This is a genomic window from Sphingobium bisphenolivorans, from assembly GCF_000412635.1.
GTDB classification, from domain to species: domain Bacteria; phylum Pseudomonadota; class Alphaproteobacteria; order Sphingomonadales; family Sphingomonadaceae; genus Sphingobium; species Sphingobium bisphenolivorans.
This window is the reverse complement of sequence record NZ_ASTG01000019.1, coordinates 56,123-113,793: the sequence shown is the minus strand read 5'-3', so window position 1 is coordinate 113,793 and position 57,671 is coordinate 56,123. Positions and strand designations below refer to the sequence as shown.

At 66.8% G+C, this 57,671-nt stretch carries 42 protein-coding genes and 1 riboswitch (2 of these 43 running past the window's edge); of the genes, 25 read left to right on the top strand and 17 right to left on the bottom strand.

The genetic code is table 11. The annotated features are described in order from the left end of the window. Together L858_RS0114660 and L858_RS0114655 are read right to left on the bottom strand one after the other, a co-directional pair. A protein-coding gene (locus L858_RS0114660) for a TonB-dependent receptor (protein ID WP_022683910.1) crosses the window boundary here: on the bottom strand, positions 1 to 1,806 show its 5' portion. Its footprint begins 216 nt before the window's first position; only the first 1,806 of its 2,022 coding nucleotides appear in the window; the start codon lies at positions 1,804 to 1,806; its stop codon lies beyond the left edge, outside the window. Between the two features lie 181 nt (positions 1,807 to 1,987). Continuing rightward, positions 1,988 to 2,229: riboswitch (cobalamin riboswitch) on the bottom strand. Between the two features lie 65 nt (positions 2,230 to 2,294). Next, positions 2,295 to 3,194: a TPR domain-containing protein gene (locus L858_RS0114655; RefSeq protein ID WP_028056165.1), complete on the bottom strand. Its 900-nt coding sequence runs from the start codon at positions 3,192 to 3,194 to the stop codon at positions 2,295 to 2,297. Positions 3,195 to 3,363: 169 nt separating this feature from the next. On the opposite strand from L858_RS0114655, the gene L858_RS0114650 reads away from it, so the two are divergent. From L858_RS0114650 to L858_RS0114630, 4 genes are all read left to right on the top strand, one after another. Then, on the top strand, positions 3,364 to 5,889 hold the full coding sequence (locus L858_RS0114650; RefSeq protein WP_022683908.1) for a cyclic nucleotide-binding domain-containing protein: 2,526 nt from the start codon (positions 3,364 to 3,366) through the stop codon (positions 5,887 to 5,889). Positions 5,890 to 6,032: 143 nt separating this feature from the next. Further along, on the top strand, positions 6,033 to 6,911 hold the full coding sequence (locus tag L858_RS0114640; protein ID WP_022683907.1) for a hypothetical protein: 879 nt from the start codon (positions 6,033 to 6,035) through the stop codon (positions 6,909 to 6,911). A 5-nt stretch (positions 6,912 to 6,916) separates the two neighbouring features. Then, entirely contained in the window at positions 6,917 to 8,728 is a 1,812-nt protein-coding gene (locus tag L858_RS0114635; RefSeq protein ID WP_022683906.1) for a cytochrome c3 family protein, read from the top strand. A 19-nt stretch (positions 8,729 to 8,747) separates the two neighbouring features. Beyond that, positions 8,748 to 9,596 carry a phosphodiesterase gene (locus L858_RS0114630; RefSeq protein ID WP_022683905.1) on the top strand — a complete coding sequence of 283 codons (849 nt, stop codon included), beginning with the start codon at positions 8,748 to 8,750 and terminating at the stop codon, positions 9,594 to 9,596. A gap of 5 nt (positions 9,597 to 9,601) precedes the next feature. On the opposite strand, the gene L858_RS0114625 is transcribed toward L858_RS0114630, so the two are convergent. Next, positions 9,602 to 10,387 (bottom strand): S8 family peptidase, encoded by a 786-nt coding sequence (locus L858_RS0114625; protein ID WP_022683904.1) that lies wholly within the window; start codon positions 10,385 to 10,387, stop codon positions 9,602 to 9,604. A 129-nt stretch (positions 10,388 to 10,516) separates the two neighbouring features. Here L858_RS0114625 and L858_RS20235 point away from each other — a divergent pair, with 129 nt between their 5' ends. After that, a complete protein-coding gene (locus tag L858_RS20235; protein WP_022683903.1) occupies positions 10,517 to 10,891 on the top strand; it encodes a hypothetical protein in 375 nt (124 codons plus the stop codon). 43 nt (positions 10,892 to 10,934) lie between these two features. Here the strand turns inward: L858_RS20235 and L858_RS0114615 are convergent, their stop codons facing one another. The 11 genes from L858_RS0114615 to L858_RS0114565 form a co-directional block, all read right to left on the bottom strand. Further along, positions 10,935 to 14,876, bottom strand: a complete 3,942-nt coding sequence (locus L858_RS0114615; protein ID WP_037504799.1) for an LVIVD repeat-containing protein — start codon at positions 14,874 to 14,876, stop codon at positions 10,935 to 10,937. A gap of 119 nt (positions 14,877 to 14,995) precedes the next feature. Next, positions 14,996 to 16,819 (bottom strand): hypothetical protein, encoded by a 1,824-nt coding sequence (locus L858_RS0114610; RefSeq protein ID WP_022683901.1) that lies wholly within the window; start codon positions 16,817 to 16,819, stop codon positions 14,996 to 14,998. Positions 16,820 to 16,821: 2 nt separating this feature from the next. Continuing rightward, positions 16,822 to 18,747, bottom strand: coding sequence for a heme-binding protein (locus L858_RS0114605; protein WP_022683900.1), 1,926 nt, complete (start codon positions 18,745 to 18,747; stop codon positions 16,822 to 16,824). Positions 18,748 to 18,794: 47 nt separating this feature from the next. Next, the gene (locus L858_RS0114600) at positions 18,795 to 20,162 is read right to left on the bottom strand and encodes a multiheme c-type cytochrome (RefSeq protein WP_022683899.1); all 1,368 of its coding nucleotides are present in this window, start codon (positions 20,160 to 20,162) and stop codon (positions 18,795 to 18,797) included. Positions 20,163 to 20,285: 123 nt separating this feature from the next. Continuing rightward, entirely contained in the window at positions 20,286 to 26,564 is a 6,279-nt protein-coding gene (locus tag L858_RS0114595; protein ID WP_028056160.1) for a beta strand repeat-containing protein, read from the bottom strand. Further along, a complete protein-coding gene (locus L858_RS0114590; RefSeq protein WP_022683897.1) occupies positions 26,564 to 28,375 on the bottom strand; it encodes a ShlB/FhaC/HecB family hemolysin secretion/activation protein in 1,812 nt (603 codons plus the stop codon). The genes L858_RS0114595 and L858_RS0114590 overlap by 1 nt, the downstream gene beginning before the upstream one ends. 93 nt (positions 28,376 to 28,468) lie before the next feature. Next, entirely contained in the window at positions 28,469 to 29,194 is a 726-nt protein-coding gene (locus L858_RS0114585; protein WP_022683896.1) for a hypothetical protein, read from the bottom strand. After that, the gene (locus L858_RS0114580) at positions 29,181 to 31,223 is read right to left on the bottom strand and encodes an adenylate/guanylate cyclase domain-containing protein (protein WP_022683895.1); all 2,043 of its coding nucleotides are present in this window, start codon (positions 31,221 to 31,223) and stop codon (positions 29,181 to 29,183) included. The genes L858_RS0114585 and L858_RS0114580 overlap by 14 nt, the downstream gene beginning before the upstream one ends. 2 nt (positions 31,224 to 31,225) lie before the next feature. After that, positions 31,226 to 34,156, bottom strand: coding sequence for a CHAT domain-containing protein (locus L858_RS0114575; protein WP_476661774.1), 2,931 nt, complete (start codon positions 34,154 to 34,156; stop codon positions 31,226 to 31,228). Between the two features lie 293 nt (positions 34,157 to 34,449). Then, positions 34,450 to 35,526, bottom strand: coding sequence for an NAD(P)/FAD-dependent oxidoreductase (locus L858_RS0114570; RefSeq protein WP_022683893.1), 1,077 nt, complete (start codon positions 35,524 to 35,526; stop codon positions 34,450 to 34,452). Beyond that, complete coding sequence (locus L858_RS0114565) at positions 35,516 to 36,598, bottom strand: type III polyketide synthase (protein ID WP_152639842.1); 1,083 nt, start codon at positions 36,596 to 36,598, stop codon at positions 35,516 to 35,518. Before L858_RS0114565 ends, L858_RS0114570 begins: the two co-directional genes overlap by 11 nt. 275 nt (positions 36,599 to 36,873) lie before the next feature. Between L858_RS0114565 and L858_RS0114560 the strand changes: the two genes are divergently transcribed. The 6 genes from L858_RS0114560 to L858_RS0114535 are packed head-to-tail and all read left to right on the top strand — an operon-like array spanning position 36,874 to position 40,798. Further along, positions 36,874 to 37,434, top strand: coding sequence for a hemerythrin domain-containing protein (locus tag L858_RS0114560; protein ID WP_022683891.1), 561 nt, complete (start codon positions 36,874 to 36,876; stop codon positions 37,432 to 37,434). Between the two features lie 31 nt (positions 37,435 to 37,465). Continuing rightward, positions 37,466 to 37,726 (top strand): hypothetical protein, encoded by a 261-nt coding sequence (locus L858_RS0114555; protein ID WP_022683890.1) that lies wholly within the window; start codon positions 37,466 to 37,468, stop codon positions 37,724 to 37,726. Next, positions 37,716 to 37,967, top strand: coding sequence for a hypothetical protein (locus tag L858_RS0114550; RefSeq protein WP_022683889.1), 252 nt, complete (start codon positions 37,716 to 37,718; stop codon positions 37,965 to 37,967). The genes L858_RS0114555 and L858_RS0114550 overlap by 11 nt, the downstream gene beginning before the upstream one ends. Then, the gene (locus L858_RS20230) at positions 37,964 to 38,200 is read left to right on the top strand and encodes a hypothetical protein (RefSeq protein WP_022683888.1); all 237 of its coding nucleotides are present in this window, start codon (positions 37,964 to 37,966) and stop codon (positions 38,198 to 38,200) included. The genes L858_RS0114550 and L858_RS20230 overlap by 4 nt, the downstream gene beginning before the upstream one ends. After that, positions 38,197 to 38,754, top strand: a complete 558-nt coding sequence (locus L858_RS0114540) for a CinA family protein (RefSeq protein ID WP_022683887.1) — start codon at positions 38,197 to 38,199, stop codon at positions 38,752 to 38,754. Before L858_RS20230 ends, L858_RS0114540 begins: the two co-directional genes overlap by 4 nt. Then, positions 38,735 to 40,798 (top strand): NAD(+) synthase, encoded by a 2,064-nt coding sequence (locus L858_RS0114535; RefSeq protein WP_022683886.1) that lies wholly within the window; start codon positions 38,735 to 38,737, stop codon positions 40,796 to 40,798. The genes L858_RS0114540 and L858_RS0114535 overlap by 20 nt, the downstream gene beginning before the upstream one ends. A 9-nt stretch (positions 40,799 to 40,807) precedes the next feature. Here L858_RS0114535 and L858_RS20225 read toward each other — a convergent pair whose 3' ends face one another. Then, a complete protein-coding gene (locus tag L858_RS20225) occupies positions 40,808 to 41,545 on the bottom strand; it encodes a Crp/Fnr family transcriptional regulator (RefSeq protein ID WP_022683885.1) in 738 nt (245 codons plus the stop codon). A gap of 183 nt (positions 41,546 to 41,728) precedes the next feature. Between L858_RS20225 and L858_RS0114525 the strand changes: the two genes are divergently transcribed. From L858_RS0114525 to L858_RS0114490, 8 genes are all read left to right on the top strand, one after another. Then, on the top strand, positions 41,729 to 42,139 hold the full coding sequence (locus L858_RS0114525; protein ID WP_022683884.1) for a BLUF domain-containing protein: 411 nt from the start codon (positions 41,729 to 41,731) through the stop codon (positions 42,137 to 42,139). A 425-nt stretch (positions 42,140 to 42,564) separates the two neighbouring features. After that, entirely contained in the window at positions 42,565 to 43,674 is a 1,110-nt protein-coding gene (locus L858_RS0114520) for a glycosyltransferase 61 family protein (RefSeq protein WP_022683883.1), read from the top strand. Then, entirely contained in the window at positions 43,619 to 44,224 is a 606-nt protein-coding gene (locus tag L858_RS0114515) for a serine O-acetyltransferase (RefSeq protein ID WP_022683882.1), read from the top strand. Before L858_RS0114520 ends, L858_RS0114515 begins: the two co-directional genes overlap by 56 nt. Next, positions 44,221 to 45,774 carry an AMP-binding protein gene (locus tag L858_RS0114510; protein WP_022683881.1) on the top strand — a complete coding sequence of 518 codons (1,554 nt, stop codon included), beginning with the start codon at positions 44,221 to 44,223 and terminating at the stop codon, positions 45,772 to 45,774. The genes L858_RS0114515 and L858_RS0114510 overlap by 4 nt, the downstream gene beginning before the upstream one ends. Next, complete coding sequence (locus L858_RS0114505) at positions 45,774 to 46,013, top strand: acyl carrier protein (protein WP_022683880.1); 240 nt, start codon at positions 45,774 to 45,776, stop codon at positions 46,011 to 46,013. Before L858_RS0114510 ends, L858_RS0114505 begins: the two co-directional genes overlap by 1 nt. Continuing rightward, positions 46,010 to 47,266: a type III PLP-dependent enzyme gene (locus L858_RS20220; protein ID WP_022683879.1), complete on the top strand. Its 1,257-nt coding sequence runs from the start codon at positions 46,010 to 46,012 to the stop codon at positions 47,264 to 47,266. The genes L858_RS0114505 and L858_RS20220 overlap by 4 nt, the downstream gene beginning before the upstream one ends. Before the next feature lie 113 nt (positions 47,267 to 47,379). After that, complete coding sequence (locus L858_RS0114495; RefSeq protein ID WP_152639840.1) at positions 47,380 to 47,586, top strand: hypothetical protein; 207 nt, start codon at positions 47,380 to 47,382, stop codon at positions 47,584 to 47,586. 76 nt (positions 47,587 to 47,662) lie between these two features. Continuing rightward, entirely contained in the window at positions 47,663 to 47,893 is a 231-nt protein-coding gene (locus tag L858_RS0114490) for a hypothetical protein (RefSeq protein WP_152639839.1), read from the top strand. A 6-nt stretch (positions 47,894 to 47,899) separates the two neighbouring features. Here L858_RS0114490 and L858_RS0114485 read toward each other — a convergent pair whose 3' ends face one another. Further along, positions 47,900 to 50,089 carry a sugar nucleotide-binding protein gene (locus L858_RS0114485; RefSeq protein ID WP_022683876.1) on the bottom strand — a complete coding sequence of 730 codons (2,190 nt, stop codon included), beginning with the start codon at positions 50,087 to 50,089 and terminating at the stop codon, positions 47,900 to 47,902. 300 nt (positions 50,090 to 50,389) lie between these two features. Here L858_RS0114485 and glf point away from each other — a divergent pair, with 300 nt between their 5' ends. Next, entirely contained in the window at positions 50,390 to 52,627 is a 2,238-nt protein-coding gene (glf, locus tag L858_RS20215; RefSeq protein ID WP_081643368.1) for a UDP-galactopyranose mutase, read from the top strand. Positions 52,628 to 52,631: 4 nt separating this feature from the next. Next, positions 52,632 to 53,198 carry a DNA-3-methyladenine glycosylase gene (locus L858_RS0114475; RefSeq protein ID WP_022683874.1) on the top strand — a complete coding sequence of 189 codons (567 nt, stop codon included), beginning with the start codon at positions 52,632 to 52,634 and terminating at the stop codon, positions 53,196 to 53,198. 36 nt (positions 53,199 to 53,234) lie between these two features. Here L858_RS0114475 and L858_RS0114470 read toward each other — a convergent pair whose 3' ends face one another. Continuing rightward, positions 53,235 to 54,302 (bottom strand): cellulase family glycosylhydrolase, encoded by a 1,068-nt coding sequence (locus L858_RS0114470; protein ID WP_022683873.1) that lies wholly within the window; start codon positions 54,300 to 54,302, stop codon positions 53,235 to 53,237. Between the two features lie 302 nt (positions 54,303 to 54,604). Between L858_RS0114470 and L858_RS0114465 the strand changes: the two genes are divergently transcribed. From L858_RS0114465 to L858_RS0114450, 4 genes are all read left to right on the top strand, one after another. Then, positions 54,605 to 54,925, top strand: coding sequence for a hypothetical protein (locus tag L858_RS0114465; protein ID WP_028056155.1), 321 nt, complete (start codon positions 54,605 to 54,607; stop codon positions 54,923 to 54,925). Between the two features lie 125 nt (positions 54,926 to 55,050). Continuing rightward, entirely contained in the window at positions 55,051 to 56,643 is a 1,593-nt protein-coding gene (locus L858_RS20210; protein ID WP_152639837.1) for a hypothetical protein, read from the top strand. Between the two features lie 34 nt (positions 56,644 to 56,677). After that, positions 56,678 to 57,481: an FkbM family methyltransferase gene (locus L858_RS0114455; protein WP_202951363.1), complete on the top strand. Its 804-nt coding sequence runs from the start codon at positions 56,678 to 56,680 to the stop codon at positions 57,479 to 57,481. A 44-nt stretch (positions 57,482 to 57,525) separates the two neighbouring features. Then, positions 57,526 to 57,671, top strand: partial view of a cupin domain-containing protein gene (locus tag L858_RS0114450; protein ID WP_022683869.1) — the 5' portion only. Its footprint extends 1,009 nt past the window's final position; the window shows 146 of its 1,155 coding nt (coding positions 1-146); the start codon lies at positions 57,526 to 57,528; the stop codon falls past the right edge of the window.

Genomic DNA, 57,671 nt, shown 5'->3' with positions numbered 1-57,671 from the left:
GTCGCGGACGCTGTTGTCCTCGATCAGCGGATAGGGGCCGAGATGGCGCAGGCGAATGCTCGCCTCCCACGGGTCGAGGATGATGGCCGCTCCGGCCGACGCGGCGTTCTCGAAGGCGTTGGGGATACGATCGCCATTGTCGTAGCGCGAATGGCTGGCGGTGTAGTTGCCGTCGAGCGCCAGCCAGGGCAGCGGCCGCCAGAAGGCGACCAGTTCATAGCCGCGCCGCTTGCTGGCGCCGGTCGGCTCCACCGCGTTGCTGTCCCCCACGAAGCGCAGTTCGCTGCCGACGTTCAGCCACCAATAGGTCGCGGTGAGCGAGAAGCTGCCGAACTGGACCCGGCCACCCAGTTCCTTGCCGGTGCCGCGTACCAGCACGGGGACGGGCGTGTCGACATTTACCGCACCGCGCACGTCGTTGCTGTGGAAGCCGCGGCCCCAATTGGCGTAAAGCTCCAGCCATGGTGCCGGCTGATAGGCCATCGACGCCTTGGGCGAGAGCATCGCGTCGTCGCCGCTGCCGGTACCCAGCGCTGCGCTGACCGCATCCTTCGCGCGGACGGCATAGTGATAAGTGTCGCCGCGCAGGCCGCCCGTCAGCCGCAGGCCGGCGAGCGGGCGCCACGTCGCCTCGCCATAGAGTGCCGCCGACGCCTCCTCCACATGATAGCGGCCGAGCGAGAAAAGGAACTGGCGGTTGGCCGTCCGCGACACGCCGACATCGCCGATATGGTCGTAGCGGTTCTCCGTGCCGATGGCCGCGGTGAGGGTCGGCGTGACGCTCCAGCGCTTTTCGGCCGTGACCCCGGCGATCCAGCGGCGGTCGAACTGGCGGATCTGCGCGCTGTTGCCGTCGGGGTCGGCATAGGTCGGGTTGGAATACATCGCCCAGTCGTAAAATTGCACATAGGCGTTGGCGCGCCATGTCGGCTGCGTCACCGCCAGATTGCCGACGATCCGCGTGGTCGCGCCGCGCGCCGTCGGATCGGGCGAGCAGAAGATGTCGGGACAGGCAGCGGAGCCGATCGCCCGCTCGGGGATCTGCTCGGTCGGGCGCCAGGTCGCGCGATAGGCGTGGAGCGTCGCCTCCAGCTTCCCCTCGCCGGCCGGCACCGCATATTTGGCAAAGCCGCTATAATGGCGTAGCCGCTCAGGCTGCTGCCAGGGTCCGTCATAGCCCTTGGCCTGCGCCACCAGCGTCAGGTCGCCTGCGCCAAGGCCGTGCAGCGTGCCGCCCGCCGCGACCCTGCGCCAGTCGTAGGAGCCGCCCTCCGCCGCAATCCAAGGGCGCGCGAAGCCGTCGATCGTCGTCATATAGGCTGCGCCCGCCAGCGCGAAGTCGCCGCCGTCGGCGCGATAGGGGCCTTTGCGGAAATCCTCCCGCCCGACGGTTTCGGGGATGAGGCCGTTGAGGTCGAGATAACCCTGCCCGTGGCCGTGGCTGCGCAGGTTCATCTGCACGCCGTCGATATAGGTGGTGAAGTCGGACCCATGGTCGAGGTTGAAGCCGCGCAGGAAATATTGATTGGCCTTGCCGCTGCCCGAATGCTGCGCCGCGATCATGCCCGGCACCGCCTCCAGCAGTTCGGCGACGCGCAGCAGCGGGCGGACGAGCAGATCGGCCCCGCCGACGCTCCCCTCGCTCGCGGCATGGGCGAGGCCGATCTTCGCTTCGCCCCGACCGAACACGATGATCGTGTTTGCGCTCGCCTCTGCCTCCTCGGCAGACGGCGCGGGCGCGTCCTGCGCGGCGGCCGTGCTCGTAATGCCCGAGGCAAGGCAGAGCGCTAAAAATGTGCGTATCATGTCTTTTCATTCCCCGGCGTCATGCGACTGCCGGTGGAGGCGCGCCGTCCAGAACGACAGCCGGCGCGCGCCGACGGCCGGACGCCATCAGCGGCCGCCCACGCGAACCGGAGCGGCCCCCACCGCTCGTTCGTCGCTCAGACGGAATTCACCGTGCCGCGGCCATCCCCTGGACCCAGGCATGAGCGACCAGACGCCGGCAGGTTTCCTGGCTTGCGGGTCATCGCTCGAGGCATGGCCTTCCCAGGCCTCGCAGGATTTAGCGTCCGGCCCAGTGACTGACCCTCTTCCTTGAAAGGATCGATATGCGTCTCGCTCACCGCTTACAGTTGCAGGGACAGCCGGGGATTTGGCGGCGCTCAGGCCCCCTCACCCCATTCCCTTTGAAGCCCCTTTCGGGGCACCGGCGCGATCTTGCGAAACGGCTGGTAAGCCGTTTCGCAGCCGTTCTTAGGCGGTGCGGCAGCGGATGGGAAGACCCAATCTGATCAGGCGCCGGGTACGCCCAGCAGCCGCGCCTCGTCCGCGATGCGCGCCGCCTGGGCAGGGTTTGCGGTGCGTGCGGCCTGATAAGCAGCGCTCGCCTTTGCCGTTTCGCCCAGCGTCATGCGGCTGCGCATCAGCATGATCCAGCCGTCGACATTGGCGGGATTGGCCTTGAGCTTGGCCTCCAGACCCGAAACCATCCCCTCTATCATCGCGTCCTGCTGGCCCTTGGGCAGTTGCGAGGCGGCCTGCATCTGCTCGCGCGAGGGTCCGGGGATCGCCGCCGTCGCGACCGATCCCATGGCGGGATGCGGCGCGGTGGGCTTCACGGCCGCCAGCCGCTGCTTGACTTCGATATCGTTGATCCTGCCCACCTGCTCGATCGTGCGGCGCAGGTCCGCTTCCCATGGAGCGCCGGGCGGCGTGTCGGCGAGCAGCGCAAGCCAGTCGCCGATCGCGCCTTCATGATCCTTCGCCAGATCCTTGCGGACAGCGAGGAAATAGCGGGCCCGCGGTTCCTTCGGGTCCAGCCGGATCGCGCGGTCGAAGGCGTCGGATGCTTCCTTCGGCATCGGGTCATGCTCGCTCGCCATCACGACCGCTTCGCCGAGCGATGACCAGAAGGTCGCGTTGCCCGGCACCAGCTTCGTCGCTCGGCGATAGGCGCGCACCGCGTCGGCGTGACGCCCGCTCTCGAAATAGGCCCAGCCGAGCGTCTGCCACCCTTCCGCATCATTGGGGTTGGCGCCCACTCGGTCCTGAAGCGCGCGAATGGCCGCTTCCGGGTCAGAGGCCTGCGCGAGCGGCGGCACGGGCGAGGCAGCGGCCGGATCGCCCGCCTCGGACGGCTTTTGCATGACATTATAGCCGATCGATACCGCCGCGATCCCGACAGCCCCCATCAGCAGGATGCGCCCCGTGCCCCAACTCACTTTCGATCGGCTCCCTTTAACCCAAGTGCCGTCTAGCGCAGCGCGACGGAAATGATAAGAGGGTCCGGGGCTTAGCCCCTCGGTACCCGTCGACAAGTGGAAAAGTCAGGGGCTGAGGGGCGTAAACAGGGGGGTTGAAGTGACTGAGCGCGTGCGTATCGCGATCGTCGGATCGGGGCCGGCGGGGCTGAGCGCGGCCGCGCGCGCGGCGCAGCTGGGCCTGTCGCATCTGCTGATCGAGAAGACGGATCACCTCTCCGACACAATCTTCAAATATCAGAAGGGCAAGCATGTGATGGCGACGCCCAGCCAGCTCGTGCTTCGCTCCGACTGCGATTTCGAAGCCGGCAAGCGCGAGGCGATCCTCGGCCGCTGGAACGAACAGGCCGCCGCGCAGGGCATCAACGTCGCCTTTCATGCCGAGGTCAAGGCGATCACCGGCACCGGCGATCCCATTCCCGGCTCCATCCAGAAGATCGTGGAGCGCAAGCGGGACGGCTCCACCGACATCAAGGAAATCCAGCGCCTCGCCCCGCCCTACCGCCTGACGCTGAGCGACGGGCGCGAAGTCATCGCCGACGCCGTCATCATGGCGATCGGCACGCAGGGCAACCCCAACCTGATGCGCGTGCCCGGCGCGGAGCTGCCCCATGTGCAATATCAGCTCGACGATCCGGCCGAATATAATGACGAGCACATCTTCATCGTCGGCACGGGCGACGCGGGCATCGAAAACGCCATGGGCCTCGCCGCCGACGAGGCGCAGGGCAATGTCGTCACCATCCTCAACCGGTCGACCGAGTTCGCCAGCGCCAAACCCGCCAACGTCAAGGGGCTGATGGCCGCCGCCGAGGCAGGGCGGCTCAGCATCATGACCGAATCCACCACCGCGAAGATCGAGCCGGGCTTCATCACCCTCGACAGCCGCGATGGCGAGGTGAAGCTGAAATGCGACCGCATCATCGCGCGCATGGGCTCGGCCCCGCCGCGCGGCTTTGTCGAAAGCTGCGGCATCGAGTTTACCAGCGGCGACCGGCTTGCCTTCCCCAAATTGTCCCCGGTGTTCGAAAGCACGGCGCCCGGCATCTTCGTCATCGGCGCGCTGGCGGGCTATCCGCTGATCAAGCACTGCATGAACCAGGGCTATGACGTCGTTGAATATATCAACGGCAATCGCGACCTGAAGCCCGCCGACGAACCGATCCTGGCCGCCAAGTTCGCGAGCTTGCCCGAGAAGAGGAGCGTTGCGGAATGGCTGGAGTATCTGCGCACCAACGTCTCCATCCTGGAGGGCCTCTCGCCCTTGCAGATGCGCGAGTTCATGCTCGACAGCGAGGTCCGCGCCTATCGCGCCGGTGAGACGATCTTCGAAAAGCATGACGCCGGCTCCTCGCTGTTCGGCATCGCCACGGGGCAGGCGCTGGTGGAGGTCGCGCCGAGGGCCAATGTCCCCATCGCTGCGGGGAGCATCTTCGGCGAAGTCGGGCTTATATCCGGCCGGCGCCGCGGCTCGACCGTGCGCGCGGGCACGGACTCGATCATGGTGGAGGTGTCGCGCAGCGCGGCGCTGAAGCTCATGTCCTCCAATCCGCCGGCCAAGCGCGCCATCACCCGCATCTCGACCGAGCGGCAACTGCTCCAGATGTTCGGCGCGGGCCTCACCCCGGCCGACCTTTCCGAAGTGCTCGACAGCGCCGAAATCCAGACGGTCAAGGCAGGCGAGGCGATCCTCACCGAAGGCGACCTTGGCACCGACATCTATGTCATCCGCGTGGGATCAATGATCGTGGAGAAGAAGATCGGCGGCAAAAACGTCTTTCTCTCCTACCTCCCCGCCGGTTCCTATGTCGGGGAAATGGCGTTGATCGCCGGCGGCCCGCGCACCGCGACGGTGAAGGCGACGGTCAAGTCCGAAGTCATCCGGCTGAACGGCGACGCCTTTGCCAGGCTGATGGCCGCCAAGCCCGCCCTGCTCGAACGCGCCCGCCGCGACATGGCGGCGCGGCAGGACGTCAACGCCTTCATCGAAAGCCGCAAGGACAGCTTCTCCACCGTCGTTGACATGTATTCGGAGACGGCCAAATTCCTGGTCGACAACGGCATCGGCGAAGCGACCGACGTGCTCCTGATCGACGAACATCTCTGCGTCGGCTGCGACAATTGCGAGAAAGCCTGCGCCGACAGTCATGAGGGCCTGTCCCGCCTCGACCGCGAGGCCGGGCGCACCTATGCGCACCTGCACGTCCCCACCAGCTGCCGCCATTGCGAGCATCCGCACTGCATGGCCGACTGCCCGCCCAACGCCATCCATCGGGGGTCCGACGGCGAAGTCTTCATCGACGAGACCTGCATCGGCTGCGGCAATTGTCAGCGCAACTGCCCCTATGGCGTGATTCGCATGGACAGCGTGCCGCCGAAAAAGCCAGGCCTGCTCAGCTGGATGTTCTTTGGGCAAGGCCCCGGCCCCGGCGAGCCGTCGAAGAAATGGCGCTATAAGAACGCCGAGCCGGGTGTCGAAAAGCCGAAGAAGGCGATCAAGTGCGACATGTGCTCGGGCATCGACGGCGGCCCCGCCTGCGTGCGCGCCTGTCCGACGGGGGCCGCGATCCGCGTCTCGCCGGAGGATTTCCTGACCGTGGCCCGGCTTGATGGGCAAGCGAATTAAATGCCTTACTTAGCGCAAAATAAATCTGTCATTCCCGCCGAAGCGGGAATCCATCTCCCGCAAGAAGCGCCAGGGGGAACGGTGGGGAGATGGATCCCCGCCTCCGCGGGGATGACGGTTGAGATGAAAGCGGCGCCCCTCTAATGGCGACCCGCGCTTCCTCTCCCACACGCCGCGCCAAGGGCGAAACCCTGCATGACGGCTTCCTGCGGCATGCCAACTTCCGCTGGCTGAAGATCGCGACCCTGCTCTGCTTTCTCGCCATCGCCAGCTATCTGATGGTCGACATAACGCCGCGCCATAATGGCGGCAGCTGGTACGGTTACACCATGGGGACGATCGGCGTGCTGCTGATCCTCTGGCTGACGCTGCTGGGCCTGCGCAAGCGCGCCATGACGCGCGGCCGATGGTCGTTGAAGGCCTGGACCTCCGCCCATGTCTATCTCGGCCTCAGCCTTATCGTCATCGGCACGCTGCACACCGGCTTCCAACTGGGGTGGAACGTCCACACCCTCGCCTATGCGCTGATGATGCTGGTGATCCTGTCGGGCCTGTTCGGCATCACGGTCTATGCGACATTGCCCACCGCGCTCAGCAACAACCGCGCCGAAATGACGCAGGTGCAGATGCTGGAGGCCGTCCGCGCCATCGACCGCCAGCTGCACGACGCCGCCCAGCCGCTGCCGCAGGGCCAAGCCGCGCTGGTGCGCCAGTCGCTGGGCGACGACCCCTTCGGCGGCGGCCTTATCGCGCGGCTGACCGGCCGCTATCCGCGCTGCGCCACCGCCGCCGCGCAGGCTGCGCTGCGCCACTGGACCGGCGACCATGCCGACACCGGGAAGGAGCCGCTGGAAAAGGTCGATGCCCTGCTCGAACGCAAGCAGGCGATGCTGGCGCGCCTGCGCCGCCACCTGAAGCTCAAGGCGCTGCTGGAAATCTGGCTGACAGTCCATGTGCCGGCGACCTTCGCCCTGCTTGCCGCGCTCACCGCGCATATCGTCAGCGTCTTCTTCTATTGGTGAGCGCCATGCCCTTCATCATCCGCCAGATCAGCCTGACCGCCGACGGCCGCGAGATCGTCCGCGCGGCAACGCTCGCCAAGTCGCAGCTATCGCTCGGCCGCGCATCCACCAGCGACATTCACCTGCCCGACCTGGCGCTGGAACCCGATCACGCGCGGATCGAGCAGATCGACGCGCGCACCATCCGCGTCCGCGCCACCGGCACCCTCGGCTTCGACGTCGATGGCCGCACCACCCGATCGGCCGAGATCGAGACGGTCAAGGGCGCGGAACTGCGCTTCGGGGGACATCGGGTCACCGTCTCGCGCGAGGATGACGCGACCATCCTCACCATCCGCCGGGTCGATGCCGTCTCCCAAGCGTCGGAGGAGAAGGAGGAGAGCGAGGTCTTCTCCCTGCGCGGTCTTGCCCCGCCCAAGCGCCTGACCGCCTGGGGCCTCGTCCTCGCCATCCTGATCGGTTTCCTCGCGGTGCCGATCTACAGCTATGCCAGCCGGCCGACCGACGACACGCGCAACATCTATAGCGTGAAAGGCGATGGGGCCTGGTCCTCCGGCCCGCTCAGCCAGGCGCACCACGCGCTGGAGGGCAAGTGCGAAACCTGCCATCAAAAGGCGTTCGTCTCCGTCCGCGATTCCGCCTGCCAGACCTGTCACAAGGATGTGCATGACCATGCCCCCGCCGCCCGCATCGCCATGGCTCGCGCCGAGCCGGGGATCGGCGGCAAGTTCCTGAACCTCGTCGCCTCCACCTTCGGCAAGCCGCCGCAGGGCGCCTGCGTCGACTGCCACCGCGAGCATGAGGGCGCAGGGCCGATGCAGCCCGCTCCGCAAGCCTTCTGCACCGACTGCCACGGCTCGCTGAAGGACCGGCTCAGGGACACGAAGCTCGTCAATGCGAGCGATTTCGGCAGGGATCACCCGCAATTCTCCGCGCTGGTGCAGCGCATGAACGGGATCCATCCCGATTTCTCGCGCGAGCCGATCGACGGCAGGCTGACCGACGACCGCAACCTCAAATTCCCGCACGACGTTCATCTGGCAAAGACCGGCGGCGTCGCCCGCATGGCGCGGACGCTGAAGGCCCAGGCCGGCTATGGCGACGCGCTGGCCTGCAAGGATTGCCATCGCCCCACAGCCGACGGGGTGCGCTTCCTACCGGTGGACATGGAGCGGGACTGCCAGTCCTGCCACAGCCTGGCGTTCGAGACGATCGGCGGCACCGTCCGCACCCTGCGCCACGGCCAGCCCGATCAGGTCATCGCGGACCTGCGCGCCTATTATCGCTCGACCGGCCCCGCGCGTCCCGTCGCGCTGGGCGGCATGGCGCGGCGACGGCCCGGCGACTATGCGCAGGGGCAGATCTACCACGCCTATTTCGGCGCGGTTGCCGCCCGGCCCTCCCGCGCCGACGACGCCATCCGCGCCGTCTTCTCGAAGGGCGGCGCCTGCTACGATTGCCATGTCGTGACGCCGCCGGGCGTCAACGGCGAAGCAAGCTGGGGCGTGCTGCCGGTCAACCAGCCCAACCGCTACATGACGAAGGGCTGGTTCGATCACCGGGCGCACAGCACGGAGACGTGCGAAAGCTGCCACGCCGCGCCCAAATCGCATGACGCGCGCCAGTTGCTGCTGCCCGGCATCGACAGTTGCCGCACCTGCCATGGCGGCGAGAAGTCGAGCGCCGACGTGCCGTCGGGCTGCGCCATGTGCCACAGCTATCATGCCGGCGACGGGGCGCCGTGGGCGCCTTCCACGCCCGGTGGGAAGAGGGATGAGGCGGACAGGCCGCGCCAGACGGGCCGCCGCCAACTATGAAGGGGGGGGACTTAGGGCCATGCTGATCGCGCAGGTCACGGATATCCATCTGGGCTTCGAGCCCGGCAATCCGGCCGAATTCAACCGCCAGCGGCTCGACCAGGTGCTGCAGGCGCTGATCGACGGGCCGAACCGGCCGGACCTGCTGCTGGCGACAGGCGACCTGACCGAAAATGGCGATGCCGACAGCTATGCGCGGCTGGCCGAAGCGTTCGACCGTTGCCCCTTCCCGGTGTGGCCCTGCATGGGCAATCATGACGACCGGGCGAATTTTTCGGCGCAGTTCCCGCAGGTACCGCAGCAGGACGGCTTCATCCATTATGTGATCCCGCTGCAAGGGCGGCGGATCATCATGCTCGACACGCTGGAGCCGGGTCGCCATGGCGGCGCCTTTTGCGAGGCCCGCGCGGCGTGGCTCAGAGCGCGGCTGGACGAGGATAGCGAAACGCCGACGCTGATCGTCATGCACCATCCACCGGTCGAGGTCGGCATCGAATGGATGAACACCGATCCGCGCGAGCCATGGGTCGAGCGTTTCGCCGCGACCATTGGCACGCGCGCTCAGGTCCAGGCAATCCTTTGCGGCCATATCCACCGCGCCATCGCCGCGCCCTGGAACGGCACGACCGTCGCGATCTGCTCATCGAGCGCGCCGCAACTGGGGCTCGACCTGCGATCGATCGACCCGGAGACACCCGACGGGCGGCCGATGATCATCGCCGACGCTCCCGCTTTCGCGCTGCATCGCTGGACGGAGCAGGGCATCGTCTCGCATTTCGAGACAGCGGGCGATCACACGACGCTCGCGCGGTTCGATGGGGGCATGCAACCCATCGTGAAGATGATCATGGGAGAGCGACCCGACTGACCGCGTCAGGACTGCCCGTTGGCATCGGCCAGCGGGACGGTGACGGCATCCCCCGGATGGTTGCCCTTTAGCGCCCGGATAAGCCGGGCTGTTTCGAGCGGCGCGGCGAAGGATGTCCCGGTTCCGCGCACCGCGCTGCCATCCGCAGCAGTCGTCGGCAACATGACGCCCGGCTGCCAGGCATAATTATAGTCGCGGGGTGCCGGGCCGGGCCGGTTGGTTCCGGCCCAAGCGTGCCCGGTGCCGTCCAGTGCGCCGACCAGCACCGCAGCGGGAAAGGCCTGCCGCGCGGGCGCGAGATTGCCGGGATGATCCAGCCCGTCATTGCCTGCTGCGAGGATGACCTTGATCCCCCGCCGCCCCGCTTCCCGGACGGCCGCGTTGATCCCGGCATCCTGTCCCAGCGCAAGCGAGATGTTGATCGCATCGACCCCTAGCGAGGTTGCCCGCCGGATCGCAGCCGCCACGGGCACGGGATCCGACTGGCAGGGCGGATTAGCGTCCGAAGGGCAGCCGGCGGGGTCATCGATCCGGATGGAGATGATCCGCACGTCGTTCTCGGCCGCGCGAGCGAGGATGGTGGCGACCATCGTGCCGTGATCGTAGCGCGGATGGAAGGCCGGCCGGGCGGGCTTCGCCGCCATGTCGAACTCGGCCACCAGCATCGGCGCGAGTTCAGCCGTTTGCGCGACACCGCTGTCGATGACCGCTACCGTCGGCCGATCGGAAGGAAGTGCCGCCGCAGAACCGCAAGCCATGGCCGCCGCTAGCAGCAGTATCCGGATTTTCAAGTAAGCCCCCGCTTAAATCGTCACCGTAACATATAGTGCGTAACTCAAGTTAGCTCTAATATTCATAGGCGGAACAGGGGTGAACACACCTCGTTTTCCGCGCATCCCCGAATAGAAGGAGCCTAAAATATGTTTGCAAGACTTGCAATAGTCGGCGCGCTGAGCGTCCTGACCGTGAGTGGTGTCGCCATGGCGCAGACCAGCGGAACCACGAGCAGCACGAGCCAGAGCGGAACCACCGGCAGCATGAGCGGCAGCGGTTCGATGGGGAGCGGAACCGGAACCGGCTCGACCGCGACCGGATCGGCCAGCGGTTCCGCGACCGGCTCCACCAGCGCCGATACCGGCACCAGCAGCGCCAGCGGAACCTATGGGTCGGGCCAGACCGACAGTGGCTCGGCTGCCGCCGGCGGCAGCGGATCGACATCGACCGAAACATATGGCGGCGGCACAACCGGAGGGTCGACCGGACCTGCCGTGACAAGGGCAGGCGAACGCGGCTGACGACAGAAAAGGAGGCTGGCTGCCGCTGCACTACGCCACTGGTTCAGCGCAGAAGCGGCGGCCGCCAGCCCTTCATGTCCACATCGTCGCTGACCTTGTAGGGAATGCCTCTCGACGTCAGGAACAGCCGCTCCATCTCGGGGCGGGTGAAGGGCCGAGAGCCCAGCCTGCCGAACACGGCGATCTGCCCCCCTGTCTCGTCCACCGCACGGTCGCGATCGAGGCCCTTGGAGAGCGCCAGCGCCGGCCAGGGCGTCCGTGCCCAGGCGATCAGTTCGGGCTTGGGCGCGGGGGAGAAGCCATAGAAATTGGGCTGGCTCGTCGGGCTGGTGAGTTGGATCACCTTCATCCCGTTCCGCCCGTCCGCGACATAGGCGAAGAGCGAGGCGTTGGTCGTGCCGACGATCACATCCTCCACATCGGTCATCTGACCGCCGAACGTCTCTTTGCTGTAGAGGCTCGGCCGCAGCGGATTGGTGATGTCCACGATCGCGAGGCCCTCCGCCTTGGCCGCGACATAGGCGTAAGTGCGCGCCAGATAGATGCGCCGCGCGTCGATGAGCGGCACGGTTGCGGACGGCACTGCCACCGGATCGGTCAGCTTCGTCACGTCGAACAGCTTCAGCCCTTCGGCATCCGTCACCCACAAATAGCGGAACTGGATCGCACTCGCCCGCGCGTCCTTCAGCGGGCGGACGGCGGCAAGGCGCGGATGCAGCGGGTCGGCAAGGTCCACGACCACCAGCCCGACGTCAGCGGTGATATAGGCGATCTGCCCGGCGAGCTGGATATGCCGCGCGCCGTTCAGCACCCCGTCCGGGTTCCAGGTGACGGCGCGCTTCAGGAAATTGTTGCGAAACTCGCCATCGGCCAGCGTCTCGACATTGACCATGATGAGGCCCTCGACGCTGTCCGTCACCGCCGCATAGCTGTAAATCGGCAGGAAGGGCTGCTCCTGGTTGATCTCCCGCAGTTCCTTCGTATTGCGCAGCGGATTGATTGGCTGGTTGGTCGGCAGCGCCATGCAGGTCGCGTTCTTCGTCGCGACGCCGCTATTCTGACCAAGCTTCGAAAATGGCCCGCTCAAGATCGGCTCGGAAAAGCCCTTGTTGGCGATCGAGGCCACGTCATAGACGCGGAAGCCCCCCTTGCCCTCCGCCACGAACATATATTCGCCGCGCAGTTGCAGGCAGCCGACGCGACCAGCCGTGCCCTTGACGACGTTGCGGAACTCCTCGACCGGCCGGGTTTCACCCGACGCCTTCTTGTCGAAGAAACGCCCGCGCACCCAATTCTTCAGCTCGCGGCCATTCTGCTCGACATGCAGCTTCCAATAGTCGGGATAGGCATATTTCTGGAGATAGCTGCCGATCACCGCCTGCGGCTCGTCCCATTCGGTGACGCGGATCGCCTCTAACCCGCCCTCCAGACCGGTCCAGGCGTTCAAGCCCACGAAGTTCACGAAATTCGTACCGAGCAACAACAGCTGCGACATGATCGCGTTATTATCGTCCTTCGCGGACAGGTGGCAGTCCGAACAGGTCTTCGTCTCCGTCCTGCGCACGGTGTGCGGGAAGTGCGGCGCGAAAGCTTGTGACGAGAAACCGATGCCGGAAATCGGCGGCTGCTGGATATAGATGCGTTCGCGATTGATATTGGTGGAAGACAGGACCAGCGCGGAGGTCGAGCGAACCGGGGCCGTCTCATTCCCCTTGGTCGTCATATGCTTGCCGAGCTGGAACATCTCGTCGCGGGCGACCTGCGGATTGTAGGTCGCGAAGTTGCGCGTCTCCTCCCCGTCATAATGGTGGAGCGAGGTTTTCCAGTTCGCCTCGATCGGCAGGTGGCACCCGCCGCAGCTGGTGGTCCAGCTGAGATGGCAGGTGAAGCATGCCATATTGTCATCGCCATGCGCCCGGTCCGACTTGGCGACGCCCGGGCCAAAGGCGAAGCTGCCGTCCTCGGCGCCCGACCGGCTCATCAGCTTCGCGCGGGCGGCCTTGGCGTTGAAGTGCGGATTGGTGGCATCCACTGAGTCCTTGACCAGGCTCACTTCCCACTCAAGGTTTGGATCGACGATCGACCTCTGGATCAGCCTGCGCCGGCCGCCTGCGTCATAAAACCATTCGAACCGCCGCTCGCCATCTGGATTGCGCAGCAGCGCCAAATTGGTGCCTTTGGGCGGCGCGGCGGGGCCGGACGTCAGCAGCGTAGGGTAAGCGTCGGCGGTGCCGTGGCAATCCTTGCACCCGATCTCGATCGCGTTCGCCACCTCGCCATAGATGAAGCCATTGCCGTGGCTGTCCTGCGCGAAATGGCAGTCGGCGCATTGCAGGCCCTTTTCGGCGTGGATGTCCATGAGGTGGACCGACTTGCCCGGATTGACGCCGGGCTGGACGAACTTGCCCTCGCCCTTCTTCCGCCATTTCTCCGGATCGTCGTTCGCGACGATCTTGCCGTCCGCGTCGAGCAGATTGCCCTCGCGGTCGCGCTTGAACACGCCGCGGAAGTTCCAGCCATGGCCGTGATAGTCGGCGAACTGCGTGTCCTTGGCCTTGTCGTTGAGGTCATAGACATTGCGCAGGAAGTCGAGGTCCGCCCATTTGCCGCGCGGCCCCGCCCCTTCCGGGTTGCGCTCCAGCGTCTGGTGCACCTGCGCCGCGGTGGGGTATTTCTGCTTCTCCGGCCACATGAGCGCCGCGTCGGACTCATAGTCCCACATGGTGTAGCCAAGATAGCTGTTCAGGAAGATATTGGGCTGGTGCATGTGGCAATTCATGCACTGCGCCGTCGGGATTGCGCGGGTGAAGGCGTGGCGGATCGGGTGGCCGCTTTCCTTGACCGCCGCGATCGGGTGATCGGGCGTCTCGTCATGGGCGCCCTTCAGCGCGCCATGCTCCATCTTCGCCGCGATCGTGGGATCGACCGTCGCGCTCTGACCGTCGCGGCCATAAGGAGCGTAGGTCAGGCTGTGGCGCGGCTCGCGGTCGTTGGCATAGACTACATGGCAGCCCGAACAGCCCGAATGGCGATAATCGCCCGGCTGGTCGTTGGTGCCCATGAACCACATATAAGGGTCGTTGAGGCGTGTCTTGTGCAGGTTCAGTACGGGGATCGCGACGCGCAGGCCGGTGCCGGGGCCGCGGCTCGACTGTTTGAGATCGGGCCGGCCCGGCTCCTCCAGCCGCTGGATCGATCCGGTGGGATTGGGCAGCCCGATCTCCGGGAACTGGGTTGCGATATTGCGGCCGCCGCGCTCGAACACGCGGAAAATGTCGCCCGGCGGCGTCACCTGCCAGTTGGGCAGCGGATAGAGTTCGGCGAGCGCGCCGCGCGCCTCCTGCTCCGCCGTCAAGGTACCCGGAGGCGATCCGGGTGAGACGATTTTCGCAGGCTTGCCATCCTTGGTATAAGCCTCGCCGAAAATGTAATTCTTGTACGGCACGATCCCGTTATTATAGGCCGCGCCGCCCCATAGCATCGCGCCCGACGCCATCAGCGACCGCTCGGCCGCCTCGATCGTCTGCATGTGACAGGAGCCGCAAGCCTCCCGCGCGACGCGATAGTCGCTGGGGTTGACGAAGCGCACGAACTCCGGCGCTTCGCGGTTGAGCAGCGTATAGGTGCGCTTCGGGTTGGCGGATGAGGGATAATGCCAGCTGCCCGGATAGCGCGGCAGCACATGCGCCTTGTCGCGCGCGGCGACATAGGCGGGGTCGTCGAAGCCGTGCGCCGGATCGCCGCGCACCGTTGCATCGCCGCCATGGCAATCGACGCAGCCCAGCATCACCGCCGGAGTGGCGTGCATCGACGGCTCGTCGGTCTTGGCGTGGCAGCTGAAACAACCCTCCGATTTCGCTGCGACCTGCTCGGCGGTCTGGCTCATCGGGGCGGGGGGCGTGACGGCATAGTGCCGCTCAACCGGCTTTTCGGCGTCGGAGGCGTGGAGGATGGCGACGGGGAGCAGCAAGATTGCCGTCAACATCAACACCGTCGTTCCCGCTAAGGCGGGGATCCATCCCCCACCCCATCCCCAGCCGCGAGGCCGAGAGATGGATTCCCGCTTCCGCAAGAATGACGATAAGAGGGAGCAAAGGCGGGACATCAATAGCTCAGGATCAGATTGCCGAGCACGGAATAATAATTCCGGTTGCGCTCGCTATTGGAGAAAAGGTCGCGGAAGCCGGAACCCGGCAGCAGGGTCGCGCCAGACAGGCGCAGCACGATATTCTGCGTCGCATGCGGCCGCCAGATTGCGGCGGTGGACAGGTCCCAGCCGATCGACTTCGGAATACTTCCCTCGTTCCGCAATGCCTGCAGGGTGGCGGTATTCTGGAACCAGAGATGGTTCGCGTTGGCCGACAACCGCAGTTCGGGCAGCAGATCGAAATCGGCGCCAGCCCCCAGCAGCATCGTGCCCGGATTGTTGAAGTTCGACTGGCCCTGCTCTTTCGAGGATCGCAGCGAGTTCAATATGCCGTTGCGGCCGTTGATGCCGATGACACGCCCGCCACCCGCGAAGGGGATGGTTTGCCTGATCCAGTAGCTGGTGTCGGCGCCCGCGAAGATGGGATTTTCGAAGATCGCGTCAAAGCCGTTCTCGCGATCGTCATAAGGATCGCCGTCGCCGCTGGCATAGAGGCCCGAGAGGCGGAAGCGCATCCAATCCTTGTCGATGCTCGCCTCCGCCGCCGCGAAGAAAGCGCGAATTTGCGCCGGCCGGGAGGTGAAGAAGCTGTTCCTGTCTTCACCGAGCGCGCCGTACGCCGACGCCGTCAGGTTGAGCCGCCCAATCCGCCCGTCGGCATTATAGCCGAGATAGACCACGTCATAATCGCGCCCGCGCAGGTCGCCGAGCAGCGCCGGGCGGACCGGGAAGCCGTTGTCATCGACCTCGATCCGGCCGGCTTCGCGATTCATGTTATAGACGGCGGTGATCTGGCTGGTGAGGCCGGGAATCAGGAAATCCTGCCGATAAAGGTTGGCAAGGAACACCCAGTCCCGACGCGGCGACTGGGCGATGCTGTTGAGGCCGCTGTTGGTATCCTTTTCCAACCGCCAGAACGCCGCGATATTGAACTGGAAGCGGTTATTGTCGCGATTGCCGAACAGGCGGATGCCGAGTTGCTGGTCGTTGAACAAGAAGCCGCGAAAGTCGGACTGAAAGGGCTGGATGCCGACACGGAGCGAGCGGAAATCGTAGCGGTCCGACGTGTTGGCGAGGTGGTAATCGACGAACAGCTCCTGCACGCCCAGGAAATGGTCGGTGCGGTGCGAGGGCTTCGACGGCTGAACGAACAGCACCCGCCGTTCGGGCACATTCACATGATTGACGTTGAGCGCCAGCGTCAGCCGATATTCGATCTCCGGCGGCTTGAACGCGGTCGACCCCTTGATCAGGGCGACTCCGCCGATGAAGGTCTGGCTCAGCACATAGCTCGCATCCTTGCCGAAGACGTCGATGCTGCCGGGCCGCTCGGTCGTCTGCACGCCGACCTGGATCGGAAAGGTGCGCGGCTCGATCACCGTGTCGCTCACCGCATTGGCGACGAAGAACCAGTCCTCACCCTTGATCGGCAGCCACTTCACCTTCTCGCGGTCGATCGGCCGGTCGCCCTTCAGCGTGTTCTGCCCGTAGGGATCGAACCAGCGTTCCTTCACCACGCCAAGGCTCTCGATCAGCCGCCAGCGGTCGGGAATCGGCACCTGATCGGTCGGGAAAGCCTCGGGCGGGGGTGCGCGCACCGCGCCCTTATTGTCTTGGCGGACCGCTTCGGGCAGCGGGGCTTCATAGCCGGGGCGTCGGCGTCCCTCGATTGACTGCTGATCCGCATCCAGCATCTCCTGCCAGTTTTCGGGCGGTGGGGGCGGCACAGGCTCGCCCGGCTGCGCCAGCGCGAACAGCGGCAGAAGAGTGGCCATCGCCATGGCTACAGGCCCTGACAGACATTTTGCGACGCGCTGTCGAGGAACGGCGCGAAGGGGCAGCTGACATAGCGCAGGCGCACCGATGCGTTGCCGAGGCCCACGACGATCTGGTCCGCCCGGATCGCCGCTGGGGCGTTACCGATGCCGCCGCCGCGCTGCCCGCCACGATGCGTGCCAAGGAAGCTGATCATGTCGTCCTGATCGATGCCGTCGCCCGACACACCGATCGCACCCACCAGGATATTGCCGCGATAGATGGGAACCGAGCCGGGGAAGATCTGGATGCCGTTCTGGATGCGGTTGCCTGCGCCTATACCAGCGATGGCCGAGCAACGCTGCGGCGTGTCGGTCGCGCTGGCGCCGGCCACGAAGCCGAGATGCCCGGCGAGGTCGCCCACCACCAGCGCCGACTGCAAGCCGGTGGAAAAGGCGTTGAACTGCGCGATCGGGCGGGAGAAGGGACCGTTGGGGCGCCCCACCTCGCCATCGGGAAAATAGGGGCGCGACAGATTGCCGTTCGCCCGGTCGGTGAAGGCGTGCGTCCCCGTCAGCGCAGAGGGGTCGTTGAGGAAGGTCCGCGCCCTGCCTACGAAGGCGGCGACGTCGGCGCTGCTGCTGCCGAGCAGGTCGCCCGCCGCATGGCTGCCGGAGAAGAAGGCAGCGGTGCGCGCCTTTTGCAGACTGACGTCCGTGCCGAAGATGGGCGCGTCGGGCGAACGGACGATGCCGAGCGGCGCGCCGCGCGTATCGACGACGCTGATCGTCACCTGCGCGCGGCTGTCGAGCGGCTGGCGGATCTGCGCGCGCGCCCGGCTCATGATGGAGAAGGCCTCCTCCAGCACGGCGGTCACTTCGGCGGCCGTCAGAGGCTGCACGACATCGCCGGCATCCGTCGCGGAGCGGATCGGGAAGCGGTTATTGCCCGCTCCATCGGACAGCACGAAGGCGTCGCGGTTGGAAAATTCCGCTGTTCGGGCCGGGCGCACGCCCGAAGCTTCGCTGCCATAGACCGCACCTGCCAGCACCGCCGGCGCGGGATCGCCATAATAGCCGCGCACCGCCACCAGCGCGCCTGCGCTGCCGTTGAGTGCGGCGAAGCTCGCCGTGCCGCTCGCCCGCAGGCGGGCATAGGCAGCATCCGAATAGCGCAGCGACGTGCCGTCAACGAAGATGCGGTTCGCGCGCACGCTGTCAGGCGCTTCGAAGCCGAGCGTGCCGGCGAGCGCGATATATTCCTCGGCATCATCGTCCGTATCGGTCACGTCGGGGTCGGAGCCATAGACGCCGTCCGCCATCACGCCGACGCCGCCCACGACCACGCCATTTTTGTAGAGCGGGAATCCGCCAGGATCGGCAGCCAGCCCCAAGGGCGAGCGCTTCGGCCCGATCATCGCCTGCGCGCCGGAAGAAACATAGCGGGCCGAGAGATCCGAACAGGGCAGCTGGCTGAACTGCACGCCGAACAGCGGGCCACTCTCCAGACCGACGCTATTGGGCGCGGGCGGGAAATGTTCCTGCACGATCATGCTCGCCGTGCGGGTGGAAAAGGCGTTGCCGCCGCTCGACAGATAGGCGCCGGTGATCGCCTTGGCGATGGCGCCCGCCTCGGCCGGGACGGTCAGATTCTGGGCGTCCATGTTGACGCCGTTGGGCGCGGCACTGGTGGTCGCGGTCGCTCGCGCGCCGTTCATGCGGAACACCGTTAGCACATTGCCAACGCGGTCGGTGACGGCGATCACGGCGGGCAGACTGCGCGCCTGCGCCTCCGCCGCCGCATGGGCGACGACCGTCTCGACATCGGCGATGCTGAGCGATTCCTGCGCCGGAACCGCATAGAGGCTGGTCGGCGTCGGGGTTGGCGTGGGCGCCGGGGAGCCGCTACTGCCACCGCCGCCGCTGCCGCCACCGCCGCCACAGGAGGCCAACATCAGCGCCGACGCCGCCGCTAGCGTGCTCAGCCTGTGCCGCAGGCCCCTCACCGCAAGGCTCCGATGCTGCGCGCCGCGCCGCCCAGGGCCGCACGGAAGGCGGCGGGTTGATAACCGTTTGGTTCTTTGACTGCCGCATAGGCGCGGTTCACATCGGCCCGGATGCCCGCCGCAGCACCCACGGTGACGCGGCCGGACTTCACCATGGCGTTCAGCAGCGTGTCGACCGCCATGACCGCCTGCACCGACCCCTCATAGTCCGTGAAGCGCGGCGCAATCGCACCGCCAGCAATCTCGCGCACAATGGCGAAGGCCATGTCGCCATCGGTCCGCGCGCCGGCAAAGGCGTTCGCCAGCGCGCCCGCGCTTTGCGCCAGCCTTCCCGATGCCGCGACTGCCGCCCGCCGGTCGGCTGCGATGGCCGCGTGAAAGGCCTTGCTGTCCGCGTCGAAGCGGCCCGCAGCTCCGGGCGCGATCACCCGCGCGGCTGCCGAGAGCATGATCATATTCTCATCGTTGAAGGGCGGCATGCCCGCCGGGATGGGCCGGCCCGGATTGGCCTCCCACGTCTTGCTCCGTTCCGCCTGGTCGTAGATGCGGCGGTGGCAGCTCTGGCAATCGAAGAAATAGAATTCGGGGAATGTGCCCTCGCTTCCCTTCGCGCCGGCATAGAGGGTCAGCGCCCGCTCCACCGCCATCGCCTGGCCCACGGCCCAGAATTTCAGGCTGTCGGTACGGCCCTTGCGCCGGGCATAGTCGGCATCCTCGTCATGATGCGCCTGCATGGACGAAAACAGGTCGAGTTCGAAGCTGATGCGGGGATGCCCCGCCGCCATGATGCGATGATCGACGAACTGGCCCGGCCGATCGCTGCCGAAATGGCAATCGAGACAGACGGAAGCCCGCACCTGCGGCCGGTCGAGCGGGATCATGCCCGCCGCGACATTGGCCGCATGGCTGGCGCCCACCGCATAATGGCTGGCGATCCAGCCGCTCGCCGGGCCGTGGCACGCCTCGCAGCCGACGCCGTCCTGGGCAAGGAAGCGTGCGCCCCGTTCCGCCGCCGGGGTCGAATGGCAGCCGAGGCAAGCAGGCGCGCTCGCCGGATCACCAAGGCCCAGCGTCGCCGCGATCTGGCGACCGCGCGTGCCGCTCAGCACGGCGAAGGCCCTGCTGTGTGCGCCGCCGGGGGTGGACGGCTCCTGCCAGCGCATCAGCTCATCCTGGCGGACGATCTTGCCGTCCCCTTCCATCCGGCCGTGGCAGGTGGATCCGGCGCAGGAGGCAACGCCGCTATAGGCGCGGCTTGCGGGCGCGGCATCGGCCGGGTTGCCGCCGCTGCCGGGCAGGCCGCACAGGAGCAGGATGAGCAGGACCATCGCGCCCAGCACAATGCCGGCCGCCGCCTTGCCCATCGGATGGAGGCTGAGCCCCCGCAATTTTCCAAGCCCCCGTGTCATTGCCCCCCGCGTGACCCGCGCTGCCTCTCTACGGCCTCGACCCGCCGTTGCAATCCCGTTTCGCCTTATTCCAGCGCATTATTGCGCGCTGCCGCATTCCGGTTCATCCGGCCCGCCGCAGCGCCGTTCCCACAAATCCTCATTGCCGGCGCCCGTCACCGGCTCATCGATCAGCGGCGGATAGCCCTGCGCCACGATGTCGCGCAGTTCGATCAGCGAGAGCGAGAAGATGCGGCTGACCGACACGGACGGGTCGAGCAGCCCTTCCCACGTGTCGCGGCTGTCGAACGAAACGGTCGAACAAAGGGCGGGACTGGCGATCAGGCAGCCGTTGATCTTCGATCCGACCGCATATCCGCTCACCTGTCCGCCGGGCACGCCGTTGATGGAAATGAGCGGGATCGCCGCCTTGCCAGTGACGAACGCGGCAGCCGCGCCCAGCAGCTGGCCGTTGATCGCGATCTGCGTCGCGGCGCCCTGCGTGGAGATCAGCACATTCCCGGCGGTGAAGCCGCGCCGGTCGGCCAGCGCGTCTGTCAGGCCGCTATTCTGGATGAACAGCCCCTCCGTCACGAATGCCTGGATGGTGCCCGCCCGCAACAGGCCGCCATCGCTGACGACGCCGTCATTCTGCGCGAGACGCAGGTCGCGTGCCACCAGGGAGGAGGTAGCGTTCACGTCGGCGATCGCATCCAAGGTCGCGGCGATCACCGTCGGGCTGTCCAACGTCAGGAGCCCCGCCAGCGCGCCATTGCCGTCGGTCAGCTCGACAAGGCCCGCACCTGAGATGACCTCTATGGCCTCGCCCGCCGAAAGCGTGGCGCCGCCCTGCCCTGTGCGGCCTGTGAGCCGGAGCGCACCTTCGACACGCAGCCGTCCGCTCGTCGAGAGCGACAGGGTGCCGCCGCCCGCCAGCGCCGTCCCGAGCGTCAGGTCGCGGACGATCAGGTCCGGCGTGCCGGCGATGCCCTGCCGGGGTGCCTGCAGGGCGATGTTGGCCGCCGCCACGCGGGCGATCTCCGCCGCTGACAGGCTATAGGCGCCAGCCACGTCGCCGCCGCCGAGATAGGCCGGCTGGCCGCTGTTGATGGATTGGAAGGCGATGCTGCTGGTCCCGGTCAAGGTGCCGATGGACGCGCTGTTCGCAATGGCGACGTCGCCGGAGCGAAGCGTAATCGCCCCTGCGCGGATCGCGCCCGACAGGCTGAGCAGCCCGCCCGCGCCCAGCACGATATCTCCGCTCCGCGACGTGACGGCTCCGAACCCCGCCGCGCCGGCTGCCGTTGCATTGAGTGCTCCCACGGCATCGAGGGCAGTAGCGTCGACGGTCGTTCCACCCAACGTCATCGCGCCGCCGGCCAACGCCGTGCCGACAGTCAGCGTGCCGGTTGCGGTCGCATTGAGGGCTCCGGCAACATTCAGAGCGGCAGCGTCGATCGTCGCTCCACCCAACGTCATGGAGCCGGCTGCCGAGGCTGCCACGACTCTCAGCGCGCCGGCAGCGTTCAGTTGCAACGGCCCTGCTGTCGCATCGGCCTGCGCGATGGTCATAGCGCCGCTCGATCCCAGCGCGATGCTGGCGCCAGAGGCGCGGATCGCACCGGCCGAGAGGATGTCGTTGCCCGTTAGGCTACCCGCGCCCGCAGCGAGCAGCGTCGTGCCGCCGGCAACCAGCCGTTGCAGAGCGATCCCCTGCCCGGCCAGCGCGACGTTACCGCCCGCCGTCGCATCGCCGATGCTCAGCGCGCCTGCGCCTGCATCGACGGCGAGGTCACCCGTCATCACCGCGTTGCCGATCGTGACGCCGTTCGCAGCCGTCAGTTGCTGCCTATCGGCAGTAAGCGTGCCAATCGCGATCGTGGCAGCGGATAGCGTACCGCTGCCCGCACCGATGCCAAGCGCGCCCGTGACGGTAAAATCGCCGCCTAGGGCGATTCCTCCTGCGCCCAGCGCATTGCCGCTCGCATCCGCCTGATCGAGCAGGCCGCCGGAGAGGAGAGTGGCCAGGAGGATATCCGCACCGGGATCGACGCCGATCGCCGCCGAATCCCCTGCCTGAACCGTCGCGCCCGCGCCCAGCAGGCTACCCCGCATGAACAGCCGCAGGTCGCCGCCCGCATCCAGCAGGGTGCCGCTGCCCAGGGTGAGATCGCCTCCGGGACTTAGCAGCGTCAGCCGGTCGGCAGCGCGCAGACCGCCGCCCAGGATGCTGATCCGTCCCGGCGTGCTGAGATGAATACTGTCACCGGACAGGCTGTAGCTGCCAGCAGGGCGCGCGCTGTGGCTGAGCGTGATGCCCGTCGCGGAATAGCCGCTGAGCGCGCCGCTCGCCGCCAGTCCGCCGCTGCCTCCAAAGCTGAAGGACAGCGGCCCGTCGCTGGTGAACATTGCGCTGCCGCCGATGCGGACCGGGTTTGTAGCGCTGACCGCGATGCCGGAGAAGCCCGGCACCGCGGCGCCCAGACTTTGCAGCGTCACCGCGCCCGTAACGTTCAGGCCGCCATTAAGCGCGCTGGACACGTCCGCGAAGGAAATCTGGCCGCCGGTCGCACCATTGGCGCTCATGAACAGGCTGGCGAGCTGACGCCGGGCGCCGGGCACCAGGGTGCCGCTGTCGCCATTGATGAAGCTCGCGGCGCCGCCGCTGCTTTGACCGGAGATGCCGCCCGGCGCACCGCCGAGACCAGCAATGCCATTCGCCAGAATTGCCAGGTCGCCCAGCGCATAGTCGCCGTTGGCCGCGTCGAACAAGGCCTGCCCGCCGCTGCCGTCACCGCCTGCGCCCGCCGCGCCGGCACCCGCGCCGTCCGCGCCCAGCCCGCCCCGACCATTGGCGCTGATCGTGTAGCCTGGCGGCTGGGTGAGGCTGCCGCCAAGCGTCAGCCGTCCATCGCTGATCCGCAACGTCGCCGATCCCGCGCTGCCGTCGCCACCTGCGCCGCCTGCTCCGCCGATGGAACCCGCCGTCCCGGCCGACCCCGCGCCGCCGGTCGCGTCGCCGCTGATCCGCAGCACATTGCCGGTCACCGCAGTTGCGCCCGAGCCGATGGCGAAGAGCGCCGCACCGCCCAGCGCATCGCCGCCATCCGCTCCCGCCAGATCAGTGCCGCCATTGAGGCCGCTGCCGCCGCCAGCGCCGCCCAGCGCCTCTGCGAAAACGGATAGATTGCCGGCCTCAAGCTGGGTGGAACTGCCCGCGAGTGCCAGCCTTGCCGATCCGCCATAGGCATCACCGCCGCGGCCGCCGCTGCCGCCATAGCCCGCGCCGCCTGCCCCACCGACGCCGGAAGCGGTCACCCGCAGGATGCCGCTGACGTCCGTGGTGCCGAAATCGATGTCGAGCGAAGCAACACCTCCCGTGCCCGCGCCGCCCGCTGCGCCGGTTGCGCCGCCGCCGCCTGCGCTGCCGATGCCGTCCGCGCTGACGATCAGGTCGGTGAAACTGGGATCGACGTCGATCCCCAACGCCGCCGTGCCGCCCAGGCCCGCTCCGCCAGCGCCTCCCGCGCCCGTTCCATAGATGAAGATCGGATTGCTGTTGCTGTCTTCAGAACCAAAGCCATTCCGCCCGGCTTGCCCGCCTTGGCCGGCAGCAGTGACCGTGACGGACCCGATCGCATGGCCTTCGCTCAAATAAGAGAAACGCGCCATCCCGCCGGTGCCGCTTCCTCCCACGCCAGCCGCGCCGTCGCTGCCATTATCTCCGCCAGCGCCGCCAGTCGCCTCCGCAGACAGGACAAGCGAAGGCGTCGTCAGTGAGCCGCCAGCCAGCGTCACGATCGCGGTGCCACCCGTTGCCCCACCGCCCGCGCCGGACGCGAAATTGCCCGAGATATCGATGGTGGACGTGGAACCGCCGTCTCCGCCTCGGCCGAACGCGCTGATTTCGACGCCCCCGCTGACCAGCAGAGCGCCCGTACTGCCCGCGCTCGTGATCAGTTGCGCCGTGCCGCCAAAGCCGCTGCCGCCGTCGACGGCCGAGGCATTATATGTGCTGCCGCCCAGACCGCCGCTGCCGCCGGCCTCGACCGCGAGCGTGGTGAGATTGAGTGTGCCACCGCGCGACTCCAATGTGGCCGAACCGCCGCGACCGACGCCTGCGATCGAGGATATCTGGCTGATGTCGTAGGCAGCCGCGGCCACCCCTCCGCTGCCATTGGCGATCAGGCTGAGGGCGCCGATGGTGGCGCTGCCGCCGGTGATCAGGAAGTTGCTGGTGCCGCCCTGGCCTGTTCCGGCTTGATAGGGAGCGAGGACAACCGAACATTCGACGCAGTTCGTATCGGATGAGCCGCCGATGCCGGCCGTGTCAGCATCGACCCGGCTCGCCGTGAAGCTGCCGCCGGCGACGGTGACGTTCACGATGCCGCCGGTGCCCGTGCCGCCATCGCCCGAGTTGAAATACGGTCCTTCGACCAAATCCATCCACCCGCCCGTAGCGGACGCGTGAAGATTGCCGAAGTTCATAACGGCGGAGCCCGCGCGGCTCTCGACCGTCACACTGCCGCCAGTCGCGTCTCCTTCCCGCGCGCCGTCGGAGCTTCCGCCGATGCCGCCTGCGAAAAGCTCGAACGCGCCGGGCAGCGTAAAATCGCCGTCGGTGGCGTAGAGCAACACCGATCCGCCTGTGCCGCTGGCGCCCTGCACGCCATAGCCGCCATGGCCTTCGGCGCGCACTTCACAACGCGCATTGGCGCATCCGGTCACGCTGAAGCTGCCGCGCGCGCCGCCTTCCGCGCGGGAATAGAGTGTGACGCCGCCGCCGGTTGCGCTGCCCGACAGGCTCGAGCCGGAGCCGCCCCTGGCTGTGACATCAGCGGACAGAGCGCCGAAATTCAGGGTGCCGCCCGCAGCGCCGATGGTGATGGAGCCGCCGGTAGCGCTGCCGCCCTGGTCGCTGCCAAACCCGCCATCAGCTCGCGCATCGGCGCTGAGGCTTGCCGCGCCAATGCGCCCGCCTGTGGCGACGACATTGATCGTGCCGCCTCTGGTATCCGCTCCGACCAATGGAGGCGTGGTCAGGCCGCTATATCCAAAGGCATCGGCGTCGAGCGACAGTGCGCCCGCGACGGTGATTTGCCCGTCTGTGGCCGGCGCGCCGCTGCCGCCGAAGGTCAGCAGATCGATCTGGCCGCCGACCGGGCTCGCGTCGGCAGTCAGGTCCATGGACCCGGCTGCGAGGATCGAAGCGGTCGCATCGGCGCGCAGCAGGATGCTGCGCCCGGCGGTCAGGTTGACGTCGCCGAGGAACGACGCCTGCGTGCCCGCTGCCGGGCGGACGACGATGTCGCCCGTCGCCGCGCCGGTCAGGGGATTGCGCCAGTTGCTGCCCTCGATGGTAAAGCCGCTGCTGCCGGTAGCAGTCGCGTTGGGCATGGTGCCGATTCCGCCGCCCGCCACATCATAGCCGGCCGAGAGCACCACCGTGCCCCCTTGCGCCGCTACGGCCGACGCCGGGGTATAGCCGATGTCGCCGGACAGCAGCATCGTGAGCGCGTTGTTCTTCGGAACGGCCACCATGTACACCCGCTGCGCATCGCTGGTGCCGGTGGGCGCTGTCGTCGTGCCGCTGTGCAGCACGCCGTTGGCGTCCGTCGTACCGGCGGTGATGGCGATGTCAAACAGGCCGCCATTGATCCGAATATCGGCGGCTTCTGCGCCGACATAGGCAGTGGACCCGTTGACGGTAACCGTGCCGCCCTGCACCACGCGCGGGGCGACCAGCGCGACATAGCTGCCTGTATTGAGCGCGTTGATCTGCGCGCCTGCACGCACTTCAACGGATGACGTGCTGCCCGCCGGACCGGCAAAACGGATCTGGTTGGGGTCGATACCGTTGCTGGTGTCGATCGCGTTGGTCGTGAGCAGCAGCGAGCCGACGTTGAAGACGCTGTTGGCCCCGGCGATGATTCCGCCGGGTGAGTAGAACCAGACTGACCCGCCGGTCGTGGGCGAACTGACGCCGATCTCGCTCTGCACCGTGCCGTTGAGGGCGATCGCGCGCGACACAGGCAAGCCGTTGCCGTCCAACGGGATGATGCGATTGAGGACGGTAAAATCGCCCAAGCTGTTGAACGTGGCGACATTGTTCCTGGGCAGGAAATCGATCGATCCGGCGCTGGCTGGACCCTGATCATCTGGTGTCCAGTCGATGACGGCGGATGAATCGACGAAGATCGACTCCGTTCCCGCCGTCGCCCCCGGCGATATCGACGCGTCGCCCGACACCACCGTTCCCGTGCCCTGAAACGCCTTGTTCACCTGCGCCACGCCCGCGCCGCAGCCGACGGCAAGCGCCACCGCGCTGGAACGGCTGAGCAGGGTCCAAAGCCACGGTGCCTTGTGCTTCATCGTCATCACCGCCTCCACGGCAGGATTTGGGTGGTGAGGGAAAAGAGCAGCCGGGTGTCGCCGCGCTCCGTCTGGAAACCGGCGCGGCGCAGCGGTGTCGCCAGCGTGACGTCCAGCCGCGCATGGTTGGACCAGGTGGCGCGCACGCCGCCGCCCGCCGAATAAAGCTTCATCGGATCGAGGCCGGCGAAGTTGGCGCTTTGATGCCACATCCATGCCGCGTCGAAGAAGGCGAAGGGCTGGAGCGCGATGGAGCCCGGCCCTTTCGGCGTGATCCGCCCATAGCGTATCTCCGCCGCGACCCCGACGCCGCTGTCGCCGGTCAGCACGCCAGGGTCATAGCCGCGCCCGACCGTGTAATTGCCTGCACTCATCTGCTCATAGGAGAGCAGCACGTCCGGGCTATATTGCGCGCGCGGCGCGAGGGCGAGGGTCAGCCTCGGCACCGGCCGAAATTCCGCCTGCACGCCCGCGCGCATGACGAAGGCTGACGGATCGCCGTCCAGCTGGCTGATCGGCGTGGCGGGGAACGCGCAGTTGACGAAGCCCGCCCCGCAGCTCTCGCTGGCGCCGAGGCCGTTCAGCCCTTGGCGCAGTTCGACAGAGCCGCCCAGCCGCCAGCGCGGCTCCATCCCGGAATAGCCGGTGGTGCTGATCAGACTGTCCGGATCGATCAGCTCACCCTCCAGCCGCAGGAACAGCACCCGCAGCCGGTCGCGCGAGAGCGGCGTCTTGCCCGCGCCCGTGCCGAAGTGCAGGTCCTGATTGACGACCTCCAGCCCGCCATTGGCGATCAGCGTATGCACCTGCCGCCGCGCGATCGGGAAGCTGAGCGCAGCGGTGGCGATTAGCGTTTCGGAAGAGAGCGGAATATTCGCGATGCCCGGCTTGCTCCAGGCATAGGTGAAGTCACCCGAGAGGCGCAGGCCATCGCTGCCGATCGCCATGCTATGGCCGGCCTGAAGCACCGTCTGCTCGCTGGGTTGCGCGGTGTTGAAGATGCTGAGCACGGTGCTGTCGCCCATGCCGGTGAGATCGTTGATCCGCACCCGCGCCAGCCCGCCGAAACGGCCGACCGCATTGCTGCCGAGATTCTGGACATTGACGTCCATCTCGACGCGCTGGCGGGTCACCTGCACTTCGCCGACCACTTCGCCCGGCGCCGTTCCAGCCGGGCGCAACGCCAGGCGGACATCATAACCGGGCAGGTCGCGGGCGAGCAGCAGATGGCGCTCCGCATCACGCACGTTGAAGAGCGGCTGGCCTTTCAGCGCCTCCATGTGGGCGGCAATCAGTTTCTCGCTGTTGCCGGCGTCGCCGCGCACTTCGATCGCCACCAGCTTCGCCAAGAAGATGTCGAAACGGACCGTGCCGCCTTTTTCGATACGCTGGGGCGGGACCTGCACGGCTGCGAGATAGCCCATCTGGCGCAGGGCGGTCGCGGCGCGATCACGCACTTCGCAGAGGCTGGCGATCGGGACGTCCCGCCCGGCGAAGTCGCTCCAGCTATCGCGCAGCGCGGCGGGATCGACGACGCGCAACCCTTCAAAGCGCACATCGGCGAAATTGACGGTGACGCTGGCATAGCGGGGATCGGCCAGCGGACAGGGGGCACGCTCGACATCGCCGACCACCGTCAGCCGGCTTGGCTGGGGAGCGGCATCCGACGGCAATTGCCCGCGCGACAGCTCCTCGCGCGTCGGCGCGCGCGGCGCGACCTGAGCGTCCGCCGCCACAGGCGCCAGCGCGCTCGCCGCCAGCGCGAACGCTCCGAGCGCGGCACGCCCTGCGCTGCTCGCTTGCCCCTTATACCCCATTTTGGTCCCCAAACCCTGTTCGGCCTGCCCCTCGGGCCGTGCCTTGAAGGCGTGCCGGCCTTTGACCGGTCTGCCCCTGTTCTTGCAACCCTATTAGTTCTGCGCGCCCGCCGTATCCACCAGCAGATCGAGCTGCGCGGTACATTTGTGCGCCAGCAGCCCAGCCGCCATGCCGTCCAGCCCGCTCGCGCTCTTGTCCAGCATGGCGAAGCGGATGTCGGTCGAGTGCGCGCCTTCGCTCAGGCGGTAGGCGGCACCTTCGCGCAGCGGCAGCGCGGCGGGCCAGAGCGCCATCGCCTCACCCGCCGGGAAAGCCGCCGTTGCCGACGTCCCCTCGCCCGCGATCCGGACGGAAACGGGCCTGCCCGCATCGGCGCGCCACAAGCGGACACTGGCCGGGTCAGCGACACAGACGAGGCCGGGCTGGGCGACATCCACCAGCCACAGGTTCGGGCGGCGCGGCGGCAGGGCGGCGCTGGCATTGCCGCGCACCGCCCCGGTCCGCACCCGCCGCACCCGCTTGGTATCGAGCACGGCGGACAGCGCCACGCCCGAGGCGGGGGCGGTCGTGGCGGCGGCCGTCACGCTGAAGCGGCCCGGCCCCCGCAGTGTGCGCGTGCCCCTGGCATCGAGCAGGGTGAGGACGTCGCCGGCCTTCAGCACCAACGCACCGCCATCGGCCAGCTTGCTGCCGGGCTGATAGCTCTTCGCGGAAGGGCCGCTCGCCCGCACCACCAGCGTGTCGGCCAAGGCCGGGACGGCAAGCCCCGCGCCCGCGCAAAGCATCCCCGCCAGCGCGACCATCCTACCCCAGACCATAGCTTCTTCCTTCCCCAATATTTTCATACCGATACAGCAAATTGGCGAGCGCCGCATCATCTGGATGACGGCCGCACATCTGTTTCAGCCGGGCCAGCGCGTCGGCCCGCACCGCAGCCTCATCAGCGTCGAACCCGGCAACGATGTCGCCCAGTTCCGCGCGTTCCTCGGCCGGAAAATGCGGCGCGGGCTCGTAGAGATCGACCGGCGTCGCCCGCCCGCGCAGACGCACCCGGCCCATGGCGCGCCACCAGTCGAGGCCGGAGAGCAGCATCGCCTCCCGGCTGACCAGCACATTGCTCTCCAGCGCCTTGTTCGCGGCCTCCAGCCGCGCCGCCGTGTTCATGCTGTCGCCCAGCGCGGTATATTGGATCCGGCCCTCACCCCCGAAATTGCCTACGATGGCATCGCCATGATGCAAGCCCACGCGCGTCCGCCCGATCGGCGGGACACCGGGCGGCAGGTCGCGGCGGAACGCCTCCCCCGCCTGCCACATGGCATAGGCCGCCAGCGCGGCGTTGCGCCCGTCGTCCGGCCGGGCGATGGGCGCGCCCCAGAATGCGACGACGGCATCACCGACGAACTTGTCGATCGTCCCACCATGCACCAGCACCACGTCGCTCAGCATATCGAGATAGCGGTTGAGCAATTGCGCGACCATTTCCGGCGCAATGGCGTGGCTGAGTTTCGTGAAGCCCTCCAGATCGGTGAAGAGGGTGAAGATCGGCCGCTTCTCGCCATGCAGGGCGAGCTTTTCCGGCTCGGCCAGGATCTGCGCGGCGATGTCACGGGGGAGATATTTGCCCAGCGCCGACTGCGCGAAGCGGCGCTGCTGCGATGTCACCGCCCGCGCCGCCACGCCCACCGCGGTGAAGGCCAGAATCCAGCCCAATATCCAGCCAACGGCAGGCAGCCCCTTCGTGTCCCACCCTCGCGCCTGCAGCCATAGCGGGAGCCCGATGATCGCGACCCCCTGCCCTGCCAGCGCCGGCAGCAGCCAGTACCAGCACAACTCGGCAAGGCTCGTCAAGGCGGCGGCAAGCACCAGCAGCAGCGCGCCCCCCCAAGCCCAGCCCGCCGGCACCGCCCGCAGCTTCGCCCCGTCGAGCAGTTGGGCGAGCATGGTCGCATGCACCTCCAACCCGATCATCGTGGAGCGCGCCTGCCGCCCCGACAGCGGCGTCGCGAACTGGTCGATGTCGACGATGTCGCCGCCGATCAGCACATGCCGCCCGCGCACCATCGGCGCCAGAACTTGCGCCATTTGCGGGTCGGCCAGCGTGTCGATCTGGAGCGAGGGGATGACCGGCTCCTCCGACCCGTCGGGCTGGATGAGCGGCAGGCGGAAGCGGATGGCGCCGCGATAGTCGTGGAAGGCGGACGTTGGCTTCATCGCCAGCGTGAGCAGCGGCGGCTGTCCCGGCGTCGGCATGGGCCAGCTGCGCGCCACATCGTCGGCGTCCGTCTCCAGCCGAATGCTGGCAGGCCGCACCCGATCCGTCCGCGCGTGCGCGATGAAGCGGTCCAGATATTGCTGCTGTTCGAAGATGATCTGCTCGCGATTGTCGCCGAGATTGGCATAGCCGAGCCATAACGGGGTCCGCATCGCATGGAGGACGCCAAGCAACTGCGCGTCCTCGTCCTGCGGCTGGTCGAACAAGATATCGATGCCGATCGACTTCGCACCCATCGCGTCGATGTTGCGCAGCGCCCGCGCCAGCAGCCCGCGATCCAGCGGCGAGCGTTTGCGCGTGGCGATCAGCGTCTGGTCGTCATAGACCACCATCAGGATGCGCGGGTCCTGCGCGACACGCGGCGCGAAGGTGGCGACGCGCCAGTCATAGAGGCCGCGCTCCGCATCGGCGGTCGGGATTTCCCGCTGCCCCCGTGCGCCGTCGAGCGGCCTGCTCCAGTCCCAGCCCGCCAGGAATAGCGCGAGCATCAGCGCAAGCGCGGTCGCTGCCAACCGGAACTGGCCGGCGTCGTGCACCAGCCGCGCGCCGCGGCTGAGCAGGCTGGGCTTCGCCATTTCTAGCGCCGGCTGATCAGCGGGCGGGCGCCGTCGCCGATGATCGCGAAGCCGGACCAGTAGAAAGGATGCGACGTCGCCGGATCGTCCATCAGCTTGATCTGCGCCGCCCGCAGCGCCTCTGCCATCGGCTGGTCAGGCGCCGCCGCGAAAAGGCCGCCGATCAGCCTTTCGGTCGCCTGAAATTCCTCCGGCGCGGGCCAGTGGCTGGCGATCACAGACCGGCTGCCCGCGCCGATGAAGGCCCGCACCAGACCGTCGAGCGCGCCGCCGCCGGCGGCCAGCCCCGCCGCGCGCGTCGTTTCCACTCCTGCCTCGCCCGCAGTGTCGCAGGCGGACAGCACGACCAGATCGGCGTTGAGGCGCATGTCGAAAATCTCGCCGAACTGGAGCAGCCCGTCGGACGCGCGATCGGGCGCGAAGCTGGTGAGCAGCGCCGGCCGCGCCGGGCACCCCGGATGCGGGGGCGTCACCAGTCCGTGCGTCGCGAAATGGAGGATGCGGAAATTGTCGAGGTCGCCGCGCCCCAGCACCGCCTCATCGGTGAAGGCAGCCCCCGTCACCAGCTGGTTCCCCTGCCCGCCGATCGCCTGCGCCGCCTGCCGCAACTCCGTCGCGGGGATCGGCCGGCTCCACTGGAGCGGCGACCAGTTGCAATCGGCCGTGCTGCCCGGAATGGCCGAGCGGGTGAGCGCCGGCAGTCGCTCTCCGATCAGCGGCGCATTGTCGCCGAAACCGATATAGCTTTGCGCCGCATTCGAGGGCGCCGCCAGCCGCGCATCGCGAAAGGCGCGCGCTGACAGCGCCGTGCTGACCGCATGTTCGCGGCCGAGCCAGCCGATGCCGCGAAAGTCGAACTCGTCGCCGCCCTTTTCCACCCGTGCTTCATAGGCGTCGACGCCCGGCTGGCTCGCAATCAGCAGATTGACCGGCAGTTGCAGCATCGCCGCGTCCGGTTCGACGATCAGGTGCCGCACGCCTGCCAGCCGCGCTTCCACCGGCGCGAACAGGTCGAGGTAGAGCGCGCGGGCAGTCGGCACGTCCAGCGCATAGGTGGTCTGCGCGCCGTTCACGTCGAGCGAGATGGTTTCGCGCAACGCCTTGACCTTGCGCGCCACTTCGGTCGCGCTGGCCGCCACACGATATCCAGTCGCGCCGGCCTGATCGACCCAGATGGCGAAGAAGGCGTCACCCAGCCGCGCCAGCTTGAAATAGGCTTCACCCGGCCGCAGCGCGCCCTGCATTTCCTTGAGCGTCAGTACCTGCGGGCTGACGGCGCGATATTGGGGATAGGCGCCGAGGGCGGCCAGCGTCGTTGCCTGCTCTGCCGCCAGACGGTCGATCTCCGCCTGCTGCGCCGCGATCTGCGGCTGGAGCGACGCATCCTTCTCCGCCCCTTCGCGCAGCTGCGCCTCGGCGATACGGCCCCGCTCGATATCGCGGGAGAGGGATAGCGACTGGCGGAACAGCCGCGCCGCGTCCCCGCCGCCTGCCGACAGTTCGCGCGTCAGCTGCTCCAGCGTCTCGGCAGCGCCGGGCCGCACCAGCAGTTGCGAGGCGAGGAACAGGTCGCCGGCGAGGTCCGGCCGCTCCGGAATCTCCGCTGCCAACAGCTCGAAATAGGGCAGAAGCTGGTTCTGCATGCCGGTCAGCACGGCATGATTGTCCATCGTCGACGCGATGATCGAGCGATAGAGGGTCAGCGCCTCTTCGGTACGACCGCGCCGCGCCAGAAACGCCGCCAGCCTTGCCCGCGCGCCGCGCACCGCCATGGTGTCGGGATATTGTGCGGCAATCAGCGCCAGCGACTGTTGCAGATTGCTCTCCGCCGCCCCGAAATTCCCCTCCGCCTCATAGGTGAGCGCGATTTCGCCGAGCAGTTGCGCTCGCAGCCGGGCGATCGACGTCACTCGCCCGCCCCTGATCGCGACGGCATCATCCAGCGCCCTCGCGAGCACCGCGCGCGAAGCTCCGGGCTGGCCCGACAGGCGCAGGATCGTGCCGCGCAACTGTCCCGCCTGGGCATCGAGGATGGCGGCGCGCTCCTGCGGGCTGAGCCGGCTATCCTGCCGCACGCCCATTGCCTGTGCGCCGGCCGCGCTGCTCATCTGCACCGCCACCTCCACCGGCAGGGCGACCGCTCCGCTATCGTCCGTGCTGGCGACGATGCTGCCTTGCAATGCGCGGTCCAGTATCTCCCGCGCGCCGGCCAGGTCCTGCTGGTTGATATGGTGCATCGCGTCGAAATTGCGGCGCAGGCGCAGCTGCACGGCGTCCGCGGTGTTCATCGCGCGCGCCTGTGAAAAGGCGGCGTCGGCCTGATCGAACAGGCCCTGATTGGACAGCTGGAGCGCGCGGTTGATCAGATATTCATGGGCGCGATTGGTCCGTTCGGCAGGCGTCAGCTTGCCCATGTCGGGATCGCGCGCCAGCCGCTCGGTCAGGCTGTCGAAAAACTCCGCCGCCTCGGCATAATTGCCCGACGCGTTGCGGCGATAGCCTTCCGCCAGCACGGTCTGCGGATCCAGGGTCGCCGCCTGCAATCGGGCGAAGCGCGGATCGGCGCCCCCCCCCGTGGTGACGATATCCACCTGCCCCGGCACAACGCGACCGCGCACGACGGTTCGCAGCGCAAGGTCGAGCGCGCTGCCATAGACGGCTAGCCCCTGCGCCGCATAAGTGGTGCCGCCCCGCTTCAGCGACAGGATGCGATAGGTTCCGGCGGGCGCGGTGCAGTTGCGCACGCTGACGGCGCCAAGGTTGGGCAGGCTCGTTCCGCCCGCCGCGCTGCATGTCACCAACGTCTTGCGCGAGATCGCCAGCCGCTCCAGCAGCGAAGCATCACTCTCGCCAGCGCCGGTCCGCCAGGAATAGACTTGCCCGACCGGGATCGCAGCGTCGCGGCAGACAACGGTCCAGGCGCGATCGAACATGGTGCGCGCCGCAGGGTCGGCGGTCGCGCTCTGCGCCTGGCACAGCGCTCCGCCACCGCTGCCGATGCGGAAGCTGTCCTGCAGCAGCGGCCGCTCCGCGCTCGCCTGCCCCTGCGATGCCGCAGGCAGGCTCAACGCCAGCGCCGCGATCGCGCGAATGTGCTTCCGCTTAAAGCTCAACAGCTTGTCCCCCCGACCTCCGCCAGATCTATCCGTGCGGAGTCCCCCCATGTCATACCCGGCGCTTCATAACGCCGCCCTGATAGCGCCCGCAAGCTGTAATGCCGCTCCGTTCAGCGCAGACGCGTCAGCCGAGCCGCGAGCGGCAGGACGCCCCTCGTTCCCGCGAGGGCGGCGAGCAATGTCGGCCGCCCGCCCAAAGCCTCGATCAGTCCCGACAGCCGCACCGGCCGCGCGACCCTGCGGGAAAAGCGTCGTTGGTACAGGGGCGCGCCCGCAGCGCCATGGTTCAGCCAGCAGGCGGCCGCCTCCACCCCGCTGGAGAGCGCGATGCCGATCCCTTCGCCTGCCAGCGAATGGATGACGGCCGCCTGGTCGCCCAGACGGTACAAGCCGGGCGGGGTCGAGCGGGCACGCCAGCCATAGGGCACGTTGCCAACGGCATCGATCGCAGCGCCATCCATCCCCGCCAGCCGATCGGCAAGCGCGGGCGATCCGTCCGCCAGTTCGCCGAACAGAGCGCGGGGCTGGCCACCGGCGGCGTTCAGCCTGCTTTTGCGGACGGCGAGGCAGGCGTTGGCCGACCCGTCCTCCTGCAAGATCAGTCCCAGATAGCCGCGCCTGAAGAGATGTAATTCGATCCTGCCATCGAGCAGGCGGGCGAGGGCCGAGCCGGCGGGCAAGCGCAGGCGAAGACCAAGATGGGGATCGGCCGCATCATGGGGCCGCAGCAGGCCGCGCAGGTCATGCTTGCCGGTGGCGTGGAACAGGCTCTCCCATGCCAGCTGCTCCCCGCTGGCCAGATGCACACGCCCCGCTTCGGCTTCCTGCACTGTAACGCCCAGGCGGATGTCGGCGCCCGCGGCGCCCGCCGCAAGCAACAGCAACGTATCCAGCCGCCGCCGAGACAGGCCCATTCCGGGCCGTGGCAGCGGCACGACGATCTCGCGGTCGCCCGCGAACAGCGCCAGCCGTTCGATGTCATGGCCGCCCAGCGCCTGCGCGTCGATCCCCAGCCGTTCGATCTTCGCCAGCGTTTCCCAGCTGAGGAAGCCGCCGCACAGCGCGTCGCCCGGCTCGGCGCGCCGCTCCAGCAGCGTTGCAGAAATTCCCGCCTGCGCCAGGGCGATGGCCGCAGCGGCACCCGCTGGTCCGCCGCCGACGATCAAGGGCGCGCGCTCACTGGCCATGCCCTGCCCGGTCGAAGAAGAAGCCCTCCGTCGCAAGGCCCGGTCCGAACGCAAGCGCAAGGCCGCGCCCCGATGCGTCCTGCGCCAGCATGCGGGCGAGCACGAAGAGCACCGTTCCCGACGACATATTGCCGTATTCGGCCAGCACCGCGCGACTGTCCGCCAGAGCCTCCGCCGAGAGGCTCAGCGCCTGTTCCACCGCGTCGAGGATCGACCGGCCGCCGGCATGGACTGCCCAGCGTTCGACACTGTCCGGGGCCGCAGGAAGAAAGCCGGGATCACGCAGCGCCTCCGCGATGCGGCCGGGCACCGCGCCCGAAAGGTGCATGGCAAAACCATGGTCGCCCAGATCCCAGCGGATCAGTTCCTCGCTGTCAGGCAGCGTCGCCGACAGCGGCTCGCCCATCGCGATCCCGCGCTGCTCTGCGGTCACCAGCGCCGCCGCCGCGCCGTCGCCGAATTGCAGCATGGCGAGCAGCGGCTCGAGCGAGGCGTGCCGCTGGAGATGGAGGGATGAGAGTTCGACGCAGATCACCAACACCCGCGCATCCGGTACTGACCGCACGATATGCCGGGCCGAACGGAGCGCCGTGATCCCCGCATAGCAGCCCATATAGCCGATCAGCAGCCGCTCGACCGATGGCGCCAGTCCCAGCCGCCGGGCGAGTATCTGGTCCACCCCCGGCGCGACGAAGCCCGTGCAACTGGCGAGGATCAGGTGCGTCACCGCGCCGATGTCGGCCTTGCGCGCCAGGTCCTCGACGGCGCTCTCCGCAAGGCGCGGCGCGGCGTCGCCGTACATCCGCATGCGCTCTGCGGTCGTCGGCCATGCGCCCGCGTAGAACCCGCCCGCATCGACCGGGGAGCGTCCGCCGGCCGGCACCGGCAGCACGGACCAGCGATGCCCGATACCGCTGCGCTGCGCCATTCGCGCGAACACGCTGCGCTCCCGCTCGTCCTCCAGCTGCGCCGCCGCCCATTCGACGAAAGCGTGATGCACGTCATTGTCGGGAACGGCGGTGCCGATAGCGTTGATGCAGGCAGCGGCGGGCAATGGGGAAGCGGATGTCATGGTCATCCTTCCCATGCCTCATGCGTCAACATTCCTGCCATGCTATCGGTTCCGGCGGCAGCGTCAATCGCCTGAAGTGCCATTTCAGTTCCTCGGCCCGCCCTGCCCTTCGTATCCAGAACGGCGCTGCCGGTTCAAACACGTCCGCTGCGTAAAGCAGCCGGCCCGGACCGCTTCGCTAACATAGGTGAGCCGCGGGTCTGTCTGGCCTGCCGGGGCGGAACGCAAAGCGCCGGCGCCTCGTTTTTTGGCTGAACGGGACATCGGAGGGACGGATGGCGACACACGCACATATTTCCCACTTCAAGGGCAGCAATGCGCTGGTCGGCGCGAGTATCGGCGCCAGCCTCGCGCTGCTAAGCATGGTCGGGCGCAAGCTCGCCGTACAGGCGCCCACCGCCCTTGCGGGCGATTGGGACAAGGCGCTGGCCGCCGAGCATCGGGCCACGCTGCTGCTGTTCGATAAGCTGCGCCAAAGCGAAGCCGGAGCCAAGCGCACCATGATGCTGACCCAGCTGAAACATGCGCTCGGCAAGCATGCGATGGAGGAAGAGAACGCCGTCTACCCGGCGATGCGCTCGGTCGGCATGACCAAGGAAGCGGACGCGCTGAATGGCGATCATGGCTATGTGAAGCAATATCTCTACGAACTTTCGGATCTGCTGAAGGACGATGTCGCGTTCAAGGGGAAGCTTGCCGCGTTCCGCAACGACATCGAAAAACATATGCGGCAGGAGGAGGATGAACTGTTCCCCCGGCTGAAGCACGCGCTGGACGGCCAGGCGACCAGCAAGCTCACCCGGCGGATGAACCAGGAAGGGTTGAAGCTGGCCTGACAAGGGCTGGCTCGGGCCAGGGAAGACCGACATGGAAGACAAGTTTCGCAGCGATCGGCCATTGCCGACCGAGCATACACGCGCGCCCAACATCTCGACGGAAAACCAGCCGGAGGGTTCGGCGCGGCGCCCCAGCGACACGCTGGACCGCGAACCGGAGCGCGACCCGCAAAGCGGCGGCGCCATCCCCTCCAACTATAATCCTGAAACCATGACACGGCGCGGAGAAGAGAAGGACACGCGTGCGGGTCAGGAGGGTGCGGGCGAGAAGGTCAAGCGCGATGGCCGATAAGCGCGACTACGGCACCGGCTCCCCGCCCATCTATCATGGCGATGAAGACGCCAATATCCGCGCTGCCAGGCCGACACCACTGACCCATGGCAAGGAAGCGAATAGAGGCCATCGCGCCCCGCGCGACGGTTCGGGCGAGGTGGAGGGCAGCGGCGCGGCAGCGGGCGGCGGCGGCAATCCCGAGGATTATGACAGCGATCCCGCTTCCGGCGGCACAGCCCAGCAAGGAGAGGATGGATGACCGACAAGACCAGCGGCGCGCGCGGACGCGCCGACAATGACCTGAACGACGAGCCTCCCGCGCCCAGCCATTCCGGTTCCGGCGGCGGCGGCACGGCGCGCGACGTCGGATCGCGCGATGAGGAAAAGACGGCCATGGGCGGCGACCCGGAACCGACCCGGGCGACCAAGCAGGACAAGGTCCAGCCCGACACCGCCACCCGCTCGGACAATAAGGGTGCGGGGACATCGTGACGACAGCCCCGGGGAAAGACGAGATCGGCGGGGATGGGCCGACCGAAACCCTGTCACCTGCCCTGCCCACCGCAGTGGAGGAGGCCGCCGAAGCGCTGCTCCATTCCTGTTGCGACGCGGACCTCAAGCTGAGCACGGCGGAGAGTTGTACCGGCGGATTGCTCGCCTCCCTCCTGACCGATGTGGAAGGGGCGAGCCACGCCTTCGAACGCGGCTTCGTCGTCTACAGCGAACAGGCGAAATGCGAGTTGCTCGGCGTGGCACGGGAACAGATAGACGCTTGCAGCGCCGTTAGCCGCGATGTCGCTATCGCCATGGCGCAGGGCGCGATCGCCCAGTCCCATGCCGACATCGCGCTCGCCGTCACCGGCTATGCGGGCAGCGCCCCGCCCGGGGAGGAGCCGGGCCTCGTCCACTTCGCCTGCGCGCGCAGGGACGGTCGTGCGACCGTGCATCGGGAGGAGCATTTCGGCGATGTGGGGCGGGGGCCGATCCGGATCGGCGCCATCCGCGTCGCGCTGGAGATGATGACGGATGCCGTCGGTGCGCACTGAAGATTTCGCCTCGCTCCATCGCCATGGACTGGTCCGGCTGGCCGCCGCCACGCCATCTGGCAGTGTGGCCGACGTCGCCGCCAACGCCGCCTCCATCCTTACCCTCGCGCGGGAAGCCGGCGCTGGCGGGGCCGACATCGTCCTTTTTCCCGAACTCTCTTTGTCTTCCTACGCGATCGATGACCTGCACCAGCAGGAGGCGCTGCTCGACAGGGTGGAGGCCGAGATCGGTGGGCTGATCGCCGCCAGCGCCGACTTGCCGGTCCTGCTGATCGGCGCGCCGGTCCGTCGGTCCGGGCGGCTTTACAATTGCGCGCTGGTGATCGCGAACGGAGCGCTGCTGGGCGTGGTGCCGAAAAGCTACCTGCCCAATTATCGCGAATATTATGAGAAAAGATGGTTCGCGTCCGGGTCAGGTCTGACCGGCCTTGACGTGTCGATCGCGGGCCACCGCGCGCCGTTCGGCACGGACCTTCTCTTCGCAGCGGACAATTGGGCCGACTTCACCTTCCATGTCGAGATCTGCGAGGATTATTGGGCGCCCTTGCCGCCTTCCACGCTCGGCGCCCTGGCCGGCGCGCTGATCCTGTGCAACCTGTCCGCCTCCAACATCACCATCGGCAAGGCGCGCGACCGCGACCTGCTGTCGGCGTCGCAGTCCGCGCGCTGCATCGGAGCCTATGCATATTCGGCGGCGGGCGCGGGGGAAAGCACCACCGACCTGGCCTGGGACGGGCAGGCGATGGTGCATGAACTGGGCACGATGCTGGCCCAATCCACCCGCTTTGGCGACGAGCCGGAGATCATCTACGCCGATATCGACGTGCAGCGGCTGCGGCTGGAGCGGATACGCAACGGCACCTTCAATGACTGCGCCGTGGCGGCCGGGCACCCCGAGCGCGCTTTCCGCCGGATCAGCTTTCCCTGCCCGGCCGACGCGCAGGGCGACCGGCTCCACCGCCCGGTCAGCCGCTTCCCCTTCGTCCCCGCCGATCCCTTGCGGCTCGACGCCGACTGCTACGAAGCCTTCAACATCCAGGTGGAGGGGCTGGCGACCCGCTTCCGCGCGACGTCGGGCAAGCATTTCGTCATCGGCGTGTCGGGCGGCCTCGATTCCACTCACGCGCTGATCGTCGCGGCGAAGGCCTGCGACCGGCTCGGCCTGCCGCGCTCGGCCATATTGGGCTATACCATGCCGGGTTTTGCGACTGGCGAACAGACGAAGAGCAACGCCTGGGCGCTGATGCGCGCGCTGGGCGTCACGGCCGAGGAGATCGACATCCGCCCCGCCGCCCGGCAGATGCTGGCCGACATGGATCATCCCTTCGCCAAGGGAGAGGCCGTTTACGACGTGGCCTTCGAAAATGTGCAGGCGGGCTTGCGCACCGACTATCTCTTCCGCCTCGCCAACCGCCATGGCGGCTTCGTGGTCGGCACCGGCGACCTGTCCGAACTCGCGCTCGGCTGGTGCACCTATGGCGTGGGCGACCAGATGAGCCATTATGCGGTCAACAGCGGCGTTCCCAAGACGCTGATCCAGTATCTGACGCGCTGGTGCATCGCGACGGGCCAGTTCGATGCCGACACGCAGGCGATTCTGACCGCCATACTCGACACCGAAATTTCGCCCGAACTGGTGCCCGCCGACGCCGCCGGCGCGCTTCAAAGCACGGAGAGCAAGGTCGGTCCCTATGCCCTCAACGACTTCTTCCTGCACCATATCGTGCGCGCAGGGCTTCCCCCGTCGAAGGTCGCTTTCCTGGCATGGCACGCATGGCGCGATCCCCAGGCAGGCGACTGGCCGCCCGGCTATCCGGACGCCGCGAAGATCGGCTATGAGCTGCTGGAAATCCGGCACTGGCTGGAAAATTTCCTGTATCGCTTCTTCGCGATCAGTCAGTTTAAGCGGTCGGCGCTGCCCAACGGCCCGAAAGTGTCCGCAGGCGGCGCGCTTTCGCCGCGGGGCGACTGGCGCGCGCCATCAGACAGCAGCCCATCGCTCTGGCTTGCGGAACTGGAGACTGCCCTGCCCAAGCAAGGATAGCGTCGCGCCTCAATCCGCCTGCGCCACATCCTCATCTCTGTCGCGACGGCCGGTCCAGGCGCTGGCGCGGAAATCGCCCAGTTCCTTCAGGCGGCGCCAATCCGGGATCATGATGCGGCGGCGCTGACGGCGGATGAACCCTTCCTGCTCCAATATCTTGAGCGTGCGATTGACATGCACGGTGGTCATGCCGGTCGCGTCGGCCAGTTCCGCCTGCGACAGCGGCAGCGTGACGGTGCAGCCGTCCGAGCCCCCGGCGGGATAGCTGCGCATCACCAGTTCACAGAACAGATGGGCGATGCGGCCGCGCGCGTCGCGCCGGCCCATATTGCTGATCCACGCACGGAAGACGGACACTTCGGCCGACATTTCCGTCCACAGCGCGTTGCCGATTGCCGGCCGGGCGCGGCTCAGCGCCAGCACATCCTCGATCGGCACGGCCGCGACCTGCACGACCGTCAGCGCCTGTACGAAATCCTCCGCTGGCAGCGGCGGCAGCGTCGGCAGGTTCAGCAGGTCGCCTTCGCCATGGATGCCCAATATATGGCGCGTCCCATAGGCGGACATGCGATGCCGGTGCGTAAAGCCCGACAGCAGCACATGGCAGCTATGGGCGATATCGCCTTCCCTGATGACATAATCGCCGGGCTGGACGGTCCTGACGCTGTGCGGCAGCGCCAGCAGCGCAGCCTTGTCCTCCTTGGAAAGGGCGATACGGCCGCCCAGCCGGGCGACAAGAGGCGACAATGAGTGACCGACGATCCTCATGGCAGACAGGGGGCGTTGATGTCGAAAACCGCCGCCTCTTCCGCTTGGGGAAAGAGGCCGCATGATGCCATCCAACACTCCGGCACGCCAAGGGTTCCTCCCTTACCGCAAGGGGACGCAGAAGGCGCAAGCCGCGCCGGGTCGCGCGTGGTATAAGGAGCCATGATCTACGCGCTCCTATATATCAGCGACAGCATGGTCGAAGGCGCGGAGAGCGCCGACGCCGTCCCCAGGATCGTGGAGGTGTCGCGTCCACGAAATGCCCGGGTCGGCGTGACCGGAGCGCTCATCTTTGCGGAGAGCCATTTCGCCCAGATACTGGAAGGTCCGCAGGCGGCGGTTGAGGAACTGATGGCGAGCATCAGGCGCGACCCGCGCCACCGCAATGTTCAGGTTTTGCGGGAAGGGGCCGTCCCCGAGAGGCGGTTCGCCCGCTGGTCGCTCGCCTATTATGGCCCCTCGACTCTCCTCGGTGACCTGTTCTCCGACAGCGGCGACAGCGAGGAAACCGCCGATCGCATTACAGCCGTGATGGCCCGCCTCGCCGCGTTCGGCGGCGGTAACGCCAACTGAAGAAGGCGCGCGGTATCCTTTCGTCCACTCTCCCTTGCTTGGGCGATCTGCCGCTCTGCTTCGCTTCTGCCCCATTATGATTGCTTGATCCCCGAAAGCTGATCTTATTTTTATGAACGCCGCACCAACCGCGGGGCGGGTGGACGGCGAAATATCACCTTGCGACAAATCGCCGCCAAGGCCGCTAACATAGGCTAATGATGAACCGAGTTTTTTCGGAGTTTTGCAGGGGTCTCAAAGCCTTCATCCTCCCGCGCTCTCACGCAGCTAATCAGGATCAAGGTTTGGCCTCCCCGGCCTTTTGCGCTGGGTAATTTTCGCCAGAGATTCCTGATGAGCCATTCTTGGCTCCCCCATCCTCGGGATACGATAGGGTATAGCGCTATGCGACTGTGCCAAAGCCCCATGTGGAGGGGGTTAGAGCCTTGTCCAACGCGTCCGAAAGCCGTCTGCCCCATGCCAGCGAAGGGGCGTCCGCGCCCGCTACGGTGCGTACCTGGCCGCGGCTTTCGATCCGGCCCGGCATCAACCGGCTGCACAGCCTCATCGGCAGACGGCAGCCCGACATAATCGCCGCCGCCGTCGATCGGTGGGAGATTGCGCCGGCCAGCGCGCTGGAGGTCCGCCCCGCCCGGATGCTGGATGGGCAGATCGACCGGATCAAGGCCGCCGAATTCGGCTCGATCGCAGAGGTGGTGAAGGATTTTCGCGGCGGTTCCGACGCGATGCAGGCGCCGACCATGGGCTATCGGATCAAGGATGCCTGGCTGATCGACGGCGTGCTCTATGCAGGCGGCGCCGTGCGGCATCTGCGTCCCCGTTCCACCCTGCGGCCCGCGGAGCTGGTGCCGGGCGAACCGTTGCGCGCGGCGCTTTACGAAAGCTGGCTTGGCAATCGCTGGTTCGGCAATTGGCTGTTCGACGATTGCCTGGCCTATATGTTGGCGCAGCAGGCGGGGCGCCCCTTCACCTCGCGTGTCTCCATCGGCCATATGCCCACCTATGAACGCGCGCTGGGCATGCGTCCCCTGCGCCGGACAGTGGCGCGGTTCGAGGAACTGCTGCTGTTCGACGATCACCCCAACAATGAGCATAAGCGCGCGCGGGCCGACCAGTTCCGGCTTCGGCTGACCGGCGAGCGCAAGGCGCGCCATCCCGGGGTCTTCCTGCTGCGCGGTCACAGCGGCGATCGGCGCCTGCTGGTTAACGAGCGGGCGATCGCCGAAAGGCTGGCGGCGAAGCGCGGCTTCACCATCCTCGACCCCTGCGCGGCCGGCCTGGACGAGATCATCGACATCTGCAGCGAGGCGATGGTCGTCGCTGGCGTGGAGGGCAGCCATCTGGTGCACGGGCTGATGCTGATGCCGCCGGAAGCGCGCGCCTTCGTCATCCAGCCGCCCGACCGCACCGTCTCCGCACTCAAGCGGCTGGCGGATCGGCAGGGCCAGGATTTTGCAACCTTGATCGGAGTGGGAACGCATGAAGCCTTCAGCGTCGACGGCGACGAGGTCGAGCGAACGCTCGATCTCCCCTGACGCCGGGATAGCCGAGCGGCCGGCGAAGGCGGGCGAGAGCCTGCGCGCGACCATCCGGGGCGATTACCGCCGCCACGGATCATCGGCGCTGAACGCCGCCTTCCTTTCGCTTTGCATCTACCGCTTCGGGCGCTGGGGCCTGCACCGCCGCACCGCGATCGGGCGCAAGCTGGCCTCGCGCGTCTATGGTTTCGGCAATCTGTTCGTCGCCAACATCACCAAGATCTGGATTCCGCCGCAGGTGACGATCGGGCGAGATTTCCACATCGTCCATCATGAAGGATCGTTGTCGATTCATCCCGACACGATCATCGGCGACCGGCTGGGCGTCATGCACAATGTCACCATCGGCACCAACATGGGAGACGGCGCTCCGGTGATCGGAGACGATGTCTTCATCGGCGTGAATTCCGTGGTGCTGGGCGCGATCACCGTGGGCGACCGCGTGCGTATCGGCGCGAACACGACGGTCACGATGAATGTACCGTCGGATTCCGTGGTGATCGGATCGCCGGGTCGCATCGTACCCCGGCTGGGCATGTTCAAATGAACCCGCTCGCCACCACCTTCAGCGAACTCTTCGCCGACAATCTGCCGGAGCGCGCGGACAAGATCTTCCTGATCGATCCCGACCGTTCCTACAGCTATGGCGAGGTCGCAGCAGAAGTAGACCGCGCCGCCGCCTGGTTGACGGCGCAGGGGGTGCAGCCGGGCGACCGCGTCATCATGCAGCTGCGCAAGGGCATGCGAGAGGTCGCTGCAATGCTGGCCGTGGCGAAAGCCGGCGCGGTGATAGTCAACGTCAACACCGCCTTCACCCGCGAACAGCTGATGTTCGTGGCGGAGGATTGCGCCGCCGCCGCGCTGATCGTCGAGCCGCGCATGGCCAGGGCGCTGGAGGATTTTGGCGGCCCGGTGCTGGCGTCGGGAGCCTCCGCGCCCTCCGATAGCTGGGACGATCTGCCCCATGTTCCCGCCCCCACGGTGCCAGGGCTAGACGAGGCGCTCGCGGCGATCATCTACACCTCCGGCTCCACCGGCAAGCCCAAGGGGGTGATGCTCTGCCACCGCAACATCCTGTCGGGCGCGCGATCGGTCGCGCGCTATCTCGGTCTGCGCGGCGAGGACCGGCTGCTGAGCGTCCTCCCCTATAGTTTCGACTATGGCCTCAATCAGCTGACGACGATGATGCTGCTCGGCGGCACGATCGTCCACCAACCGGTGCCGATGGCGACGGAAATCCTGCGCACGCTTGAGCGACACGCCGTCACCGGCATGGCGGCCGTCCCGCCGCTCTGGATACAGCTTGTCCGCCTGCTGGAAGCCGCCCCGGTCGCGCTGCCCGCGCTGCGGCTCATCACCAATTCGGGCGGCAAGATCCCGATGAGCATCCTTGAGAAGATGCCGCAGCTTCTGCCCGACACCCGTGTCTTCCTGATGTACGGCCTGACTGAAGCCTTCCGATCCACTTATCTCGACCCCGAGAAGTTCGTGGCGAAGATGGGCTCGATCGGCCGTGCGATCCCGGGCAACGAGGTCTATGTCATCCGCCCGGGCGAGGGCATCGCCGCCCATGACGAACCGGGCGAGTTGGTCCATCGCGGGCCGCTCGTCAGCATGGGCTATTGGAACCGCCCCGATGCGACGGCGGAGAAGATCAGGCCATGCCCCGAACTTGCCCATCTGATCGGGGACGAGCCCGTCGTCTATAGCGGCGACATGGTGAAGCGCGACGCGGAGGGCGACCTCTGGTTCATCGGCCGCAACGACGCGCTCATCAAGACTAGCGGCTTCCGCGTCAGCCCCGACGATGTGGAGGATCTGGTGCATCGCAGCGGCCTGGCAGCGGATGTCGTCGCATTCGGGGTGGAGGATGACCTGCTCGGCCAGTGCGTCCATGTCGCCGCCAGCCTGCTGCCCGGCGGCACGCGGGAGGCGCTGATGGCCCACTGCCGCAAAGTGATGCCCGCCTATATGGTGCCCCGCGCCATCCACATCTGGCCCGAAGCCATGCCCCGCACGGCGAGCGGTAAACTGGCCCGGCCCGACATCGTGCGTCGATCCGTCGACAATCCACCCATTGCGAAGGAAGCGAACTGATGGCTCTTACCGAAGCGCTGCTGATCCAGAATATCCGGGGTTTTTCCGACATCGGCGTCGAGGCGCATGGGGAAACGCCGCTTTTCTCCTCCGGCGCCCTGGATTCGGTCGCGATGCTGAACCTGCTCGCCTTTGTCGAGGAGCAGGCAGGGATCGAAATCCGCGCCGATGAGGTGACGCTGGAGAATTTTGACACGCCTGCGCGGATCATCCGCTTCGCCCAGGAACGCGCCGGGTGACGGCGCTTTCCGACAGCGTGCTGGCGGAGGCGGCCGACGGGTTCGGCACGCCCTGCTTCATCTACGCGACGTCTGCGATTGAGGAGCGCATCGGGCAGTTGCGCGCCGCCTTCGGCTCCCGCTTCGCGCTGAGCTTCGCGGTCAAGAGCAACCCCAATCCCGCGCTGCTTGGCTGGCTCAACCGCCGCATCGACAGCCTCGACATCTCCTCGATCGGGGAGATGCGGCTGGCGCTCGCCGCAGGGTGGGATGCCGCGAGGATCAGCTTCACCGGCCCCGCAAAGCGCGCCGACGAATTGCGCGAAGCGATCGCGGCCGGCATTGGCCTGCTGATCGTCGAATCCGTGCGGGAAGCGCGCGCCGCAGACACGATCGCGCGCGCCATGAAGCGGGTCCAGCCCATCCTCATCCGCATCGCGCCCGACAGCGTGCCGAGAGGCTTTGGCGATCATATGGCGGGCCGCCCGAGCGCTTTCGGCATCGACCTGGAGGATGCGGAGGAGGCGCTCGACGGGATCTGCGGCCTGCCCGGACTATCGGTTCAGGGGCTGCACATCTATTCAGGCACCCAATGCCTGAAGGCGGAAGCCATTGTCGAGAATTATCGCGGTTTCCTCGCGATCTTCGAAAGCCTCTGCGCCCGTCATGCCATTGACCCTCGCACGCTGGTGTTCGGGTCGGGCCTCGGCGTTCCCTATCATGATGGCGACACGCCGTTTGACCTTGCTGCCGTGGCGGAGGCGATCGGCCCTGATCTCGACCGCTTCACCACAGCGGCTCCGTTCCGCCACAGCAGCCTCGTCCTCGAACTTGGCCGCTATCTCGTCGCAGAGGCCGGCTATTTCCTGACGCGCGTGGTGTCGGTCAAGCAGTCGCGCGGCACCCGCATCGCCATTTGCGACGGCGGCATGAACAACCATCTGCCCGCTTCGGGGCATTTCGGCATGGTGATCCGGCGCAATTATCGCATGCACAAGGTCGGCGGCGAAGGCGCGCCTGAAAAGATCGACATTGTCGGCCCGCTCTGCACCTCGATCGATCGGCTGGCCAGCGGGGTCGAACTGCCGCGGGTCGAGGAGGGCGACATCATCGCCGTGCATCAGAGCGGCGCCTATGGCCTGACCGCCAGCCCCATCCACTTCATCAGCCACGCGCCACCCGCCGAACTGATGGTGGTCGACGGCGAGCTTCGCGACGTGTCCCGCTTCTTCGATGAGGGCGCAGACACCGGCTCCCTTCGCCTGCGCGCCTGATATCCAGCTTTCAGATAACGTAGGTTTCTGAGGATGCTCTTCCCTTGATGCCGGAAGGCACAATCCGCGCCGCTCGCCGTTCAGGTGATTTCCATCAGATGCAGGAGAGCGGAATGATCGAGGACGAAGCCCTGACCGATGGCGATATCGCATCCGCGGGCGTGCAATGGGTGGCCGCGCTGGTCGCCCGGCTGGTGGAGAAGGACATTCTCTCGCGCGAGGAAGCCGACAGCATCGCTCATGAGGCGCAGGAACAGTGCCGGGCGGAAGGCGTGACCAAGGCGGCGCGGGTGATCGGCGCACTCGCCGACCTGGAATGAAGCCCCATGCCTATCAGCGTCGGGGCGCGTGAGACAGGATATGGACCAAGGTTCCTACTCCGACAAAGGCGCGCAGGTGCCACATGAATGGCTTGGCTCGCGCGTCAGGATCATCCTGGAGGATATCAGCGACATTGTCGGCCACCGGGTAATGCGCGGCGATGCCAGCGTGACCCACCGCATTGAATTTCAGGGCGGCGGCCACGCACTGATCCTGTTTTCCTCCGACGGGTGCATCCTTCGGTTCGAAGGGCGGAAGATCAGCGCGAGCTTTGTCGAGCATTCGATCCTGCTCGGACGCGCTTGAGGAGGATCAGGCGGCCGCCTGAACCGCCTGCGCGCCATGATGTTCGGCAAAGAGCGTCAAGGCGCGGGACAGCGGCAGCAGCTTCGATCCGCGCTGGCTGGTGAGCGCCGCATTGCTAGGGCGCGGCGCCGGCCAGCCGAAGCTGCGGTGCGGGGCGGATTGCACCAGCGCCGGATCGAAGCCGCAGCTTTGCGCCACCCGGCGAGCGAAGTCCGCCCAGGACAGCGCTTCGTCATTGCTGAGATGCCAGATGCCGGTTTCCCCGTCGATCAGCAGGTCGAGCGAGGTCATGGTGAGATCGGGCACATAGGTTGGCGTGACGATCAGGTCATCGGCAGCGGCGAAGCTCTCCCTGCGGGCAAGGGTGCGCGCCGCCGCGACGGCGAAATTATACTCATCATAGGGGGAGAAGAAGGCCGCCGTGCGCACCACCAGATTGCTCCCCGGCAGCCGCGCGATGCCTTCCTCCATATCCGCCTTGCTGCGGCCATAGACGTTGAGGGGTCGAACGGGATCGCTTTCCACATAGGGTGCGTCCTTCCGGCCATCAAACACGAGGTCGCTTGAAAAGGAGAGCGTGGACAGGTCGCGGTCGCCGCACGCTTCCGCCAGCGCGACGGCCCCACGGGCGTTGGCTGCCAGGCATTCGGCCTGTGCCGCTTCGGCATCATCCACCCTCACCCATCCGGCGGCGTTGACCACCGCCCAGGGTTCAACCCGGTCGAGCGCCGCATCGATGCTGCGGCGGTCGTTCAGGTCCAGCTCGTCTCGGCTGGTGAGGACGAAGGGAATGTTGCGGATGGCGCATGCGCCCGCCAGCGCCTTGCCCAGAGTGCCGGTGGCGCCGCAGATCAGCAGCGGGCGGGCGCCGGAAGGACGGTCCTCGCCCACCAGATGCTCGCGCACGGGCGCGGGACGGGCGACCGCCGGGTGAGCGATGCGAGTCGGGCGCTGCCACCAGCCCGCGCCCTTCGCCATCGCCGGCCGCTCGCTCCCGTTTGCAAGGCTTCGCGCCAGCGGGACCATCGCCGTCGGCCTGGGCTCGGCACCGCTCACATCCCACGCGCCCGGTTCATAAATCCCCTCGCTCGTCAGCAGCGTATTCCATCCCCGGCTGCCGAGCAGCGACCAGAGAGTGACCGCTTCCACGGGCACGCCCTCGGACCTCAGCTGTACCGCCACGTCCCACGCCTGCGCCGTCCAGCGCAGCTGCTCCTCGCGGGTGCAGCCATTATGCACCTCCGTGACGGCGAGCGGCAGGCCGTAGCGCTCCCATGCCTCCCGCAGCGCGCCGGCGAGCCCCTGAGATGGCGGGTTCAGCACGCGGACCGCCTCGACATCGGCATAGGGCTGCCGTTCGTTGCCGCCATGGGTGTGCCGGGGGTAGCGGTGCAGGCGGTGGTCGAGGAAGCGGTCGCTCGTCAGATAATGGTTGATGCCGATGATCGATGGCGGACAGGGATCATCCAGGATCGCCGCCAACCGATGTTCCAGCCCCATCGCCGCGACACGCGGCCAGAAGGGGTGATCGGGCGTAATCCGGCCGCACAGCAGGTCCCACCCCAGCCAGCGCCGTTGGTTGTCGAACCAGGCCTGATCGCGCAGGCTGGCCGTCGCATAGGTGCGGCCAAGATCGTCCGTCTGGATCAGCCGCGCCGCCGGGTTGACGCGCCTGACCGCGCGCATCGCGAGCCGGGTCGCATCGACCTGGTTGAAGAGCGCGAGCCAGAAGTCGCGCTCCGACCGGAGATGCGGATACCAGAGGCCATAAAGGGTGGAAAAGCGGGCGGTCGTGAGCGGCTCGTTGACCGGGGTCCAGTTGGTTATCCAGGGGTAGCGCTCCGCCACCCGCTCAGCATGACAGGCCAGTCCCTCCGCGAAGCCCGCGTCGATCAGGCTGGTATAGCGCGGCCCGCTGCCATGATGGACCAGCCCTGCTATGACGTCGATGCCAAGCTCGCGCAGCCGCGCCAGTCGCGGATCGCTCCAGCTCCAGTCGCAGGCGTCCGGCGCGTCAGGGCTGACCCGCTCCCACAGGATCGGATAGCGGATGGCGCGAATAGCCAGGCTAGCGAAGCGGTCCAGATCGTCGAGCCTTTCCTCATGGCCGCTCAGCCTGATCTGGTCCCGATAATCATCCCCCACCCGATTAACGGTACATTCCAGACCGCCCCATAATTGCGGATGGTTGGTCATGCGGAATCTCCGTGCCAGTTCAAGCGAGCGTCATGAGTATTCGTGCGCGGCAAATTCGTTCAAGTAACCCTGCCACAATAGCGACTTCCGGCCAACATATGTCAGCGGTCCTTGAGGAACGGGATCGTAGATGCGGGGTTTTGATGAGCATCCTCCAATAGAAAGGTTGTGCTCATGGCCCAGCTGCCAAATCCCTACTTCCTGCGCAGTTCCGGGTCCGAAAAAATAAATCCAGAGCATACCCTCATCTGCTTCAGCCATTTGCGCTGGAACTTCGTCTTCCAGCGCCCCCAGCATCTGATGCTACGCTTCGCGCGCGAAGGCCGCGTCATATTCTGGGAAGAGCCGGTCCGCCTAGAGGATCTGGAAACGCCCAATCTTCGCGTCGAGGCATGCCCGATCACCGGCGTCACGGTCATCACGCCGCAGCTCGCCGCCGGCAGCGATCCCGCGGGCGAGTGCGACACGATCAGGCAGTTGCTCGACCTCTATTTGCTAGGCGAGCCGGGGCCGTTCGTGCGCTGGTATTATACGCCGATGATGCTGCCCTTTTCGGAGCATATCCCGGCCGACTGCATCGTCTACGACTGCATGGACGAGCTTGCCAATTTCAAGGGCGCGCCGCCGGAACTGCTGCCGCGCGAACAGAGGCTGCTGTCCCAGGCCGATCTGGTATTCACCGGCGGCTACAGCCTCTATGAGGCGAAGAAGGACCGCCACCCACACATCTATCCCTTTCCCTCCAGCGTCGATGCCGAGCATTTCTCCCGCGCCCGTCAAGGCGGAGTTCCGTCTTCAACGCCGCGTTTCGGCTTCTATGGCGTGATCGATGAGCGGATGGACCTTGAGCTGCTCGCGACCCTTGCCGATGCGCGCCCGGAATGGGACGTGGAGATTGTCGGCCCGGTCGTGAAGATCAGCGACGCCGATCTGCCGCGCCGCGCTAATCTCCATTATCCCGGCGGCAAAAGCTATGATGAGCTGCCCGACTGCATCCGGAGCTGGGATGTTGCGTTGATGCCCTTCGCGATCAACGAGGCGACCCGCTTCATCAGCCCGACCAAGACGCCGGAATATCTCTCGGCGGGCAAGCCGGTCGTTTCGACGCCCATCACCGATGTCGTGCGCCATTATGGCGAGATCGACGCCGTGTTCATCGCCGAGCGTGGCGAAGCGTTCGTCGCGGCGTGCGATAGGGCACTAGCCCTCGCTCGCAGCGGCGGCGACTGGCTGAAGCAGGCCGATGCGCTGCTCGCGGACATGTCATGGGACAAGAGCTTCCAGCAGATGAACACCCTCATCCGCCAGTCCATCGCCAAGAGCCTGCACGCGCATCCGGTCGTTTCGCCGGTCGCTCTCCGTAGCGACCGCCCGCAGCATTATGACGTGATGGTCGTGGGTGCGGGTTTTGCTGGCGCCGTGATGGCGGAGCGGCTGGCTGCCGATGGCGGCAAGAAAGTGCTGGTGGTCGACCGGCGCCCCCATGTCGCGGGCAATGCCTATGACCGGCTGAATGAGGCCGGCGTGCTGATCCACCAATATGGGCCGCACATCTTCCACACCAATTCGCAGGAGATTTTCGACTATCTCTCCCGCTTCACCAAATGGCGGCCTTACGAACATCGGGTGCTGGCGGCGGTTGACGACATGCTGCTGCCGATCCCGATCAACCGCACGACGATCAACCGGCTCTACAATCTCAACCTCCAGACGGAGGAGGAGGCGGCGATCTTCCTCGCGGCGCAGGCAGAGCCTGTCTCCGTCATCCGTTCGTCGGAAGATGTGGTGATCTCCGCCGTGGGGCGCGAGCTTTATGAGAAATTCTTCCAAGGCTATACCCGCAAGCAATGGGGACTCGACCCGTCCGAACTGGACAAGGCGGTGACCGCCCGGGTGCCGACGCGCACCAATGTCGATGACCGCTATTTCACCGACGCATTCCAGGCGATGCCGCTGGAAGGCTATACCAAGATGTTCGAGCGGATGTTGGACCATCCCAATATCGATGTAATGCTGGGCGTCGATTATTGCGAGGCGAGGGACGCCTATCCGCACGACCATCTGGTGTTCACCGGGCCGATCGACGAATATTTCGGCTACCGCTTCGGCAAGCTGCCCTACCGCTCGCTCCGTTTCCAGCATGAGACGTTGCCGCAGGAGCAGTTCCAGCCGGTCGCGGTGGTCAACTATCCCTCCCCCGACGTGCCGCATACGCGCATCACCGAATATAAGCATCTGACCGGGCAGCAGGCTCCGGCCACCAGCATCACCTATGAATATCCGGCGTCGGAGGGGGATCCCTACTACCCCATTCCCCGCCCGGAGAATCAGGCGCTGTTCAAACGCTATGAGGCGCTGGCGCTGGCCCAGCCGGATGTCAGCTTTGTCGGCCGGCTCGCCACCTACCGCTATTATAATATGGACCAGGTGGTGGGTCAGGCGCTGGCGACATATCGGCGCATGGCGAAGAAGGCAGTCGTGGAGAACCGGCGCTCCACCGTTCTCAATTCGCCGCCGCTGTCGCCGCCCGCGACCTGACCGCTTGAGGCCGGGCTTTTTCGATCAGCCGGTGGAGGAGGTCGCGCGCGAGTTGATCGGCGCGACCTTAGTGGTCGATGGGGTCGGTGGCACGATCGTCGAAACCGAAGCCTATGATGCACGCGATCCCGCCTCCCACAGTTTCCGCGGGGAAACTCCGCGCAACGCGGCGATGTTCGGGCCGACCGGGCGGGCCTATGTCTATCGGCTCTACGGGCTTCACTGGTGCCTGAACATGGTTTGCGGCCCGCGCGGGAGTGCGGTGCTGATCCGCGCACTGCAGCCAATGGCGGGGATCGAGCGCATGATCGAGCGGCGCGGAACAGACCGCCCGCGCCTGCTGTGCAGCGGACCCGGACGGCTGGCGCAGGCGCTCGACATCGACGGCAGGCTGAACGGAGCGCCCTTGTCTGAGCCGCCGTTCGAACTGGTCGAACGGGCGGAGGAGCCGGAGATCGCCAGCGGCCCGCGCATCGGGATCAGCGTGGGGACCGACACGCCCTGGCGCTTCGGGCTTGTTGGGTCGCCTTATCTCAGTAGGCCACTGCGCTTCGAAGACCGGGCATCATAGATATCGTGCTCCTGCCTGCGCAGGAGCACGTGAGGCTCAAGCCGCCATCCTGTCCAACTGGCTCAGCAGCCGCAGGAATTCGACCTCCTGCTCGCAATGGGGAGTGCCATCTTCATCGAAGATGTCGTGGAACCAGCGTTCCTTGAGGCCCTCAAGATTGGGGTTCTCCCACTTGTCCCAGGGAAGATGGGTCTGCGTCTTGCCTTTGACCAGGCCCCAGCAGAAGGTGCCGACCTCATGCTTGCGAGCGACCGGCAGGATCGCCTGAAAAGTGCTGCCCGCCGGGCGCGCCATATATTCGGTGCACCAGAGCGGCCGACCCATCGCCTTCAGCCAATTGACCCGCTGCTCGAAATCTTCCGCGATCCCATAATTGTGGAAGGAGATCACGTCCGAATTGTCTGTCTGCGCCCGCTGGATCGGGCTCAGCAGATCGGGTGCAGACCAGTCGCCGAGCCAGATGCCGCTGGTGAGCGGCTGGATCGGCTTCATCTCCCGCGCCCAGCCGAACGCCTCGACCAGCAGAGGCACGACCAGATCAGCCTTCGCCTTCAGCGCAACCGGGTCGCACAGCGCGACTTCTGGGCCATTGTCCGGCTCGTTCCAGATATCCCATGCGATGACGCGCGCGTCCTGGCCGAAGCGGCCGACGACGCCGCGCACATAATCCTCCAGCCGGTCATGCTCCGCCGCATTCTGCAGCACCGACATTCCCGGAGACTGGACCCAGCCGCTGTTGTGCACGCCTTCGCGCGGCGCCGGCTGCTCGCCCAGCGCGGGTTCGGGATGCCAGCAGGAATCAAACAGCACCAACATCGTGCGGATGCCGTGCCGATCCGCCGCCGACAGGAAGCTGTCGATCCGGTCGAGGAAGCCCGTGGGGTCCTCCACCCATAGCAGATCGTGCAGATAGACCCGCACCGCATTCATCCCAACCGACGCTGCCAGCGCCAGTTCGCGATCGATGGTGGCAAGATCGAAGCTGCGCGCCTGCCACATTTCGAGCTGGTTGATTGCATTTGAGGGGGTAAAATTACACCCCACGAGCCAAGGCTGTTCCTTGAACCAAGCATGCGCCTTTTCCGGCGTCCAACGACCACTCATTTCCCGCTCACCATAGTTTCTTAGCGTGCCCTGGCGGCGCCGCTTAGAGTTGATGCAAGTATAGGGCAAGATGCTTAATTCAATCTGAGCGATCGATCCGTTCGATGAATATAGTTGTTTCTCAGGATGCTACGTAAGAGCGGATATTTTCGTCTCCGTAATATTTGCTGCCTATTATTTCTGCTGCGAAATGATGGATGTTCGTGCAGGTTTGCCGCCGATCAGCGATTCGTCGCAAAGCGATTGACGACATGATCGTTCCCCGGCGAAGAGCGGATGAAAGGGACGAGGGGACGAAATTCATGAAAATCGGTCTGACGATGTGCGCGTTCGCTATGGCGGCGGCGCTTCTGCCTGCGGTGGCGCGGGCTGACGACCCGAATGATCCGACGATGCGCAGCGCTGCGGCGCGCGCGCGCGACCGCGCCATCATCAAGCGGATGAATCAGCAGCAGCTCGCCTATGTCCGCGCCCGCGACGCGCGGATGCAGCGCAGCTACCGCGTGGCCGACAGCGACCGAGAAGCCTATGCCGAGGCCCGCGCCGACTATGCGCGCCAGATGTCCGCGTGGCGCCGCGCCGTCGCTGCCTGCAACGCTGGCCATTACGAATATTGCGATTGAGACAGCGCGCCTGCCGATAAATCCGTGGTGACTATTGGGAGCAGAAGCGGACCGCTTTTGCTTCCATGATGCGGCCTGGCGGGACCACACCGTCAGCAGGCCGCAGGTCGAACACGGAGGTGCCAATGGCATCGGCAGGGCCGATGGACGGAAAGGAAGCAAGCCGCCGGACGGCGATCGGCCGTTCGCTCCTTGCGCTCGTCGCCTTTGCCCTTCTGGTTGCCGTTGCGGTCGGCGCCCTGGCCTTCGGCGCACGGGACAACAGGCCGCAGGCGCTCGCGCGAGGAGCAGCCTCGCCCTCCCCGGTCCCGCACACGCGCGTCGGCATCAACCTTTACGCCGTCGACAGCTGGTTCCGGCAGCAAATCTTCGCCAACATGATCCTGCAAGGCGAATGGTTTAATTCGCAGGGCAATGGCTGGACCAGCTTTCCGGCAGATCAACTGGACGCGCAGGGCTGGGTCCGCTTCCTGAAACCGGGGCAGACCGCGTTCCGGCTGCTCGTCCTGCCCGCCGCCCCCTTCCGCCCCGTCGCGGTGAAATGCAGCTATCAAGGTCACGGTCTGCTCGATGCCGGCGGCGTCGCCGAGAAGCGCGACAGCGCGGCGCAATCCTTCCTGCTCGACCTGAAACCGACCGGGGCGGACGACGAAAAGGCCTGGATCGAACTGGTGCGGACCGATCCGCAGGACCCCATCAGGAACATCGATTGCAGGCTGGCCGACCGGCCCACGGACGAGCGTTTCAGCCCGGAATTCCTCTCCTTCGTCCGTCACTTCAAGGTCATCCGCTTCCTCGACTGGCAGCATATCAACGATAATGCCGCCGTCCGCTGGACAGACCGCACCACCCCGCGCAGCGGGAGCCAGGCGGGGGCCGGCGGCGTTTCGATCGAGGACATGGTCGACCTTGGCAATCTGACCGGCACCGATCCCTGGTTCCTGATGCCCTATCGCGCTGATCCCGCCTATGTCCGGTCCTTCGCCCGGCTGGTTCATGAGCGGCTCGACCCCCACCGCACTGCCTATGTCGAACTGGGCAATGAGGTCTGGAACTCGGTGTTCGATGTGTCGCGGCAGGCGCAGGCCGAGGGGCTGGCGCGAGGTCTTGGCGGCGGCGACCCGATGCGGGCGCAGATGCTGCGCTATGCGCAGAAAGTGGGCGAGACGATGCGGATCTGGACCGAGGTGTTCGCCGACCGCCCTCGCCAGTTGGTGCGCGTAGCCGCTTCCCAGAATGCCTGGCCCGACCTGGCCTCGATCATCCTCGAAGAGGGGGGTGCGGCGCGCTGGATCGACGCGCTCGCAACCGCGCCCTATTTTGGCTTCGACCTCGACGGATATGGCGTACGCGACCTTGACCGCATCTTCGCGCAAGTGCCCGCCGCGATGGAGGAGGCGCTACAAAAGGCCGAGACGCACCGCGCGCTCGCCGCACGCCACGGCAAGCGCTACCTCACCTATGAGGCCGGCCAGCATTTCGTCACCGAGGATATGAAGCTCGCCTACGCCCTCCAGCGCGACCCGCGCATGGGTGCCTACTATGCCGATTATCTCGCCCGGTGGAAGGCGCGGATCGGCGGCGATCTGGTCCTCTTCTCCTCGACCGCGCCGATCGGCAGCTATGGCGGCTGGGGCCTGCGCGAATATGCCGGCCAGCCCGAGGAGGAAGCACCCAAGCTGCGGGCCGTCCGCCAATTCTTGGCGGACCGGCGATGATCTCCCGAACCTGTTTGATCGCAGAGGATAGATGATGGACCGTTCGATCCTGGTGGGTACCCGCGTCGGCATGGTCGCCCAGCGCATGCGCGAGCAGATCGCCCTGTTCCGCACCGCAGGCACCGATCCGGAAAATATGGGCATTTGCGGCAATGACCTGATCGCGCAGCGGCTGCTGGAGGCGCTCTGCCTGCCGGGCAAAGCCTTCGTCGATGTCGGCGCCCATATCGGGTCGGTCATCGCCGGGGTTGCCCGACACAGCCGCCCCTCGGCCATCATCGCGATCGAAGCGGTGCCCGCCAAGGCGGAGGCGCTGCGCCGCCGCTTTCCGCAGGCCATAGTCCACAGCTGCGCGGTGGGCGAGCAGGAAGGAGAGATGCCCTTCTTCATCGACCTTCGCCAGTCGGGCTACTCGTCGCTTTATCCCAGCTCCGAGCGGGGCGAGCAGCAGGAGATCAGCGTGCCGATCCGCCGGCTCGACCATCTGGTCGGCAGCGAGCGGGTGGATGTGATCAAGATCGATGTCGAGGGCGCAGAACTGGCGGTGATGCGGGGCAGCGATTCGCTGCTCGCCCGCGACAGGCCGACGATCATGTTCGAAAGCGGGCCTGAAGAAGTGGGCGGCTACAGCAAGGCCGCGATGTGGGAATGGCTCGACCAGGCAGGCTATGCAGTGCTGCTGCCCAACCGCGTCGCCCATATCGACCCCGGCCTCTCTCGCGACGGCTTCATCGAAGCGCATCTCTATCCCCGCCGCACCACCAATTATTTCGCTGTCGCGCGGGTTCGCCGCGAGGAGGTGCGCGCCCGCGCGCGGATGATCCAGAAGCTCGTCTGATACCCCGCTTTGACAGCGGCGGCGCGAACGCGCATGGGCGGGCGATGCAACTCGCCCGCTTCGACGTCGATCTCTTCCTGCGCGACTATTGGCAGAAGCGCCCGCTGCTGATCCGCAATCCCTGGGCGGCATGGCGCAACCCGCTGGAGCCCGACGAACTGGCGGGCCTCGCCTGTGAGGAAGGCATCGA

Bases quoted from the DNA above. Each gene is read 5' to 3' on its own strand.
- L858_RS0114655 (WP_028056165.1), bottom strand. From the start codon at position 3,194: ATGGGGGCTGTCGGGATCGCGGCGGTATCGATCGGCTATAATGTCATG.
- L858_RS0114640 (WP_022683907.1), top strand. From the start codon at position 6,033: ATGGCGACCCGCGCTTCCTCTCCCACACGCCGCGCCAAGGGCGAAACC.
- L858_RS0114635 (WP_022683906.1), top strand. From the start codon at position 6,917: ATGCCCTTCATCATCCGCCAGATCAGCCTGACCGCCGACGGCCGCGAG.
- L858_RS0114630 (WP_022683905.1), top strand. From the start codon at position 8,748: ATGCTGATCGCGCAGGTCACGGATATCCATCTGGGCTTCGAGCCCGGC.
- L858_RS20235 (WP_022683903.1), top strand. From the start codon at position 10,517: ATGTTTGCAAGACTTGCAATAGTCGGCGCGCTGAGCGTCCTGACCGTG.
- L858_RS0114615 (WP_037504799.1), bottom strand. From the start codon at position 14,876: ATGTTGACGGCAATCTTGCTGCTCCCCGTCGCCATCCTCCACGCCTCC.
- L858_RS0114610 (WP_022683901.1), bottom strand. From the start codon at position 16,819: ATGGCGATGGCCACTCTTCTGCCGCTGTTCGCGCTGGCGCAGCCGGGC.
- L858_RS0114605 (WP_022683900.1), bottom strand. From the start codon at position 18,747: ATGTTGGCCTCCTGTGGCGGCGGTGGCGGCAGCGGCGGCGGTGGCAGT.
- L858_RS0114600 (WP_022683899.1), bottom strand. From the start codon at position 20,162: ATGGGCAAGGCGGCGGCCGGCATTGTGCTGGGCGCGATGGTCCTGCTC.
- L858_RS0114595 (WP_028056160.1), bottom strand. From the start codon at position 26,564: ATGACGATGAAGCACAAGGCACCGTGGCTTTGGACCCTGCTCAGCCGT.
- L858_RS0114590 (WP_022683897.1), bottom strand. From the start codon at position 28,375: ATGGGGTATAAGGGGCAAGCGAGCAGCGCAGGGCGTGCCGCGCTCGGA.
- L858_RS0114585 (WP_022683896.1), bottom strand. From the start codon at position 29,194: ATGGTCTGGGGTAGGATGGTCGCGCTGGCGGGGATGCTTTGCGCGGGC.
- L858_RS0114580 (WP_022683895.1), bottom strand. From the start codon at position 31,223: ATGGCGAAGCCCAGCCTGCTCAGCCGCGGCGCGCGGCTGGTGCACGAC.
- L858_RS0114575 (WP_476661774.1), bottom strand. From the start codon at position 34,156: ATGTTCGATCGCGCCTGGACCGTTGTCTGCCGCGACGCTGCGATCCCG.
- L858_RS0114570 (WP_022683893.1), bottom strand. From the start codon at position 35,526: ATGGCCAGTGAGCGCGCGCCCTTGATCGTCGGCGGCGGACCAGCGGGT.
- L858_RS0114565 (WP_152639842.1), bottom strand. From the start codon at position 36,598: ATGACATCCGCTTCCCCATTGCCCGCCGCTGCCTGCATCAACGCTATC.
- L858_RS0114560 (WP_022683891.1), top strand. From the start codon at position 36,874: ATGGCGACACACGCACATATTTCCCACTTCAAGGGCAGCAATGCGCTG.
- L858_RS0114555 (WP_022683890.1), top strand. From the start codon at position 37,466: ATGGAAGACAAGTTTCGCAGCGATCGGCCATTGCCGACCGAGCATACA.
- L858_RS0114550 (WP_022683889.1), top strand. From the start codon at position 37,716: ATGGCCGATAAGCGCGACTACGGCACCGGCTCCCCGCCCATCTATCAT.
- L858_RS20230 (WP_022683888.1), top strand. From the start codon at position 37,964: ATGACCGACAAGACCAGCGGCGCGCGCGGACGCGCCGACAATGACCTG.
- L858_RS0114535 (WP_022683886.1), top strand. From the start codon at position 38,735: ATGCCGTCGGTGCGCACTGAAGATTTCGCCTCGCTCCATCGCCATGGA.
- L858_RS0114525 (WP_022683884.1), top strand. From the start codon at position 41,729: ATGATCTACGCGCTCCTATATATCAGCGACAGCATGGTCGAAGGCGCG.
- L858_RS0114515 (WP_022683882.1), top strand. From the start codon at position 43,619: ATGAAGCCTTCAGCGTCGACGGCGACGAGGTCGAGCGAACGCTCGATC.
- L858_RS0114510 (WP_022683881.1), top strand. From the start codon at position 44,221: ATGAACCCGCTCGCCACCACCTTCAGCGAACTCTTCGCCGACAATCTG.
- L858_RS0114505 (WP_022683880.1), top strand. From the start codon at position 45,774: ATGGCTCTTACCGAAGCGCTGCTGATCCAGAATATCCGGGGTTTTTCC.
- L858_RS0114495 (WP_152639840.1), top strand. From the start codon at position 47,380: ATGATCGAGGACGAAGCCCTGACCGATGGCGATATCGCATCCGCGGGC.
- L858_RS0114485 (WP_022683876.1), bottom strand. From the start codon at position 50,089: ATGACCAACCATCCGCAATTATGGGGCGGTCTGGAATGTACCGTTAAT.
- glf (WP_081643368.1), top strand. From the start codon at position 50,390: ATGCTACGCTTCGCGCGCGAAGGCCGCGTCATATTCTGGGAAGAGCCG.
- L858_RS0114470 (WP_022683873.1), bottom strand. From the start codon at position 54,302: ATGAGTGGTCGTTGGACGCCGGAAAAGGCGCATGCTTGGTTCAAGGAA.
- L858_RS0114465 (WP_028056155.1), top strand. From the start codon at position 54,605: ATGAAAATCGGTCTGACGATGTGCGCGTTCGCTATGGCGGCGGCGCTT.
- L858_RS20210 (WP_152639837.1), top strand. From the start codon at position 55,051: ATGGCATCGGCAGGGCCGATGGACGGAAAGGAAGCAAGCCGCCGGACG.
- L858_RS0114455 (WP_202951363.1), top strand. From the start codon at position 56,678: ATGGACCGTTCGATCCTGGTGGGTACCCGCGTCGGCATGGTCGCCCAG.